The organism is Gluconobacter sp. P5B12 (genome assembly GCF_018812035.1).
In the GTDB taxonomy this organism is placed as follows: domain Bacteria; phylum Pseudomonadota; class Alphaproteobacteria; order Acetobacterales; family Acetobacteraceae; genus Gluconobacter.
Window position 1 is genome coordinate 55970 of the sequence record NZ_JACRVV010000004.1, and the last position, 56487, is coordinate 112456.

The following is a 56487-nucleotide window of genomic DNA, read 5'->3' on the forward strand; positions in this document are numbered from 1 at the left end:
GGACGGATCATATCCTGCTCCTTAAGCGATTAAGAGAGACAAAATATTTCAGAAAAAGTGGTTTTCCATATTTTTGAAAAACGAGGTGTCATGTCTTCTTCTCTCCAGAGGGTGCTGTCTCCAGTAACCTCTATCCTGCTCGCGCTTGTGGGGCTGTTCCTGTTGGGTGGGGGCGGTTATCTGCTCGTGCTCGGTGGGTCCTGGTTCTATGCGCTGGCTGGTCTCGTCATGCTTGCGGCGGCTGCCGTCAGCCTGAAGAACCCGTCTCAGGCAGGCCGTATTTATGCAGGTCTGCTGCTGGTTGCCACGATCTGGTCTGTTGTTGAAGTCGGCTTCAACATCTGGGGGCTGGAAGTTCGTCTGTTCACTCTGGTTGGCATTGCCTGCTGGATGCTTCTGCCGTGGGTCTGGCGCTCCAATGCGTCCTGGGCTGCGGACAAGCGCGAACTGGCCGGTTCTGCGGCCATCGCCGTTGTGGCGATCGTTGCAAGCTGCTTCACGTCCTATTCCATCAATGGCACGCTTCCGGCAGAGCGTATGGCTGCATCTGGCCAGGTTGACGAAACCGGCAAGGACACGCCTGCTGCGGATTGGCCTGCTTATGGCCGGACGGTGGGCGGTGATCGTTACAGCCCGTTGGGTCAGATCACGCCTGCCAACATCAGCAACCTGAAGCGCGCCTGGGTTACCCAGACGGGTGACGTCCAGAAGGCTGACGAAGGTGTTGTGGCCGGTCCGGATCAAGGCCACGAGTTTAACCTCGAGGTTACCCCGATCAAGGTTGATGACACGCTCTACCTTTGCACGCCGCATAACTGGGTCATGGCCCTTGATGCCGCAACGGGCAAGGTGAAGTGGAAGTTCGATCCGAAGCCTGCTGCTGAAGATCTGGCTGCCAATGTTTATCTCGCCTGCCGCGGCGTCTCCTATTACAAGGCTCCGGACGACTATACCGCTCCTGATGGCTCCAAGGCCTGCCAGAAGCGTATCTTCTCCCCGGTTGGTGACGTTCGTCTTCTTGCTGTCGATGCTGAAACAGGCAAGCCCTGTGAAGACTTCGGCGAGCACGGCTTCATCTCCCTGCGCCAGTATCTTGGTCATGTGCCGCATGGCTTCCACTTCGTGACGTCTCCGCCGCTGGTGGTGAAGGATCGTGTGGTTCTTGGTGGCTGGATCTTTGATAACCAGGCGAACTTCGAACCGTCCGGTGCAATCCGTGCGTTCAACCCGATTTCCGGTGAGATCGAGTGGGCATGGGATGCCGGTCACAACCCGGAAAACTGGAAGCCCGGCCCGAACGACGAGCTGACGCGTGACACCCCGAATGCATGGGGCGTTTACACGGCAGATGAGAACCTCGGCCTGCTTTACCTGCCGATGGGTAACTCCCCACCAGATAACTGGGGTGGTTCACGCCGTCCGTTCGACGACGCAACCTCCAGTGCAACGATTGCTCTCGACATCGAAACCGGTGAGCGTCGCTGGACTTTCCAGACCGTGCATCACGATCTGTGGGACATGGATCTGGCCATTGGCCCGTCGATGGTTGATCTGCCAGGCCCGAACGGTGAAACCGTCCCGGCTCTGATCCAGACCACGAAGCGCGGTGAGTTCTTCGTTTTGGACCGTCGCACAGGCAAGCCTGTTCCGGGTTATCCGGTTGAGGAACGTCCGGTTCCGACTGCTGGTGTTGCTGCAGACGATCACGTGTCTCCGACACAGCCGTTTGCTGTTGGTCTGCCGTCTCTGACGCCGCCTGACCTGAAGGAAAGCGACATGTGGGGCGCGACGCTGCTGGATCAGATGATCTGCCGCATCCAGTTCCGTCAGTCTGCTTATGAAGGTCAGTTCACGCCGCCGCATGTTGGCAAGACGACAATCGTCTATCCGGCATTCTATGGTGTGGTTGACTGGCAGGGTGCGTCCATCGACCCGCAGCGCAAGCTGCTGATCGCCAACGCCAGCTACCTGCCGTTCCGTATCCGTTTGGAAAAGCGTAACCACGCTGAATCCGCGGGTATCCTGCCGAAGTGGGATGGCAAGGGTGACAAGCCTGAAGCCAAGGGCGATGCGCTTAGTGTCTCTCCTGACTACGGTACGCCTTATATCGCTTACACCAGCCCGTGGCTGAACCCGCTTCAGATCCCCTGCAAGGGACCAGTCTGGGGTACGATCACCGCTATCGATCTGGTGACAAAGAAGATTGTCTGGCAGCACCCGGTTGGTACGACGCGCGACACCGGTCCTTTCCGGACGCATAACAACCTTCCGCTTCCGACCGGCATGTACAACATCGGTGGCAGTGTCATCACCAAGGGTGGCGTATCCTTCATGGGTGCGACAGCTGACGATTACCTGCGTGCCTTTGATGTCTCGACCGGTAAGGTCATCTGGCGTGACCGTCTGCCGGCTGGTGGACAGGCAACCCCGATGTCCTATCAAATCGGCGGGAAGCAGTATGTTTTGATTGCCGCTGGTGGTCATGGGGGCCTTGGCACCCGCAGCGGTGACTATATCATCGCTTATACGATTGACGGACAGCAGGGCGCAGCCGCGCACTGATCTGACCGGATTACTGCTGGAGCGTGTCCTTTAGGGTATGCGCTCCACGCTCTACTTCTTCGACGGAAATAAATGTCATGTCTCGCAAAACCTGGACCGGAGGGTGTCTCCGGGCCCTGAGTATCCTATTGCCCGCGTCATCCCTTCTGCCAGCAGTTGCGGTCCATGCAGCCGATATTCCACTGGCCATCATCGGCCCGCACGAATACGACCTGCCGGTAGATTTCAAACCTTTCAACGTGCTCGTGCAATACGGAGACGGGAACGTTGCCGGCAATACCTATGACAGTGGTGGCCGGCGTCAGCCCACAGGCGGAAGCCACACTTGGGCAGGCATGACGAAGTACGTGCATTTCCGCAGCTTCGATGCTCTGCCGCATGTCGGTTTTGCGTTTGAAGTCATTCAGTCGGAAAGCTTCGTTCTGGCACAGGGCAAGGATTACGGTGGCCTCGGTCCGACAATCGTGGGCCCTGCTGTCTGGTTCAAGCCGAATGCTCACAGCACCTTCGGTATCCAGACCTTCATGCAGACGCCAGTTGGCACACGGGATGCGTTGTCCCCGAGCTACTGGTCAAACCTGTCCAGCTTCATGTTCGATTATGAATGGAAGCATTTCAGCTTCGATGGCGATCTGGGTGCAATTGTAGCATCCACGAAGCACAAGACAGGCGAGCACAGCTACTCGCCAGGGACGGTCTTTCATTCCAACCTGCGTTTCAGCTGGAAAGCGAGCAAGATTGTTGAGCCGTTCTTTGCATTCGACTGGCAGAACACAGCCGGAATGCGGGACAACACTGCCAACAGTTGGGTCAGTGAATCCAGTGGGCGTGAAGTCGCACTGGGTGTGGGCGCCATGGTCAATATTTCCAAGCGCGTCTCATTAACTGGTCGGTATTCTCATTCTGTCGATGGCAGAAACGTGCCTGAGACGAATGCGTATTACATGAAGCTTGTCTATCTCTGGTAAAGATGGCTTATCCCGTCTGAGCAGTATTCTCGGACGGGGTGCCGCCTCCTAGAGGCCCAGTGTTTGCCGGGCAAGGCAACACGCTGCCAGATCCCACGCAGCACAGCCGACACTCTTGAAAAATACCGGACCTTCCGGTTTTTCTTTGCCGGATAGGTAAGCGGCCAGAGGTTGGACCTCTTCCCAGTTTTTCCCTGCCTGAATGATGTCTCCCGCCTCTGACGGTGCACCAACGGGATCATCCACAATACAGGTACTTCCGTTGACGATGGCCGGACCAATTTCAATCATTTCCGGTCGATAAGCCCCCACACCAATAATCAGTCGCGTAGACTTTGGCGGCGCGTCGTACAGAACACTTTGGCTGCTGGTCACGGTGACGACCACATCCGGGTCGCAGGCTTCGTCATCGTTGCGAAGCCTCAGGGCAGGGTATGCGTCGCTTCCTGTCAGCGCGGCTACGCTCTCACGGGAGCGGCCACGAATGTAAACCGTGAGGCCCGGATAAAGCACATTCAGCGCTTCCAGATGAGCTTTGGCCTGTACGCCTGTACCAATGAGAAGAACCGTTTCCAGAGTGTCTGGGCGAAAGCAATCCAACCCCAGCATGGAGATGGCGGCGGTTCGTCGCTCCGTTGTAGCAACGCCGTCCAATGCGAACAGAAACTGTCCATCGACAGCATCCATGCACATGACTTGCCCCTGAATAGCAGGAAGGCTGCGTGCGGAGTTGCCAGAATAAAGGGTCAGAAGTTTTGTCGTGAGAATATCAGGCGCGCACGCAACCATGGACATGACCGTCCCGGAGCGATCAAGCGTTGGCACAACCATGCGTTCAGGACAGGAGATCTGCCCGGCATGATAGTCCTGACCTGCTTTCCGAAGTGTTTCTACGAGAGCGGGAAAGGGGAGCAGTTTTCGCGTTTCGGCGGCGGTCAAAGTCTTCATGGAGCACCTTCCTGCTGTTGTCTGGAAGATGCCCCGTTTTGGCTTGAAGATGAAGGGATGGCGAGAGAGCGTCCCTGTCTGGGTTAAGCAGCAGCTTTTGGACGGAACCGGGCTGTCGAGATATCGCATTCGTAAGCGGCCGCGACCGAATAAGGATCAAGCGCCAGCTCATCGACAGCATCGAGAATGCGTTCGACTTTGGCATCATCCATCAGCACGCTGAAGTTCAGGCGCGTCCAGCCGGGCTTCTCGATTTCCTGCCCAGATAGAATGGCCTGACGAATTGCATCTGAGGCCGCTTCGTCAATGTCGAGCAGGCGATGTGCATACGGTCCTGCACAAGCGCATCCGCCACGCACCTGAATGCCGTAGCGGTCCGACAGCATGCGCGTGAAAAGCTGCTGGTGGATGAAGCCACCTGTGCTTTCGTCCCGGACCTGGAAGGAGAAGATGGGCAGGGCTTCAGCTGTGGCGTGACCAAGAATGCGGATATTCGGGTTTTTGCTCCAACGGGCAACGGCGCGGGCGCGAAGTTCCGCATTGCGGTCGCTCATGAAAGTCTGGCCGATGACGTCCTTGACGATGAAGGCCAGTGCCGCGCGGATGTCTCCGACCACATCTGGTGTTCCACTCTCTTCGAGAGCCGCAAGGCTGGTGGTGTAGTCATGGTTCCAGGGGGACACGAACCGCACAGTTCCTCCGCCTGGAAGAACCGGGCCGCACCGCGTCACTACGTCATTGCGGACGATCAGGACGCCTGAGGCTGCCGGGCCACCGATAAACTTGTGACAGGACACTGCCACGGCATCTTTTTCGAAAGGCGTGCCCGGCTTCATGTCGATGGGAAGATACGGAGCGGCACCCGCATAATCCCAGATCGCCAGAGCCCCGTGCTTTTTCAGAAGTTCCGTTACGGCATCTACATCCGTCATGATGCCGGTGACGTTCGACGCTGCGGAGAAAGAGCCGACTTTCAGGCGCCCTTCGTCGCAGGTGATTAATGCCTGTTTAAGAATGGCCAGATCTGGACCACCATTCTCGGCTTCCGGGATCTCGATGATCTCGGCGCCACTTTCCCGCCAGGGGAGGATGTTGGAGTGATGCTCATACGGGCCAATGAAAATGATCGGACGATTTCCAGCAGCACAGCGGGCAGGGATTTCCAGCAGATGTACGAGACGGTTCAGGCCTGCTGTTGCGCCGTTGCCCATGAAAATGGTCGTGAAACGATCCTTTGGGGCATGGCAAAGCCGAGCAATTGCGTCACGGGCGGCATTCCGCATTCGCGTCATGTACGCCCCACACAAAGACGCTTCAGTGTGGCTGTTGGCATAGTAGGGAAGAACTTCGTTCATGACGAATGTTTCGACCTGAACAAGCGCGCGGCCTGAAGCGACATAATCTGCATAAAGAAGCGACTGAACACCAAAGGGGCTCATGAACTTCGTGCCGTCTCCAAGGACGCCCTTGCGGAGGGCGTCGCGGCCACCTGCACGGAGCATTTTCTCAAATTGCTCCAGCGCTGTTGCACTGTTGTCGAGACTGCCGATCGTTTCCATGATGCCCTGTCCTCTTACCTGATCTCGTCAGAGGAAAATATCTCAATGGCGGATAGGAAACTGTCTCTTTCTTGTAGACGAAAACCGGTTTTTTGTTGTCATTTACATCATTATGAGCAGAATCATCGATCAAACGGACCGTGCCATCCTTCGCATTCTCCAGAAGCAGGGGACGCCGTCCCAGCGTGAACTGGCTGAACAGGTTGGCCTTTCCCAGAATGCCTGCTGGAGGCGCCTGAACGCCCTGCGGGAAAGTGGAATCATCAGCCACGATACCGTCCGTCTCAATGCTCAGGCGCTTGGCCTGACATTGACGGTCTTTGTGCTGATGAGGACACGTCATCATTCACACGAATGGTTTGAAACGTTCCGCAAAGTGGTCGTTTCGATCCCAAACATCGTTGATTTTTACCGGATTGCCGGTGAGTATGATTATCTTCTCAAGGTCGTGGCATGCGACATGAACGATTTCGACCGTGTCTATCAGCAGATCATCAGCAAGGTCGAGCTGGATGCCATCACCTCATACATGACCATGGAAACCCTGGCAGATAACCGGGATCTTCCAGTCTGACACAGACCACGGACAAGGACACTTCATGACCCAGACAGATCAGCTCGCCCAAAGTCTCCGGACGAGACATGTTGTCATGATTGCCTTGGGCGGGGTGATTGGTGCTGGGTTTTTCATCGGCTGCTCGGCTGCCCTGTCGATGGGTGGACCAGCCGTCATCGTGTCATACGTTCTGGCGGGACTTCTGGTCTGGCTTGTAAACGGCATGATGCGAGACCTTGCTTCACAGACACCAGGGCGTGCGTCCTTTCTCGGACAGATCCGCCATGCTCTTGGGGATCGCTTCGGTTTTGTCGCAGGCTGGACCTACTGGCTGACCTGGGTGACGGTCATTGGCGTTGAAGCCATCGCCGTAACATCCATGCTCGCGCCCTATATCCCGGTTCCCTATGCCGTTCTGGAACTCCTTATTCTGGGCGTGATGACCGCCATCAATCTGTTGTCTGTCAAAGGGTACGGTGAGTTCGAGTACTGGTTTTCAGCCATCAAAGTGGCTGCCATCGTGCTTTTCATCGGAATTGGTATCTGGGCGTTCGGGGCGCATTCCATCCCCGTGCAGGAAAACCTGTTTGCGCATGGCGGTATTATGCCTCACGGCTTAATGGCGCTTCTCGCCGTTATTCCAACAGTGCTTTTCTCGATGGGTGGGAGTGAAATTGCGACGGTGGCCGCAGTTGAGTCCGACAACACGGAAGTGAACATTGCCCGCGCAACACGGACCATTCCTCTTCGCATTGGTGGCTTTTACCTTGTTACCATCTCGATGATTCTGTGCCTTGTGCCCTGGAGTGACATCGTACCTGGACAGTCACCATTTTTGTTGGTTCTGAACCGGTTTCATGTGCCTTTCGCCGGGTTGGCAATGGGCATTGTCATTCTCGTAGCGGCGCTTTCCAGCCTGAACTCCGGGATTTACGTCACCTCGCGCATTCTGTTCGAACTGGCTGAACAGGGAGATGCTCCTGCAGTCTTTCTGGCGGTTGAGCCTAAAACGCAGCTTCCCCGTCGCGCGCTTCTCGCCAGTGTCGGAAGTGCCATTCTTGTGGCGGTGACAGCTGTTCTGTCGCCGGGCGTTATTTTTGCTGTTCTTGTCAGCCTCACAGGCGGGTTCATGCTTTTCAACAACGCCCTGCTGGTTCTGGGACGGTTGAAGCTGATGCCTCAGAAAGCATTTGGGGCCTATGTGGCGCTTGCGCTGATTGGTCTGGCGATCATTGCCATGATGATTCAGGCTGAGACCCGTTCACAAATCGAAATGGGCGCTTTTGCGATTGTTGTCATCCTGTTGGCAGAGCGTTTTCTGCCACGAGGGAAAAAGATTCAAAACAGCACGCCCTGAGCAGGTTTGTGGGGAACATCCGTCCCCATATCTTTCAGGATCCATGCGCGCAGGACAGCTAGAATGGCGTCTTGATCGTTACGAGACAGAGGCTTCCCTGCGGGAATTCCATGCCACTTCGCCAGACATCCCCGGCAGCATGAGCCCGTTGCATGCTGTGCGATGAAGACCGGATGCCCTCGCATCGGCGTCTGCTTTCCGTCCTGCGCCGGCCATGCAGGTGCCAGACGATCCCGGATGAAGGCTGTGCCATGTTCCATGACAGCATCCAGCCCACGATTTTCCAGATAAAGGCGTGCCTGTTCATCCAGATGAAACCGTGCCCGAAAACTGGACTTTTGAAGTCGGAGGAGAAGATCCTGAGGAGCAGAACCGGTCAAGACGGACCAACCTTCTGAAAATACATAAAAAAATGCTGTGAGGGCTGCTGCACCCTCTGTGAGAACATCTGTTCTTACTCCATATGGTGCGGCATGGACGCTTTTCCGAGACGCACCCGAACTGATTCTTCAGCCAATGATATGGCTGCCATGCCAGTCCTGTCGCCGCTTCAGGTTCAGGATCTGTTCATGGCCCGGCTGGATGAGATCTGCGGACGGTTTGAAGAATGGAGTTTTCCTCTCGCGGTAGAGGGGCAACTGGGCGATGTCGCGCCTAATGCGTACAAGAAATATTATCAGCTTCCTCTGATCGACCCGCAGCTTGGAACGTCCATCTCTCTGGAAGCAACCAAACTGGTTCTCGCAGCGGCAGATGTGCGCGCTGGAGATCATGTGCGAGTGACAGGTTTTCTGCGCGCTCGTCATCTGCGCGGGCAGGTTGCCCTGCGGTTTGAAGTGCTTACCGTTGAGCCGCATGACCCTGGTCGCCAGAAAGTGGATCGGGCAGAGCGATCCCTGCTGGATGTTCTGAGAGGGTTGAACTGGCAGTTTCAGCCCTATCCCGAGCGCCGGGACGCCAGACTGCTTCTGATTCATTCTGCATCTTCCAATGCGCTGGTTTCGGAAGATTTTCTTCAGGCACTGGGGGGCGGGTGGCGTCCGGAGCGTATTCGAGCACTCCCCGTGGCCATGACGGATCCACACCGCATTGCCGATGCCATCGGTACGTGTCGGGAAGACATTATTGTCCTGATCCGTGGCGGTGGAGATGCTTCTGATTTCGCGGTGTTCGAGCATCCGCTCGTGTTGGAAGCGCTCTCCAACTGTGTGGCGCACCGTGTTCTGGGCGTCGGACATACTGCTAATCGGACACTGGCGGAACGGCTGGTGGATCATTCTGCAACGACGCCTGCGGATGCGGGGCACTATATTCGCAAGATGAGCGGTCGTGTGTGGCAGCGGCAGGAGGAGGAGCGTGCGCAGCAGGAAGAAATTGTGGCACTCCGGGAGAGTGCAACGTCCATGGCCGCTATTCCGGTTGGGGCACCATTGGGAGTTCGCTTGCGGAACGGCCTGATTCTGCTGGCTCTGGGCCTATTGGCCGGTCTGGTTCTGGCCCGTATCCTCTAAAAATCAGAGGAACGTTTGTAATTCTGGTGCAACGTTTTCCAGATCGCTCCGCCCCTTTTCAGAGAGCAGAGCGATGACGCGTGCTACATCTCGCAGTGCGCACTTGGGATGGCGAATAAACCAGGCACAGAACCCATTGAAAGAAAGGCCTTCCGGTGTATCGGTGGCTGGAAGGGGCGGGAGATCCAGAGAAATCTTCTCGTCGGCGACCACGAAGTGAAACAACGTGTCGGCAAGGCTGCTCTCGTCCTCGAAAACAAATGTGTTGGCGTCAATCCAACGTATTTTCAGGACGGGGCGGAGAAGAGACTGGTTCGCCAGTTGAACAGGATGTCCGTTTAAAGACGCGAGCATGAGGATTTCAGGATGGCTGTCTTGATAGATGGCGGCCAGTTTTTCCGTCGTTTGTATGTTCTGATCGTTTGATAAGCCGGGAAATCCATCTTCACCGACGAGCAGAAAATTGCCTGCTCCGTCCCGAATAAAACCAGTCCGTGTGCGTGTTGGCAGAGGAGCCGTCTGAGGTGTCAGAAGAAGACGTTCTCTTGCGGATGGCAGGACACGATGAAAAGAAAATCGCTCGTGCTGGCCATGGTCCGGCATGGAACTTCCTGCATCCGGAAGCGCGGGTAAGGCCATGGAAGGATCTTGGTGCAGCCGATCCAGAAGGTCTGCCAGCCCTCGATAGGCTTGTGCATCCATAAAGTCATGCCGGATTACGGACACATCAGGCAGTCTCCGTCTCGGAGAGAGATCTTCCTCATCCCGGCAGAAATAATGTTCGGCAAGGTGAGGGGGCATGTCCGGGTCTCCCGCCCAGACATAATGAAGAATGCGCGCTCCTTCCCACGAGACGGGGAGACCTGGGCCAGCCTGATCGACTGGTGTGCCATCTGGGCGGACAATGCGTTGGGGAGAGAAATCCGGAGACAGAACGTCCATCAGGACCGGGAGATTTTCTGTCTGTGCAAATAGCCGGGCCATTCCATTGTCAGGGAAGGTGGAAGCACTGCGGTAGGAAGATGCCTGAATCACAGATCCGGCCGGGACTGGCTCGAGAGGTTTGCCGTAAACGCACCAGTTAATGGCAATGGCATCAGCATCTCCTGCCGTCACAAGGAGATTGTCCAGCGTTGTGTCCGGATCGAGGAATTCATCAACGTCCAGAACCAGCAGCCAATCCTGTTCCCGCCCTACCAGACGAACGGCTTCGGCTGTCAGAACCTGACGAAGCTCATGAGGGGAGAGGTCATCCGTTCTGGCGAATTCATGAAATTCAACCGGGCCGATATGTTCTGCGGTGAGGGCGATGGCCTGCGTATTGTCTGTGGAGCCCGCATCGAGCACGAGAATGCGCTCGAACCCAAGTGCCAGATGCCATAGCAGCCACTCCTTCAGGAGAGGAGCGGCATTATGGGTCAGAACGGCGCAGGCTGCACTTGGCATAATGGTATGTTTCCGTGGTGGCTGGTCAGCGTACGTCCACACGGATCAGCGGATGCTGGACCGATGGATCGGTGAGAGCATGCATCTCGATCTGGATAGGCTGGGCGCCCGCCGTGCTGATTCTGTGGGCGACTGGTTCCAGATCCGTTTGTGTAGCCTCCGTCATGGCCTTGGCCTGCGCTGCCGGATCAGACTGGAGCGGAACCAGAAGCCTGACGATGAACAGGACGTTTTCCTTGCGGGCCAACGCTGACTTAACAGCCTGATCCACAACAGGTCCGTACTCGGATTCCGGAGTCCCGCCCTCGATCTGCAGGAATGGCGGTTTCGCTTTCGGGGCGGGGGGCGGTGGCGGGATATATGGCTGGGGCGGTTTGCCAGCCTGCGGGTTGAACGTGCGCTGATCAACCAGTTTGCACCCGGCAAGCAGGGGCGTAGCCAGCAGGATGCAGCCTGCCAGAGAAAGGGCGCGTGGAGCCATGATGCCTCGGGGCGAACGAAAATGTCGGACAAATGCAGCCATATTGCGCGGGACCGTCGCAGGAACGGAGGGTTTCGGCAAGATTAAGAGCATCAAGTTCATGAAAAACTATGCCAACCCCCTGTTGCTTCGCTGTGGCGGTGCTATGGAAGAAGCCCTTTCGTCAGAATAGCGGAGTAGGCAGGCATGGCGGTAAAAATCGCAATCAACGGTTTCGGACGTATCGGACGTCTCGTTCTGCGCGGCATCATTGAGAGCGGTCGTACGGACGTTGAGGTCGTAGCTATCAACGATCTTGGCTCGGTCGAAGCAAACGCACACCTTCTGGTTTATGACAGCGTCCATGGCCGTCTGCCAGGCAAAGTCCGTGCTGAAGGCAATACGCTCATCATTGAAGCAAACGGCCGCACCTATGGTCCGATTACCGTTTCTGCCGAGCGTGATCCGTCCAAGGTTCCATTCGAAGGCATTGATGTTGCCATGGAATGTACGGGCCTCTTCACCACGCGTGAAAAGGCTGCTGCCCTGCTGGAAGCTGGTGCAAAGCGCGTCATCGTCTCCGCTCCTGCAACGGATGTGGATGCCACCATTGTTTTCGGTGTGAACGACGACGTTCTGACGCCGGACATGAAGGTCATTTCCAACGCATCCTGCACCACGAACTGCCTTGCCCCTGTCGCTTACGTTCTGGACGAAGCGTTTGGTATCGAGCGCGGCTACATGGTCACGATTCACTCCTACACCGGTGACCAGCGCACGGTGGACACCCTGCACAAGGATCCCCGTCGTGCCCGCGCTGCGGCCCTGAACATGATCCCGACGTCCACGGGCGCTGCGAAGGCTGTTGGTCTGGTTCTGCCGCATCTGAAGGGCAAGCTGGACGGCACGGCGATCCGCGTTCCGACGCCGAACGTCTCTCTTGTCTCTCTCGACTTCGTGCCGAAGACCGCTCCTGCTTCCGCTGAAGCCGTGAACGAAGCGATCCGTGCAGCGTCCGAAGGCAAGCTCAAGGGCGTTCTGGACTACAACACGGCACCGCTGGTCAGCACGGATTTCAACCACTCTCCTGCGTCTTCCACGTTCGATGCAACACAGACGGCTCTGGTCGATGGCGGCCAGCTCGTTCGCATCTGCGCCTGGTATGACAATGAGTGGGGTTTCTCCAACCGCATGGCCGACACGGCTGCTGCTTTCGGGAGCCTCTGACCCATGGTTTTCCGCACGCTCGACACCCTGGAGGCACGCGGCAAGCGCGTGCTCGTCCGGGCTGATCTGAACGTGCCGATGCATGACGGCGTCATCACTGACGCCACGCGCATCGAGCGCGTTGCCCCGACCATCAATGAGCTTGCCGGTAAGGGCGCGCGCGTTGTGGTCCTCAGCCATTTCGACCGCCCGAAGGGCAAGGTCGTTCCTGGCATGTCCCTGCGTCCGATTGCTGAAAAGCTTGGGGAAGTTCTGGGCAAGCCGGTTGGTTTCGTTCCGGAATGCGTAGGTCCGACTGTTGAAGCTGCTGTTGCGGCTCTCAATGATGGGGAAGTGCTGGTTCTGGAAAACACGCGCTTTCATGCGGGTGAAGAAGCCAACGATCCAGAATTCGCCAAGGCGATTGCGCAGAATGGCGATATTTTCGTCAATGATGCCTTCTCGGCAGCGCATCGCGCCCATGCCTCTACCGAAGGTGTGGCGCATGATCTTCCGTCTTTCGCCGGGCGGTTGATGCAGGCCGAGCTATCGGCTTTGTCGGCTGCGCTGGAAAACCCGGAACGTCCGGTTGGTGCCATCATCGGTGGCTCCAAGATCTCCACGAAGCTGGATCTGATTGGCAATGTTATCGCTAAGGTGGACACACTGTTCATCACGGGGGCCATGGCCAACACGTTCCTGGCGGCAGAAGGCATGAATGTCGGCAAGTCCCTTCAGGAAGCGGACATGCACGAAACAGCTCGCAAGATTGCGCATCTGGCGCAGGAAAAGGGCTGTGAAATCATTCTGCCAGTGGATGCCGTTGTGGCGCGCGAATTCAAGGCCGGTGCAGAAACCGAAACCTGCCTGATTGGCGAAGTGCCTGCCGACGCCATGATCCTTGATGCTGGTCCGCGCACTGTTGCGCTGATCAACGAGCGTCTGGCTACGTTGAAAACGCTTGTCTGGAACGGCCCACTCGGGGCGTTTGAGATCGAGCCGTTTGATCGTGCAACGGTTGAGGTTGCACAGGAAGCTGCTCGCCTGACGCAGGAAGGCAAGCTTCGTACTGTGGCAGGCGGTGGAGACACTGTTTCTGCGCTGCGTCACGCCGGTGTTGCTGGACAGATGAGCTACGTTTCCACGGCGGGTGGTGCGTTCCTGGAGTGGCTGGAAGGGAAAATCCTTCCAGGCATCGAGGTGCTTCGCACAACCGGACACCAGCTTGGTCTGGACTGAGTTCTAAAAAAGCGGGGAGAGCAATCTCCCCGCTTTTTTTGTAGCCGCATTTACGGAAAAAAGATTTCCTCAATGCTACGGCCGAAAAGCTGTGAAATCGTGAATGCCAATGGCAGGCTCGGGTCGTAACGCCCTTTTTCAATGGCATTGACTGTTTGTCTTGATACCGCCAGCGCTGCGGCCAGATCGGCCTGGCTCCAGCTTCGTTCTGCCCGAAGTTCCTTGAGGCAGTTGTTCATCGATAGCGCCTTTGGGCGACAAGGCCCCCGATCCACCAGAGGGTTCCCATGATCGGCCAGACTGCAAAAGCTCTGAGCTTTGGTAACCCGGCACTTTCGGCAAAGCCCCAGCCGAAGGTCAGTAGAGCGGTTCCCAAAAATGACATTGCAATGGCATCCAACTGAATCCGACGTTGTAATTCATCCATTCGCCAGATTGCACGCATGATGACCCATGCGGCTGTCACCGCTCCCACCATGGGCGTGAGTGCCAGTATTATTCTTGTTAAAGGTGCAGGGTGGAGTGCCTGTTGCAGATAATTGGCTCCGAACAGCAGCACAAGATACAGCGCGAGCGCGCTACCGAGTTCGATGAGATATTGACGACCATACAACATGTCTGAGCCCTCCTGATGTAAAGCAAGCTTTACTTTTTAGGCTCGAATGTCAAGTAAGCTTTACAAAATATTCATTTCAGATACCTGCTCGGATCACGTTTTGTGACGTCACGAAACTTTCTAATTTTTTCAATTGTAATTGGAGGCTTTGACCCAGCACACTGTTTTCAGCTCCCCGTCGTGCTGGAATCCGCCTGATGCGCCTTCTGCCTATGCTGATGAAGTCTTTTCCACTGTTCGCTCTGGCAGTAGGAACATGCAGTGCGTTCGCTGCAGAAACTGTGCAGCCAGCTTCGGCGACGAAAAAGCCGTTCTCAGCGTTTACGCATCCTTTTAATGCTTCTCTGTCTCAGGACGCATCGGCTGACCCGCGGCAAGGAGCGGCGCTGATGCGCGGTTTGGAACACCACCGGGCGGACGTTATCGCGCAACAAATGACTTCAGGTTTCGGCGCGGCACCAGTCCCTGATGAGAATATTGAAGGTCCTCAGGATTCAGCGCAGTCCGATGCCTATGTGAAGCCCGATTTCTTTTCCAACAAAGTCGGCGAAGTCAACGATGCCGCTGCGGAAAATCACCCTGATCAGCATCGTAAAGGCGGCGGCGCAATGGCGGGCGGGCTAGCTTTGGCCGTGCCTCTCTCCCAATAAGCCCCTGTTCGGTCAATTAGGGCGATGCATATAAATTGAGTGGCTCAGGCAAGGGCTTCTCGTAGGATATGAATGGCAGCCTCAGGAGCTTCAATATACACATGGAAATGGGTGTGAGCTTTTGACCAATGAAGATGCAGCCTGACGCTTTTTAGGCAGCGTTCAACATAGTTCGAAAAATTGGCAGTCTTTGTTTTGGTAGACGATGCTTGCGAAGGCCTGTTGTGCCTTCCGAGGCGGGACATAGAAAGGCGTAAGCCATCCAGGTCTGCCCTCCTCGGGAGAGGATTGGGCTTCGTCATATAAAAAGGGCTGCCAACACTTCTGCTGGCAGCCCTCTCTCTAAAAAGCTTTTCTTATCAGGCCTGGAGGCCATTCTCGCGACGACGAAGTTCAACTTCGGCCGACATAGCCTTCTGAAGCTTCTCCATGGCGCGTGCTTCAATCTGACGGATCCGTTCACGTGACACGTTGTAGTGGTGAGAAAGATCTTCCAGCGTAGATGGCTCTTCCTTGAGGCGACGCTCTGCCAGAATGTGGCGTTCGCGCTCATTCAGGGTCATCATGGCCTGATCGAGAAGAGCTTTACGACCGCTGAATTCTTCTGAAGCCGCGTAAGTCTGCTCCTGGTTTTCGTTGTCGTCCACTAGCCAGTCCTGCCACTCGCCTTCGCCATCGATGCGCAGGGGCGCATTCAGGCTATGGTCCGGGGCGGCAAGACGCTGGTTCATGGATACCACGTCCTGTTCCGGAACGCCGAGCGTGGTGGCAATGGAATTCACCTGCTCGGGCTTCAAATCACCATCATCAATCGCCTGCATTTGCCCTTTCAGGCGACGGAGATTGAAGAACAGCTTTTTCTGCGAAGCTGTCGTACCGATTTTAACCAGTGACCAGCTGTGCAGGATATACTCCTGCATGGCGGCACGGATCCACCACATGGCATAGGTTGCAAGGCGGAAGCCACGCTCCGGGTCGAAGCGGCGGACAGCCTGCATCATACCGATGTTGCCCTCACTGATGAGTTCATTCACCGGGAGGCCATAGCCGCGATAGCCCATGGCAATCTTGGCCACGAGACGAAGGTGAGACGTCACCAGACGGTGTGCCGCACTGGTGTCTTCATTCTTGCGCCAGGCACGGGAGAGATCGAGCTCTTCCTGCGGCGTCAGAAGGGGGAATTTGCGGATTTCCTGGAGATAACGGGTCAGGTTGTTTTCAGGACCCACGGAGATGACAGCTGGAGATGCCATGGTCTTCGATTCCTTTCGCCCGGGGGTGTGCCTGGCTCGATGAGGAGTAGACTCATACGAACTGGCAGAGGCAAAGTTCCTCACACCCAGGTGACGCATTGGGAAGGACTATCACGTCCCCAGCCGCTTACCCCCAGATTGGGCAGTGCACGGTGGTACGATCCGTTCCGGCGGCGCGTCAGCTCGTCGGATAAATAAGTTTATGACAGGTGGAACCGAAAAGGTCAAGAACTTTCAGAGGTTGAGCCTGTCAGGCGCATTTTCAAGGTCTGGAAGTCTTCAGGAGGCGCAGTTTCGAAAGAAAGTGGCTTTTTTGTTCGAGGATGAATGAAGCCGAGTCGGGCAGCATGGAGAGCCTGACGTGGGAAATCGAGGGCCGCTTCTTTCGCATCCTGAGGTAAACCGCGGGCTGCGGCCGGAATACGACGCAGATACACGGGGTCTCCGAGCAGAGGGTGTCCTGCCTGTGAGAGATGAACACGAATCTGGTGGGTTCGCCCAGTGGCCAGTTTGCATTCGATCAAAGAGACGCTTGCATGGATCGGCTCCAGAAGTTTGAAGCGCGTGAGAGCGGTTTTTCCGCCTGACTGAACGACCGCCATGCGCTTGCGGTCCTTCTTGTCCCGCCCGATGGCACCGTCAAATTCGCCGGATGAGGGCAGTAGACCCCAGGCAAGGGCCATGTAGGCACGATCTATGTCGCGCGCAGCGAACGCTTCAGACAGGGCGTTATGAGCCATGGCATTCTTGGCCACCACCATCAGGCCTGATGTGTCCTTATCGAGGCGATGTACGATTCCGGGGCGTTTCTCGCCGCCAATGCCTTCAAACCCTTCGCCGCAATGTCCGAGAAGGGCATTGACTAGAGTGCCGGTTTCGTTGCCGGGCGCAGGATGCGTCACGAGCCCGGCCTGCTTATCCAGAACGATCAAGTCCCGGTCTTCATATAAGATCGTCAGGGGCAGATTTTCCGCCAAGGGACGAGCCGGAAGTGGGGTAGGGAACGAAAGCACAAGCTCCATCCCGTCGCGGAGTGTATCGGCGGGCTCATTGACGATCTGGCCGTTGCGGGTCAGATGACCCTCTTCGATCAGGGTCTTGACCCGGGAGCGGGAAATCGTGCCGATGGCGTCAGCAAGGGCGCGATCAACGCGTTGGCCGGCCAGGCTGGCATCAACAACAAGACGGAACGGGGTTTCAGGATCTGACATGAATCAGGGTTTAGCTGAGGATCAAGCGGGCAGCGAGTCAGGGACACCGAAAGCGTTGCTCGGCGCCGTCATTATCATGGGGGTTATGATTGTCGCCGGCGTGGCGGTCATGATTGGTGTGATCGCCCATCGCGTTATGCATCCGCATCATGATGTCAGTGTTTCCGCGCCGCCATCCGGGTCTCCGACGCGCCTTGCGTTGCCCTTGGGAGACGGAGAACACATTACGGCTGTAACTGCACGACCGGACGGCATGATGGCTGTAACATTAGGGCGCCCGGGCGCTGAACGCGTTCTCTTGTGGAGCCCTGAGGCAGGTCGCGTCATGGCAGAACTCGATTTTGGAGTGCCTCCAAGCGCCCCGTAAGGTCTCTCGCCTGAACATTCCAGTTCCTGATGCGTTGTTACTGATAAGATCATATCAGGACAGACATCATGGGACGCATTATTGACGCCGCTCTGGCTGCGGGAACAGTTTTCGGGGCTCAATATCTCGGCCGGGAGATCAGCCCGGCCGAAGATGGCTCAACCCGGCGCTGGTATCACCATCTGAACAAGCCAGAATTTTCGCCGCCAGCGCCTGTGTATGCCGTGGTCTGGACCCTTCTGGACGGCCTTCTGGCATGGTCCGGCTATCGTCTTCTGCGGGCTGAACGCTCCTGCGCGCGGACCGCAGCGCTGTGGCTCTGGGCTGTCTGTGTTGCTGGTGTAGCTGGCTTTCCGTTTGCAGTTTTCCGGAAGCGGCGTCTGGATGCAGGATTGGCGATCTGCATTGGTCTGGTCGTAACGTCAGGCGCGTCGATCTGGACGGCAAAAAAAGCTGATCCGGCCGCAGCTAAGCTACAGATCCCGTTTTTCGTGTGGCTGACGTTTGCGGTGTTTGTTCAGGAAGAAGTCTGGCGCCGCAACTGAGTGGCGTCTGCCCCACCGAGGATTGATTGCATCAGCCCGGGAAAGCGTTCTTCAAGTTCCTGAAGGCGAAGGGAGTTATGGTGCTGCACGCCTTCAATTCGGGTGTGCAGAACCCCGCTTTCTCTCAAAACCTGAAAATGATGGGACATGCTGGACTTCGGGCGCGCCCCGATCAGGGCGGCACAATTCGCCTCGCCCAGAACATATAGACGCTGAACAATGTCCAGACGCACGGGATCAGCCAGAGCCCTGAGGACCGTAATCAGATCGAGCTTTTTCAGATCGGGCGAGTCATGGCACGGCATACGGCGTCTTATCCCTTCCTTGAAGAATTGACGCAACACTTCTATAGTTCGATCGTTATCGAACTATAGAAGTTTCGATCAGGGAGTACCCTTTCATGCCCGATCTTTTTGATCCCATTGAACTTGGTGGATTTTCGGCAAAAAACCGCATTTTCATGTCTCCCCTCACAAGAGCACGTGCGGGCCGGGACGCTGTTCCAACACCGATCATGGCAAAGTATTACGCGCAACGGGCGGAAGCCGGTCTCATCATCTCTGAGGCAACAGGGATCTCTCGCGAAGGTCTGGGCTGGCCCTATGCGCCGGGCATCTGGTCTGACGAACAGGTTGAGGCATGGAAGCCCATCACAAAGGCTGTGCATGACAAAGGCGGCCGCATTGTCTGTCAGCTCTGGCATATGGGCCGGATGGTTCACTCCTCCGTCACAGGTTTGCAGCCGGTTGCACCGTCAGCCACTACGGCACCCGGTCAGTCTCATACCTATGATGGCAAGCTGCCTTATGAAGAGGCGCGCGCGCTGAGACTGGATGAAATTCCCCGTATTCTGGCGGATTATGAACGCGCCTCTCAAAATGCCATCAAGGCAGGCTTTGATGGCATTCAGCTTCACGCAGCCAATGGCTATCTGATTGACGAATTCCTGAAGGACGGCACCAATCATCGGACAGATGAGTATGGCGGATCGCCCGAGAACAGAATCCGGCTTCTCTCGCAGGTCACTGAGCGGATCATCTCGACCATTGGTGGAGAGAGAACTGGCGTCAGGCTTTCTCCGAATGGTGACACACAGGGATGCCTTGATTCCGCACCGGGAACCGTTTTCGTACCTGCGGCCGCTGAACTGGAGCGTCTGGGCGTAGCGTGGCTTGAATTGCGTGAACCTGGACCGGATGGCACGTTTGGCAAAACGGATCAGCCACCGGTTTCACCGCAGATCCGGAAGGTATTTCGCCGTCCGCTGGTGTTGAATCAGGATTATACATTCGAAGCCGCTCAGGAGGCTGTCCGCCAAGGCCGGGCTGATGCAATAGCCTTTGGGCGTAAATTTATTTCAAATCCGGATCTACCGACGCGTTTCGCTAAAGGCTTGCCGCTTCAGGCAGATGATATGGCCACATGGTATAGCCGTGGGGAGCACGGATATACGGACTACGCTTTCGCTAGCTGAGGCTAAATACCGGGGCGAGATGTCGTCCCGGTTATCTCGGCCACAGATGAATGGCACTTTAGGCCGAAAGTGATTCAGAGTGTTGGGAATCTAAGTCTTCCAGCAGGTAGGGGCCTCCAGCGAGGATTTCGATGGCAAGCATTCCGAGGCTGTTGGTTGAGCGTTCAGCAAGTGGAAGAAGAGCATTGCCGTTCGTCCAGCGGACATTATTCTTTTCCAAAGGATACCAGCCTTCCAGATCCTTCTCACCCTTTTTGGACGAAAGACAGATGGATTTTCCGGAATCGTAAAAGGTGACGTCACCGACGCAAACGCCAAGCTGTCGGCGGTCATCAACAAACGGGCCGATTGTGTCGCAGGGACGGCTGGAGCGAGAAACCAACCTCACTGAGGTGACGGCGGATGGAATCATAAAGAGTGAGCGACCGCCCACCTCGCGTGTTTTATGGATAATCAGCCCGGTGTCAGAGATCAGATGAAAATCTGACTCCGTTGTCATCGCAACGGGCTTCGTCTGCCCTGGAGTATGAAGCTGTTTTGCGCGCTGTAGAATTTTCGCAAAAAGAGGCTCTACAAAACGGCGGGCGGGCACGGCAGGAGCGGTAGAGCGCTTATCCTGGCTTTTCGTATGGTTTGCGATGACAGCAATACTATCGTTTTTATGGAAGGAAAGACGGTTACCATTCGCGAGGTAACTCTCAATCAGCAGGCCATTTGCCATAATGGTTGAGTGGGTTTCAGTCTGTATATGAACGTGAGTGAAGCTAGTGATGCTACGGTCGTAGAAAATGGACCGCCCATTGACCAGCATGCGAGCAGGAACGAGGTTACCGTTTAAAAACAGGCAGTGTTCCGGCGTAATGAGCAAATCTTTATAAGGGACTTCGTCTGCAATTGCGTTTTTCAGGATACGCACAGGATATCCTGCTTGATCGTTTGGAAGACTAACTTTGGCATTAATATGCGTATGGCCAATCTTTATAATTTTAACTGTTTTTGGTGATTTATCACAATAGGCGAGCACGTCATCGCCAACTTTAAGACTTTGAATTGGCGTCTCACCTGACGGTGTTGCGACAGTGAAATCTACAGTAAAGCAGGCACACTCATTGGTCTTCTCATTAATTTCCAAAGACTTTTCTTTTGTAGTATTGGGTTTAATGAATTTTTCTTTGTTATCTTTTTTTACTGTCTCATTTTTAGTAATGACATTCAAATTTGCTTTTTGAGGATAGATATACTTCTGGGGGCTGGAGTGTTCGGTAAGCGGAAAAGAGTATGGTGATCCTGACGTGACAGCACTTGAGGTAAGAGAAACTGTAATATTTTTCTCGAAATTCAAGTTTTCATCGTTTGGATAAGTTATTTTTCTTAACGAATGAATTTCTAGATTAGAAAAATAGTAATTACCTAAAATGGTTCTATAATTATTTCTGGGCTTTGTTTGAGTTTTTACTGGCAATTTTTTATAAAAGGGCGTCGTCGCCATTCCACCTCTCCTGTCTATCTCATAGATTCTATGAACAAACATAGGAAACCGGCATGTCGACCGGTGATCTGAATACAGATACACGGTAGCAGTTAGAAAATTATTAATGCAAACCTTAATGTGATGAAATTTGACGATAATGGGGCATTTTCACAAAATAGTGATTTAAAAATGGCAGAGTTCGTTAAAATAAATTATTCGTTATTAATTAGGTAACAAATAATTTCATGTTCCTGATCAATCAGCGAGGATGTGTTTGATCCTCGCTGATTGATTTTCCAGATTATGGTTCTGATCAGAACCGCACTTAATTCTGGGGGCGGGCCAGTTCATAGAGCGCAACGGCCGCTGCGTTGGATACGTTCAGGCTTTCCATATTTCCGGGCATATAAACGCTGGCAATCTCATCGCAGGTTTCTCGCGTCAGTCTGCGTAGTCCTGCACCTTCTGCGCCAAGAACCAAAGCAACGCGGCGCGTGCCAAAGCTGCTTCCGTCGAGCCTTGATCCGCCTGCATCCAGTCCGACAACCCAGACGTCCTGAGACTGGAGGGTTGCAAGGGCGCGTGACAGGTTCACTTCCCGAATGATGGGAACAAGGTCCAGCGCGCCTGATGCCGCCTTGGCCATGGCACCGCTTTCCTGCGGAGTATTGCGATCCTGAACAAGCAACGCACAGGCGCCGAATGCGGCAGCGGAGCGCAGGATGGCGCCGATGTTCCGAGGATCCGTAACCTGATCCAGCACAAGAATGGGGCCGGGCCGTTCAAGTGCTTCATGAATGGTTGGCGGTTCGAGGGCTTCGACCCGAAGGCAGACGCCCTGATGAACGGCATCACGCTCACACAGGCGATCCAGTCGTTCGCGGTCAACGATCTGGGGTTGGGCACGGAGAGACTGACTGAATGATGATGCGGCCTCTCGAGTTGCGAGAAACTCGAGAATGGTTCGGTCAGGATTGTTAAGTGCGGCTTCTACGGCATGGTGGCCATAGATCCAGTATCCGGAGGCAGGTTTGCCTGAACGGGAGGAGCGCTCGGCATTGCCGGAACGTTGAGGGCCTCTGTCCCCAGAGTGGGACGGGGCGGCGGATCGGGAGTTTGGTCGTCTGGACATGAAAAAATCATATAATCGACGATAGGCGATTGACATAGCCGTTCATCCGCCATATTCCAACCGCCGACCCGGAGAGGTGCCCGAGTGGCTAAAGGGGGCGGACTGTAAATCCGCTGGCGTACGCCTACGTTGGTTCGAATCCAACTCTCTCCACCAGGTCTTTTCTTCCAAGAAAATCAATTATTTTGCAGCGTGGACCCCACTCAGTTCTCGCTGTGCGTAGGTCTGACGGCGGTATAGCATCGTCGAAGGTTGATGAGTGCGAAAGACGCACATTGAATCGCTCAATTGCACACTCCATCCTGACGATAAAATCTAGGTGCCTGGTTGATCGCTGAGTGTAGCATTCAGTGTCGCGTTATTAAGTTTTTAAGCGGCACGGGTTTAAACCTGCATATTGGACTTTAAAGTCAGCATAGACCGGTTTCTTTTGCGAGTATTTTCTATCGTCTTGCGAAAGTTGTGTGAAACAAGCCATTCGCCTTGACAGGTACTGCTGCGAACGCCCAATTTTCACTGGATATCCTTTTAGGGGCGCCGGTCATGGAAAGACCTTGGTTTGCGGCGAAGCGAAATGGTTATGGAGCAGGGCGCGCGATAACATGGGAAGGGCGCGTGACCATTCTTGTGTCTATTGGCGCAATCCTTCTGAGCAACATGGTTATGATGTGGGCCAAGAGCATTCCCGTTTTTATCATTTCTCTTATCGTGGACTTTGTGTCGGTCATCGGACTGCTTTGGATTTGCTCTGTTAAAACGGAAGGCGGATGGAAGTGGCGACGGAAAGGCGAGTAACTGTTCCATCCATTGCTCCGATATAAGCTCTATCCCGGCGCATTATGTTTTCGGAAAATGAGTAGGCCGGTGCCGCAATCCGAAGAATGCATTAGAATACGGCGCCGGAACTAGGAGTTACTTAGGTAAAGTAATTTTCACGACAATATATGGTAATTCCTGCATGTCTTTTCCATCGTGGAAGTCTGGCAGCCGTGCCCATTGGCCTATTGTGCAGTACAGGCCGTCTTTCCCGTAGGTCAGGCCATCTGGTTCAATCATACGCGGGTCATGCGCTACGACTGACAATGTGCCATCAGGGGCATGTTTCAGGATCGCGTGGCGTTCGTCATCGGTAATGTAAAGAGAGCCGTCAGGTCCGGTTGCCATGCCGTCTCCCATCCCGCTTTCTCCTTCATCGCGGACGGAGACTTCAATGCGCTTTTCTGTGGCTTTCCAGTCCGACAGAACTGACGTGGGAGCCGCATAGAGGCGACGGCTTGTCTGCGGTTGCCAATAGAGCGTTTGCTGGTCTGGACTGAGGCCAATGCCATTAGCGCCGCCTTGGGGCATTTCGGCTTTGGTTGGATTGTACCGGGCTGCTCTGCCATCCATGACGGCCACAAAGCCCTTTTCGGGCATGACCGGTTTCGTGTCAGACAGAATGCGGCGTTGATGACCAGAGGCAAGGTCGACGACGATCAGCGCGGGATGAATGCCTGTCGAGGTATCAGTAATGAACGCGGTTCCGGCCTTCCCATGGGTCAGATCGATCCGAACGTCATTAACGTGACTATCTGGCAGAAGGGTTGGTGCAGACAAGGTGAGAACGTTCAGAACCTTGTTGGTCGCGGGATCAATCTCAAATAGCTTTTGCGCGCCTGTGATCGTTCCTTTGCCTGCCAGCATTCCTTCATCGAGCACCCAGAAGTGCCCTTTCGCATCAACGGTCATGCCGAGAGGGGAGACAAAATCCTGCTGTGTTTCCGCGTTCGGGAACGGCGTCAGGTGGCCGTCAGCATACGTGGCGAGACGCGGCCCGGAATGGTCTTTGACACTCCTGGGAAAGCCAAGCACCAGGCGACCATCTGGAAGAGCAGCAATGCCGGAGGGCTGTGCATTGGTAAAGCGCCCGATGATTTCTACATTTCCAGAGGAAACTAAGCCCTTGTCTGTTGTTTCCGCAGCATAGGCAGTGGAAGCAATTAAAGGGGCGCTAACGAGTGCGGCAAGAAGGGCTGGATGGTAGAATTTCATGGACCAATCTCCTTGCTGCACTGGATCAGAACGCTGTGCGGGTAACAATTCAAGTTAAGTTGAGCGTTAAAGTTTCAAGCTGGAAAGTCATCATGCAGCAGGCTTGCCCTAGCTGTTTCGTAGTCGCTCTCGAAGCGCGGGGTCATGCGCGTAAAGGTAAAGACCTTTCATTCCGCGGGTGAGCAGGACATTCAGCGCATTTAGAATGATGCGTTCCTTCGCCATCTGTGGAGCAACAATGCCGCTTTGCCCCTGAAAGGCAGCACTGTCTTCGTAGCGGGCTGGATCGACGCGGATGCTGTCAGTCTGAGCATCATAGGAAAGGGAAGGGCCTAGAATGACGCCGGCGTAGTTCAGGTCAAAGCCCTGGATTGTATAGACCGAGCCGACTTCGTCGATTGTGTCAGGGCGTTCGGCCCAGGGAAGCTTTTCATCGGGTTTTGAGCGATCCCATCGCAGGTGGAACCGTCCTTCGTCGATGAAGTGGTCTTCTCCATCCAGCCGATAAGGGTAGTCGTAAGTTGAGAGCAGTCGGCATAGGCCGACTTCGTTATTCCGCTCTTTAAGGTCATCGTAAAGCTGGGCGCAGTCGTCATAAACGCGCAGATCAAAGTCTGGGTCTTGAGGACGCTTTCCGATGTGTCCTTCTGCAAGTTGGTCCAGCCAATGCCGAACTTCTGGACCCGCCTCGACGCGAAACTGCCTGGTTAAGTGCAAGGTCTTGGTTGCTCGGCCGTTCTTGAAACGATCCAGCAGATCCGCAGACCAATGACTCTTGAATTTCAGCACCTGTAACGGGTCAAACACCACGACGACTACGCGGGCCAATGCCAGAATTTCTTCGAGATGGTTCTGTTGCTGAAAATGATTGTACCGGTCAGCCCGGGTGAGAAGCAGATGGGCTTCATCGACCAGAACAATGTCTGCCTTCTGATTGGCTTTGTGCAGGCGGTTGATGAACGTCGTAGGTCTGTCGAAATCGGCCTTGCGAAGAGTTGGCATCTCCGCAGCGACATTACGGTAAAGCTTCAGCATTTCCGGATGATTGACCAGCAGCATATTGCGTGTGCCCGTCATGGGATCATCTGGGTTCTTTGAGCGTGCGCGTGTCTGAATTGCGTTGAAAATTGCATTGAGGACAACGCTCTTCCCTGTGCCGGCAGCGCCTTCAATGATGAGGAGCGCGCTCTGATCTGACAGATGCGCGGAGCAGAAAGAGAGGACGTCGTTTAAAAGCTCCTTCTGCTCAGCGGACAAGTGACGCGACAGGGAAAATTTTGTGATGGCGGCGTTTGTTTGCGCTGAAGAGAGCTTCTCAGTCTGCGGCAACATCGGCCACCTTGGCATCGGTGATACGCTGAGCGTCCGCGGGAGAAATGCGCACCACGAACCCTTGATGACCAGCGTTGATGTAGACGGCTTCCTGTCCCATGGCGTCCTGAGACAGGACAACGGGAATAGATGTGGTCTGGCCGAAAGGGCTTGTCCCGCCGGATTGATAGCCTGTCAGTTCATGGGCCTTTTCCGGATTCATCATTCTTGCATTCCGGCCACCGAATAAGGCTGCGACTTTCTTCAAATTCAGCTTCTGATGAGCGGGGGCCACGACACAGGCTGGCTGTTTCTTGTCGATTTCGACGACGAGCGTTTTGAGCACACTGCCTGGATCAGCGCCGATGGCATCGGCCGCCTGCATACCGATCAGGCCGCCATTCGGATTGTATTCGTAGTCATGCAGACTGAAAGGCACGCCCTGTTTTTCAAGAAAAAGAGTGGCGCTGGTTTCTCGGCTCATGTGTGGTCCCCTGTCTGACCGCGAAGCACCTTGCAGGAGCCGTCGAAGGGGGCACGATCAGTCGATAAACATGTCCGGTCGGCGGCTGAAGCGGGTAGGCGCTTCCATGTCGGGCGCTCTCACGAAAAAGAGAGCCCGACATGCTGTATGAACCCTTCAGCAAGACTTCGCAATATTGTGCCAGTCACAGGGGAGAAGGTCAGTTCAGGGCGTCTGCGCGCCGAATTTGTCCCAGTGTTGCAGCAGTTCATGAATGATGCGGGACCCTACGCGATACCCATTGTCCAGCGCCACTTTTTCTCCATCGTAGCCGCTGTTCATGGACTGAACGGCTGTCATGCCATGGGGCTGCTCGGTGTAATTGGACGCACTACGCAGGACCAGAACACGGTTGCTGTCCACGCGGCCCGCCTGCCCAAGGCGTGTCAGGGCTTCGAGAATGCCAGAATCTTCCATGTCACTGGAGACAAAATGGCTCTTGCCCTGTGTGAGAAGGTGTACCCAGTCCCGTGCAAAACCGGTCATGATCTTGCCGTGCCAGAAGGTATCTGAGCCGAAGTCTCCACCGGTCACAACGGCTGGATGGCCAGCAGCGACGTCGGTAGGTTTGTAGAGCTTGCGCTGGGCTTCGAGCTGGGGCGGATCAGACAGTGTGACGGTCTGAGTCAAGTCATAGGCCCAATGCACCAGAGAGGGATTCAACTGGAAGGCATTGTTGTGCTGAATGCTACCATCAGGCGCGTCCCCGCCCGATAGAGCATACTGGTTCGGCTTCTGAGCCGTGATCATGAAGTAGCCGTATGGCCACTCCTTCGGAGCTTCCCGCTTGTCAATATAACGCGTGATATCCCCGACCACGTAATCCGCGATTGACACCGAACCGACGGATGCAACTGCGGGATCAAAGCCGGAAATGCCGTCCACCATCCAGTAGGCATGACGCAGATCGAATCTTGGATCCGTTGCGAGGGCCATGACGGATGTCGTGGCTGGAGCAATCGGAGTTCCTGTTACCACGACCAGCAGATGGTGTTGCGCATCCGTGTAGATCGGATGAATCCCCAGCGGGAATGGGACCTGCTCTGTCAGGTGCTCTCCTTCGATCCAGGGTTGAAATTCGCCTGCACGATCCCCGGTATCTTGGCCAATTTCGTACGTTGTGAGCACGACGGCCCGGATATCCCAGGGTTTTTGTTTGGCTTCCGCTGGCGTTGTTGCGAGTGCCATGGAGGCCAGGCAACCCAAGGAAAGAGTACGTGGCATGATTTGTTGCACAAAAGAGATAAGTTTCATGTATTCCTACCCTCGTTCCGCTCTCATAATGAGGACACCATACAGGAAAGATATCGAAAAGAAATATTCATCCTTGGTGAGTGTTCTATTATAGGCAACGGAATGATGCCCTTTATAGGTATGGTAATATTTTAAAATATAGATTGGAATATTTAATAATTTACTTCTGTATAAATTAATAACTTGAAATACAATATGTGCATATGTGTGCTTTAAAAGACACACGAAACAAAAAACCAGAATAAACTTTAAAATATAGGTTCGGGAAGTTCTTCGTCTAACTTGTTTTGCTTGGCGTTATGAATATTTTCTGCGCTGCAAACGACATATCTAGGATCGCGTGAAGATGAATTTTGGTGCCAGACGTCTCACACTGCTGACAGCAACTGTGCTGGCCGGAGTATTTTGTGATGCAGCAGCCTATGCTGCGGTCTCACAGGCTCGGGGTAAGCATGCTGCACCAGTTCATCCTCATGCGGCCCCCATCCATCATCGCACGGCTGTTGATGCCAAGGATGCGGAAGCGATTTCCGTTCATGTTTCCCGTCAGGCGCTGAATGGCGGCGGGGGCATGATGCGTCACGAAATGGCATCGCACTCCGTTCAGACCGTCACGCGTCAGTATATTGAGATGCAGAGTCCGGCCAGCACTGCGCTAGACATGATCAAGAACCTGCCCAGCGTCACGGTTTCGACTGTTGATAGCTCTGGCATTCTTGGCGGCAAGATCAACAGCCGCAGCCTGACCGATTCAGACATGGGTATCCTGTTGAATGGCGTGCCGGTCGCAACAGCGTATTACCTGAACCAGAACGTCGACACTGAAAACGTCAACATGATCTCCGTCACGCCGGGATCGTCTGCCATTGATCTGCCGGTAACGTCCGCCGCCGCTGGTATTATGGACTCCCAGACCATGACGCCGTCGCATAAGTTCGGCGGCCTGATGGATTTCTCGTACGGCACAAACAACATGTCCCGTGAGTTCCTCCGTGTTGAGAGCGGCGACATCGGCAATTCCGGCATCCGCACGTTTGCGTCCTTCTCCCACACGCATGCTCGTAACTGGAATGGCCCAGGGACGAACGAGCGTCGTCACCTTGATTTTGGTGCTGCAAAGGACTTTGAGGACGGTTCTTCCGTCAATCTCTTTGTCTCGTGGAACCACCAGTTCACGATGGAGCCGCTCAAGCCAACGGCAAAGCAGTTCCATGACAAGAAAGACGGGATCGGGACGTATAACTACTCCTCCACCTATGACCCGTCGAACCCGTCAAAATACGGCATGCTGAACGGCAATATGTGGGATCAGGTGTTTGTGACGCTGCCTGTCCACATTCATCTTCCGGCTAAGTTCTCTTTCGATTTCAAGCCGTATTACGTTTACAACGGTGGCTACACCTATAACGGAAGCCTCTTTAACGGCGCTGGTCGCAATGCGACCATTGGTCAAGGCGGAACGCCCGTTTCCGGCAGTGTGCCTGCGGCCTCCTACTACAGCGTTTATCGCCCGCACGCCGGAACAGTGGCGAAGCTGAACTATGACCCGGTGAGCTGGGACCATATGGAGCTGGGGTACTGGTTCGATTATCAGGATAACCAGGTTAACAACATGTATTCCGTGTTGCAGACCAATGGCTCACAGCACTTCCCGTATAACACCTCCAAGGGGCTGTACGTGAATGGAACGCGCTATATGCCGTACCAGGGGGATGCTGGCTGGAAGATCCATTCGCTGTTCTTCCAGAATACGGCCAAGTTCCTGCATGATCGCCTGACGCTGAATGGCGGCATCAAGGTTGCCATGATCAATCGCTGGACGGTCAATGGTGCATCGTCAACGCCGCGCAGCGAGCAGAACCAGGTTGTGCCTTTGCCGCAGGTTGGCATCAGCTATCGGATTGATCAGCACAATCTGATCTATGTGAATGCCGAAGGCGACTTCCGCATGCCGGACCCGGGATCGCTTGGTCAGGTTTATGATGCGCAGACGGGTGGTTATGTCGGCAATCCGTACAATCCAAAGCCGCAGTATTCCATCAAGGAAGAACTCGGCTGGCGCTTCGACAATGACTACTTCATGACGGATCTGGAGCTGTTCAACTACTCCATCACCAACCGCCTGCTGTCCACGAGCGTTTACATCAACAATCAGGCCATCAGCTCTACCATCAATGCCGGTAATCAGACCGCACGTGGTGTGGATTTCATGATCTCGGCACATCCGTGGCACCATCTCAGTCCGTATGTCTCCGTCGAGTATCTAAACGCGACGATGGATTCCAATATCCTCACGACTGGCACACTGAATGGCCGGACGGTCAGCGATCTGCTGCCGACCAAGGGTAAGACGGCAGTTCAGTCTCCGCATGTGCATGCGAGTGCGGGCCTGACGTATGATGACGGTCATTTCTTTGCCAATGGCAGCGTCAGCTATGTGTCGTCCCAGTATTCGACGTTCATGAATGACGAGAAAATCCCAGGGTATCTGACGGATAATCTGTCACTGGGTTATCGCTTCAACTCCTATGGCCGGTTCAAGGCACCGAAATTCCAGCTGAATTTCAGCAATCTGGGCGGTGATTTCGTCCGGACTGGCGCCTACAGCCTCGTGTCCAATGCCAAGGCAGCCAAGGGTGTTTATGGCAGCACGATCAGTGCCAGCGGAACGCCGACCTATTACCTCTATCCGCGCTTCAGCGTGACAGGGAACATCTCTGTCGGGTTCTGATCTGGCGGTGGAATATTTCTGAGAAAATGGCGGCCCTTCCTGGAAACAGGGAGGGCCGTTTTTGTGCTGTGAGGATGACAACACGGATGTTGAACGCTAGCATTTCAACAACGGCAATGGATTCTGCCTGACCGTACTGGTCGAACCGCTCTCCTCCGCGAGATGCTGATGATTCCTGTCAAACTCGCTTCTCTAGAAGCATGACAGGAGAATTGCGTCCGATGCCTGCTTTCCATAATTCCCCCCGCGTGGCTGTGACGACATTGCGATGGGGTTTTCTGCTTCTGTTGCTGGGCGGAAGTGTCGGATCTGTTTGTGCCCTGTTTCTCTGGTTGTTGGACCAGGCCACGGACACACGGTTTGAGACCCCTTGGCTGATCTTTGGCCTTCCGCTGGCCGGAGTGGGCGTTGCGCTGCTGTATCAGTGGTTCGGCGGGAAATCAGCCGCAGGCAATAACCTGATTATCGACGAAATTCATAAGCCGGGTGGGGGCGTCCCTTTCCGCATGGCGCCTTTGGTTTTGTTTGGAACGGTTGTCAGTCATCTTTTCGGCGCATCTGTTGGTCGGGAAGGAACGGCCGTTCAGATCGGAGGAAGCTTTGCTGCTGCAATTGGGCGCCTGTTCCGGCTGCATGTGCAGGACATGCGCCTGTTACTCATGGCGGGGATTGCCGCAGGTTTCGGTGCCGTTTTCGGAACGCCTGTTGCGGGGGCTGTTTTCGGACTGGAAGTTCTGACGCTCGGCCGGCTTGATTATGCGGCTCTGCTGCCGGTCGCGGTGGCCTCGATTGTCGCAGACTGGACGTGTCATGCGTGGGGTATCCATCATGCCGTTTATCATGTCGGCTTTCGGGGGATCGCGGCGGCAGACGGTTCGATGTTTCACGTCAACGCCATTTTGCTGGTGAAGGTCGGTTTTGCTGCCGTGTGTTTCGGTCTCGCAAGCCGGGCGTTTGCGGACGGTGTTCATCGCCTGGCAGGCGTCTTCCAGCGCCTTTGCCCATCAGCCTGGATACGGCCTGCGATTGGTGGCGTGCTGACGTTGCTTCTGGTCTGGATACTCGGAACGCGGGACTACCTTGGCCTCGGTACTGTCTCACATGTGGAGGGCGGGGCGAGCATTCTGAACTTCTTTGGAGCTGGATATTATCCCTGGAGCTGGCTCTGGAAATTGGTCTTCACTCTTGTCGCATTGGCAACCGGCTTTAAAGGCGGAGAAGTGACGCCCCTCTTTTTCATCGGGGCGGGCTTGGGAAACGCATTGTCCCCTTTTTTGGGTGTGCCGGTTGATCTTCTTGCAGGGGTGGGGTTCGTCGCCGTGTTTGCAGGGGCGGCCAATACACCTCTCGCCTGTACATTCATGGCGGTGGAGCTCTTCGGCGCGACCGATGTGATTTATTACGCGACTGGGTGTTTCATCGCCTATCTCGTGTCCGGCCACACCGGCATCTATCTTTCCCAAAGGATCGGGACGCCCAAACTGGCTCTTTTCTCGAAAGAGCAGGGGCAGTCGCTGCGGGATGTCCGCAGTCGTTGAAGCTATCTCCGGCGCGGCGGATTTTTCTTGGCGTTCAATGTCGTGCAGAGCAGGGCTGCCAGCAACATTTCTACGCTGAGCAGGCCAAGCCATGTGATGACATCAATGATGGGCGTTTGCGATCCATGGAGTTGAAGCATCAGGCTTAAACCCAGCAGTGCAAAGCCTATCAGTCTAAGGCCGAGCAGATAGGACGCCGACGTGGCTTTTTTGAAGAAAATTCCGCTGCCACGAGCGGAGCCCGCCGCCATCAACAGAATGGAAATCTGCCCACACAGCAGCGTCGCCCCCATCATGGGGAAAGTCTTTTCTTGCGATAGGTATTGATGGCGGCATAGGCGAACGACCCGGCAAAAAATGCGGCCGTTACACTTGTCGCGGCGCTGACACTATCACGCCATGGTGCCCCCAGTGCAGCTATAGCCAGACATGCTAGGGCGCAGGCAGCCAGAAGTTCGGTCCAGGCGGCTTCTGATTTACGGAACAGGGCGAAAATCAGGGCGAGAGCCCAGATGATGAAGACGCACTGAATTTCGTGGTTCTCCCGTCCCGGAAGGCGCGCTGGGAGAATATGGTTTGCAAGAAAATAGGATGCAAAAGCGAGGGGCAGCCCAGCCAGAACCCCGACATTCAGGCGCTCTGTCAGAATGTGCCCTAGATGAGGATTGCTTCTGAGACGTTTGATCGTCCAGAGGCGCATTCCGCTTCCAATAACGGCGGTCAGCATCAGTCCGCACACAAAATAAAGCCATCTCGTCACACTGGGCGCAAAGCGTGCGACGTGAAGACCATACAGGAATGTGTAAGCACCAATGAGTGGTCGCTTTTCGACATGTTCGCTGAGAAGGTGGCCGTTCGTGCCGTCAAAATTCAGGGTGTGTGATGTCGTGCTGACGGTGTTCGTGTTGCCCGATGTGATGGTAATCACTGACGCCTGATCGGTCGGATTGAAGATATAGATCTGTGCGATGCCGGCTTCACCGATGCGTCTTTCTGCATCCTGAAGAATGGGAAGGATGGGCGCGAGATGGCCCGGATGGCCGCTGGGCGGACGGGTATTCAAGGCCGGATTCAGATCTGTGTAAGACGCCATTAGATCATGTTTGTAAATGGCCTGCGTGCTCCATGGGAGAAGCAGGGTCCCCAGCGTAACTGCGCCTGTGAAGGAGATCATGAGGTGGAAGGGCAGGGCCAGAACGCCTAGAAGGTTATGCGCATCCAGCCAGCTTCTCTGTCCTTTTCCCGGACGGAATGTAAAGAAATCCGTGAAGATCCGACGGTGAATAATGACGCCGGAAATCAGGCCGACGACAAGGGTCAGCGCGGCGATAGCGGCGATCAGGCGACCAAACGGGTAGGGGAGTTGAAGCTCGAAATGGAAGCGGTAGAAAAACTCGCCGCCAAAGGTTTGTCGAATGCCGTCAGGGCTGCCGGTTTGTGGGCTGAGTGCTTTCTGCAAATACACGCCTTTGGGGTCAGCCCAGACCCCAAAGGTGAAAGGCTCCTGCTGTGTCGGCGCATTCAGATACCATGCCGGAGATGTCGGGGCATTCTGTGTAAGCCACTCTACGGCGTGGGCGCTTGCTTGAATGGGGGAGATATTAGTTGCGCTCAGTTCTGGCCGCATCCAGACGCTGATTTCCTGCCGGAACACACTGAGCGTTCCAGACAGGGCAATCGCGAAGAGAACCCATCCTGTTATCAGTCCAAGGCCTGTGTGTAGCCAGGCCATGGAGGCACGAAAATTGCCTTTCATGGCCTCCAGCCCTTCAAAAGAGCCAGTCCTCCCGTGAAGAGTACCGCAAGTAGAGTGCCACCAAACGCTTTGCGACCATCGGTAACACCAAAGCAGGTCATGAACGTAACCGGCCAGACCAGCAGGCCGACAAGGATGCCGGCCATAGCGCAATCTGCGCGTGAGAGGGGAAGCCAGAGGCTCAGGCAGACTCCCCCCAGAACTGACAATGCGTATCCGCCGGGCAATGCCGCCAGTAAACGCAATGTCAGATGCTGGTGCGCCGGACCGGACTTACCAGGTGTAGCCAACGCTCGCCTGTGCGTTGCGGCGTTCGCCATAATAGCAGAATTCCTGATTGTAAGAGGCGTAAGCAAGGCAGTTCGCCACATAGTTCTTATCAAACAGGTTGCGGACACTGGCAGCAACTGTCCAGCCATGCAGTCTGTGGGACAGGTTGTTGAGATCGTAGCGGACGGAACCGTCAAAGAGCGCATACTGCGGAATCCAGACGCTGCCGTAGGATGCTTCGCCACCATAGGTCTTGGCAGAATATCGCATACCACCGCCAAAGCCGAAGCCCTTCAGAGGGCCGGATGGCATCGTGTAGAAAACAAACAGGGAGGAATTCCCTTTGCCTGATTGCATCAGGGGCTTGCCGGTTGAATCGTCATGGACTTTCTGGAAGCTGACGGATGCTGTGACCATAAGGTTCTTGTATGGCTCAGCATGTGCTTCGAACTCGAAACCATCTGAATGAACCAGACCACTGGCGGTGCTGTAACCCGTATTCCCGACACCAACCAGAACGTTGGTTTGCTCAATGTGAAAACCGGTTGCTGTCAGCAGGATGCTGGTTCCCGGAACCTGATATTTCACACCGCCTTCAAGTTGCTTGCCGAGAGACGGGGCAGCCTGATGCATGGTCTTTCCGCCATCGCTGGACACGGCGCCAGACTGTGGTTGGAAAGATGTCGAATAGCTGATGTACGGTGCGAGACCGAAATCAAAATGATAGAGGCCGGAGGTGCGCCAAGTAATCTGGCTGGGGCTCTGACGGCTGTCTGAATTGTAATTGGATTCGACCTGATGGGAGCGATACCAGTCGTTGCGGATGCTACCTGTCAGGATCAGGCGGTCCCAGCGGATTTCATCCTGCCCATAGGCGCCCACCTGATGCGAGTCCGTTCGATAGTTGACCCATGGAGACATGGGGGCAATAGCCATCTGGTAGTCTGGATGAAACACGTTCAGGTCAGGCGCTGCGCCGTAATATCCAACTTCAGTCGCGCTCTGCTGCATATAGTCAAAGCCGAACATCAGCGTGTGATGCAGCGGGCCTGTACGGACTTTGCCTTTGAACTGGCTGTCAAACGCCAGGTTGTGGGTGTGCTCGTATGTCTCGATTGCTGAGCGGGCCAGCGTATCGTCGTTGACGTAATACCCCATGTCATAAACGCTGCGGTATTGAGTCTTCACATCGTCATAACGGCCGCGAGACGTGAAGCTCCAGTCATTATTGAATGTATGATTGAAGATGTAGGTAATGGCACCCTGACGACGGTTGTACTTTTCGAAGGACGAATCACCGTCATAGAAATTTCTGGGCAAATAGCCGTATGGCGCCCGCTTGAGCGATCCCACCAAGGGAACGCCACCATAAGTTCCATTGGTGGGGTCGTACTGATAATTACCAAGCAACGTGAGTGTTGTCGGTCCATTTCCGCCGAAAGTCACCGATGGGCTAATGGAGAAGCGTCGGCTTCCGGTGTGCGTTAACTGTGTATGCTGCCCATTGACGGTGCCATAGACCCGGTACCGGACAAGCCCATTGTCTGTTGCATACCCGCCGACATCCGCATCAACGCGATAAAGATCGAACATGCCTCCCGTTGCATTGACCCCGCCGTAGAAGCGCTGGTCTGTTGGCAACTTGCTGGAGAGGGCCGTCAGGCCGCCGGGACTGGATTGGCCATACAGTGCAGAGGCGGGGCCTTTGAGAATTTCAACCCGATCAAGGCGCGATGTGTCGGTCTGTGCAACGGCGTAGCCTGTGGGGCTGTCCTGTAGTTTCAATCCATCCAGAAAGGTTGGGACGGAGAAGCCGCGGAGGGCAAACAGATCGTAACGCGTGCCAACTGCACCGCCGCGCTGGTCCGCGGTGACGCCAGCTGTGTAGCGAACGGCCTGATTAAGGTTCAGAACGCCCCGAACGTCCATCTCATTGCGTGTAATGACCGTAACAGACTGGGCCGTCTCGATCAGGGGAGTATCCGACTTCGTTGCAGACGTCGCCACCGTCGCCATTCTGCGTGCCCGGACAGAAATATGTTCCATTTTAGCAGGCGTAGACGTGGTTTTTCTGTTCGTATGGTGTTCTGGAGTGGCTGTCTGGTCAGCAGCGTGAGCATGGCTGAAAACAAGGCATAAACCGGCAATGGCGGGGGTCATTCTGGAATTGCTGGGCACGGGTCTCACGCGGTGGCTGGGTGAAAGAAGCGGGACTATCATTCAAATGATAATTATTCGCAATAAGAATTTTTGAAAAAGATTATGACGGTTGAAAATTTTAGGGCTGGTGCGGTGATGCTGATAATTTCTGTGTAGAAATTATTTTTTATTTTCTCGTAGTGTATAGGGCAATAAAAATTAATATATCAACAAGTAAAAATAGTTGAATATTTCTTATTAAACTTCATATTTATTTCTTATTTGTGGACAATTTTTTTAAAATAACATCATGCAGTTCTGCGGGCGTTATCGTGGAGGCGGTTGCGGGGGCTGCTGCCTTTTCGATGTTATAGGTGAGAGAAATGAAGGGTGTTGATCGTACCGGGGCAGGGTGAACGTATCCGGGGATTGAAGGGCGATGGTCACCAAAAAAGATCAGATGTGCGGGACGGCCACATTCTTGTAGGGTACGGTTCAGGCTCTCCAATAAAGCGTCACCATTATGAGCGTGGTGATTCCAGGCTGCGAGCGGGTCTGTCGCATCCAGGCGTCCTGCATCCCAAGGGCCATGATTTTCCATGGTGACGACATAAATCAGTTCCGCCTCATCAGTTGTTAGTATGCGGTTGTGGAGATAGTCGCCCAACGCCTTGTCGCTAATGTAAGGCCCGGATTTTTCAGCGTTCTTGAAATCATCAGGCCCGACTAGCGTCGTGAAACCCAATGCAGGCATCAGACGGTCGCGACCGTAAAACCGTAGATCATGAGGATGGACAAAAAGTCGTTTTTCATAAAGCGCGGCAAGTCGATTTGGCAGCCCAAATGTTCTTTCATCCTCGGCTGTCAGAAAAGGATCAAATGCACGAAACCCAAGGTCCTTATCACTGCGGCCGCAGAGCACGGCATACTCCGTCCGCATCGTATAAGCACCGAACCCGCTGACGGAGAGTCTTCCATATTCATCAGACGTTTTCTGTAGTCGCTCAAGTGCTTGGAGAGGGGGAAGAAAATGCCCAGGGACAAGATCTGTGGGATCAGCAAATGACTCACACTGTATGATGATTAAAAAGGGAGCAGGGTCTTGGTCTGGCTTAAGTGCCGGGAGCGGAGGCACTGCAGCAGGAGATGGAGTTGCGCGCCATCTTAGTGTGTAGACTATCAATACGGAGAGTAAGCCGTATTGCGTGATATCTGCCTGAAGATTGGGGCAGGGCATGAAGCCGGAGCGCCAATAAAGCTTCCAGTTGGTGCCAACCACCGAAAGGGCGCCCAAAGAGACTGCCAAGCCTGCAAGGTGAGGCGCTGGCGTAATGGACGAGAAGGCTATGACGCACCCAATCACAATCATTACCGCAGGAAGAAGGATGATCTTCAGGGAGCTGGGAATTGCTGCCAGGTAAAAACGCGGATAGCGCAAGAATGAGGCGGCTACTGCAAGATCAGAAAAAACTAATGGCTCACCTAACACTCGAAATTTGATGTTCGAAGCGATCACGACAGCAAGAAATATTGCTCCAGTGAGAACGCAGGCAACCCAGAAGCCGCCCGTCAGGGCAAGTGCCGCACCATAAAAAATTAAGATAATCAGGGTATGGATTGCGTATCCACGCCAGCCAATGCGAGATGGTCGAGTAAATCTGTCAAATAAGATCGAAAATACGATCGTACAAAGAAGGGAGAGCAGAAAGTTCTTCACAGAAACGACGCAGAAAAAAGATAAATCATGAATTCGAAATCGGCTTCCGGATGTCGCGGGCTTTCAGTTAGAAAGCATATCTATGAGATTTCATCCATCACGCACAGGCTCTACGACTGACTCAGTCTTGCTCAGGCGTCCGCCAAGGAAAGAAAGCCGAGCTTCCGAGCTGGGATGCATCTCTTCATTTGCCGGTGTGACGCCTACATTTTCAGCAGACTCTCTTTTGCAGGACATTCGGTCTGGCCGAATTGGTGGAACGTTCTGGCTGCCCCCGGCAGTAATGTCTTCAAGCCGCAAAATCCTTGTCTCCTTGCCGCCAGATCCGGATCTGGCATGGGATTTGTGGAGCCATGTCACAGCGCGGGTAAAGGCGAGTACGGTTGTAGCTCTGTCCCCACATCTGCATCACGCTGACAGGATCAGAGCCGCAGGTGGGCAGGTCCTGTCGAAGGCTGATCCCCACAGCGTTGTAGAGAAGGTTGAAGAGGTTTGGGCTGCCGGACGGGATGATGCTGCGCTGCTGGGAGCAATCTATGGCCGGGCAGTAACGCTATGGTCTCCCACAGAAGGCGAGGTGGTATTTTCTGAAGCCATGGCGCTTACGTGGCTGACAGAGTCCGTTTCCTGGCACAGTCCCTTCGATGGCCGCTCAATTGATTTCAGCGAAGCCGTTAGGGTCGTGGCTGACGACCGCCGGGCATGGGAGCGCACGAGAGATGTGGCGGTCTGTCTTGGCATGGCGTGGTGGAAACGCAAACGTATCCGAGAATTTTTCAATATCGGCCGTAATCGGGTCTTTTTCCGGAAGTCGATGTACGGGGCGTTAAAAGAAGCCCAGCGCAGGAAAGGAATAATCGCCGCCTGGTCCAGTCGTATTCCGTCGGGACTGGAGCGGAAGGCAAAAGCTCAAGGCATCGGCATATGCCAGGTTGAAGATGGCTTTCTGCGGTCTGTTGGGCTTGGCAGTGATCTTTTGCCGCCCTGTTCCATCGTTCTCGACCGGTCGGGTATCTATTTTGATCCTTCCCGACCCAGCGATCTGGAAAAGATCCTGATGAGAACGGCTTTTGATGACAGGCTGCGTGAGCGTGCCCGCCATTTGATTGACACACTCGTCGTGCGGAATGTCTCCAAATACGGGAGTACGGCTGACGTTGGTTCCTTGCTCGCTCGACCGGCAGGCAAGACGGTTATTCTGGTGCCAGGTCAGGTCAGTAATGATTTGTCCATTCAGTTGGGCTGTGGGGACGTCAGCGACAACCTCTCCCTCCTCCGTAACGTTCGTGACCGGATGCCTGATGCGTACATTGTTTTCCGCCCCCATCCAGATGTTGACGCAGGTCATCGCCCAGGCGGCGTCAGAGACGATATTGCCCTGCAATATGCAGACGAGATTGTACGGGGTGGCGCAATGGTGTCTCTGATTGCGCAGGTGGATCAGGTTCACACCATGACATCGCTTGCAGGTTTCGAAGCCTTGCTGCGTGGACGGGCAGTTACGACCTATGGAAATCCGTTCTACGCGGGATGGGGGCTGACATGTGATCTTGCCCCCAGCACGGGCAGGAGAGGGCGAAACCTGCTTTTGGAAGATCTTGTGGCAGGAGCGCTTATTCTTTACCCGCTTTATTTGGATCCGGTCACCCAAACGCCATGTGGACCTGAAGTTCTTGTCGAGAGACTTTCTGATCCAACAATCTGGACTACATCTTTCACTGTGCGTTTACGGCGCTGGCAGGGTCGGCTACGTAGGCGCGGACAGTATATGCGTATGAGGATCTGGCCGAAATGAAGGCAACGGGCGATAGCCGCTTCGGCAAGGAAAATCTTAAACCTCTGACCACACGGCATTTTCTGTTTCTGCAGGGATTGATGGGGCCGTTCTTTGAGCGCGTTGGAGAGGCTCTCCTGGCGGATGGTTACAAGGTTTCCAAAATTAACTTCAATGGCGGAGACAAGCTCTTCTGGCGCCTTCCCGGGGGTGTGGACTATCGTGGAAGTCTTGAAGACTGGCCCGAATTTCTACGTCACTTCATAGTGCGCCGTGAAATCACGGATGTCGTAATTTTTGGGGACTGTCGGCTGCATCACATGGTTGCAGCGAAGGTTTGTGAAGACCTTCAGGTTCCGATGCATGTCTTTGAAGAAGGTTATCTCAGGCCCGATTGGGTGACCCTTGAACTCGGGGGCGTGAATGGTCACTCACGTCTGCCGCGGGATCCTGAGTACTATCGTGTGGAAGAAAAATTACTTCCTCCCCAGGTTCCCCATAGTCCTGTTCCGTCCTCTTTTCAGCGGCGTGCAGCAGAAGGTATTGCTTACAATACTGCCGATCTTCTGCTCCGTTGGTATTTCCCTCACTGGACAAACCATCGCCCCTGGCACCCTCTGGTCGAGGGGGTAGGCTGGCTGAGACGGTTTTCCCGTCGCAAGGCTGTTGCGGAACGTACAAAGAAAGTCCTGGCCCGGCTTGAGGCCTGCAGGGCTCCTTATATGCTCTTTCCTCTTCAACTGGATGCTGACGCGCAGGTCCGTCTTCATTCAGATTTTAACGGCATGCAGGATGCGATCGAATACGTCATTTCCTCCTTTGCTACCCACGCTCCAGAAAATATGCGGCTTATCATCAAGCAGCATCCACTGGATAACGGCCTGCGCGATTGGCGTCACATCATTGCGTGTTCTGGTCGTCGGCATGGTGTGCTCGGACGCATTGGCTTCATCGAAGGCGGTGATATTGCATTGCTGGTAAAGAGGGCCGAAGGGGTCATCACCATCAATAGTACGACCGGTACACTGGCTTTGGCAGAAGGCATTCCAGTTATTACGCTGGGGCAGGCCATCTACAATATTGCCGGCATTACATATGAAGGAACGCTCGACGCATTCTGGAAGAAACCAGAAAAGCCGGATATGGAGCTTTTTGCAGCTTTCAGGCGTGTGCTGGTCGAATACTGTCTCGTTGCTGGTGGTTTTTTCTCAGACGAAGCCATGTCCAAGCTTGTCCGGGGTGTCGTAGCGAAATTCGAAAGACACTCGCCTCAACTTTTTCAGACCAGGGCGACCGAAGAGGGACATGAATTCTGGCATGGGATGAGCCGTCCGTTGTTGCGCCTTTCAGAAAAGGTAGCGGACGCAGTAGGGGCGCCTGAGTGAAAGATAAGGCAATAACTCCGTTTCTGCTGGATATTTCACGCCTTCTTTCCCGTTCGAGCGCAAATGTACCAACAGGTATTGATCGGGTCGAACTGGCCTATGCGCGATATTTGCTGTCCCATGCGCCCGAACAAACACGGTTTTGTGCCATGCATCCCATCGGTGTGATGGGCATGATTGACGGCACAGTGGCGAGGCGGTTCATAAAGGCGCTGGAAGTCCAGTGGGGGCAGTCCGTGTCTGGTCGACCGGCCGCACCGTTGCGCGGTGTGATTAATCGTAGCCTGTTCTGGCGCAGACCTCGGGCATTGCAGCCTGGAACGGTGTACCTCAACGTTTCCCATCATCATCTGACGCGTCCCAGGGTGGTGGATGCCTTTCTGAGGCAAACGGGCGCGCGTTTTGTCGTGATGATTCACGATCTCATTCCAATAGACTATCCGGAATATTCCCGTCCAAGAGAGCCCGCTCGTCACGAAGTCCGCCTTGAAACGGTCGCGCGCTATGTAGACGCCATTATTGTACCGTCGCATTATGTGAGGGAATCCGTTTGCCGGCATCTGGCTGCAAAGTCAGCTAATATTCCTGTTTATGCTGTTCCTCATGGCGTAGATGCTCCTCACCAGCTTTCACATCATGCGGAACTGAATGCCTCACTGCGTACTCAGTTGGCGGGACGTCCCTACTTTGTTTGCTTGGGCACCATTGAGCCCCGTAAGAACCATCTTCTTTTGCTAAATGTCTGGCGTCGTCTTGTAGAGCGGGACCCGTCTTCAGCGCCTGTGATGGTAATTGTAGGAAAGCGTGGTTGGGAGAATGAGAATATTCTCGATCTTCTGGATCGTGCGCCTGCTCTCAAAGGGCACGTCATTGAGTGTCAGTCTCTGGCTGATACAGAGGTGCAAACTCTGTTGAAGGGCAGTTCAGGGTTATTGTTCCCCTCTTTTGTCGAGGGCTTCGGTTTGCCGCTTGCAGAAGCCTTGTCGCTGGGAGTGCCTGCTCTCTGTGCCGATATCCCAGTTTTGCGAGAAGTTGGCGGAGAGGCAGCTCGTTATCTCGATCCTCTGGACGGTCCAGCATGGATGGATGCAATCATGCGCTATGCTGCTCTGGGATCGGACCGACAGAAACATACTTTGCAGACCGAAAATTTTTCCGCTCTTTCCTGGGACGAGAGCGTGGCTCAGGCACTGGAGCAGATAAAATAATCAGGTGTGAGGATGCCAAACCTGATCTCGATTTTGATTGCGATGAAATTAAGGAACCGACAGTTATCTGCGCATGATCTTACCGAACATTTTCGTTCGACAAAAAGCATCATCCGGTCAGTAATCGTTGATAAAAATTTTTCATGCGCAGCACGTATGGGTCGATAGCAAACGCCTGTGCGCGTTCCTGGCCTGACGATGAGAGTTCCAGGGAGAGGGCATCGTCATAATCGAGTTTTGTAAGGCCTTCGGTCAACGCTTCTGTACTTGTACTGTCCACCAGAAATGCCGCAGTCCCGGCAATTTCCTCTGTCGCATGCCCAAAGCTGGTTAAAACTGGCGTGCCTAACGCCATAGCTTCCAAAATGGGCAGGCCGAACCCTTCCGCCAATGAAGGGAAGGTGACACATCGTGCTTCTCTGATCGCGCGGACCAAGGCCGGTCTACTGCACCAGGGAAGGATGTGAACACGCTCGGGAGTCGGGTGGTGCGCAAGAGCTTGAAGTTCTTCGGCTCCTCCAAACCCTAAACCTCCGATCAGGATTAACGGGCGCATCGTTCCTGAACGGCCATGTGCCTTGATCAGGCGTCCAATGTTTTTGCGACGTTCAATCGTTCCGAAGTAGAGAAATCCATTTTTCGGACAAGGAGCTTCGACAGTCAGAGACGCCTCCATGAGGTCTGTCGCAAAAGAAACAGATTGGGAAAGCATGCTGACTTTTTGGGGAGGTAATTCGAAGAAGCTGATCAGATCTTGCCTGACTGCTTCTGAAACGGTGACGATAGCATCTGCATTGTCGCACCAAAATTTCAGGCGTCTATGGAGTCGCTTGGTCGGCGTGTCGCTAAATTCTGGATGAAGCAGTGGAATAATGTCGTGGATCGTCACGACATTAGGAATACCGTGCCATCGCATGGGAACTGGATAGGTCCAGTGCATCAGGTCCGGCGGTGTATCTGCTTTTATGGAAATGGGGGTGTGAAACGTGCGGTCTCTTATTTCAGCGGCACGATAAAGGTCATGGCCCACATAACCGTCAGAAGTCGGTTGAACGTGATGAGTGGAGTGGGCACTCTGGAAAAAACGTTTAATTTTTCTGGGAAAACTATGAGGACGAGTATGGTTAGCCATATCGTCGTGCAGCCATGCCGGGCTGATGCCTACATCGCTGTAGGCTTCTCCCAAAGTTGCGGCGTATGTTGCAACACCCGTGCCTCCGGAGCGGCCCGTATTACGGGTATCAAGTCCGATCCGCATAGGCTTCAGGAAGAACGTCCGGTCTTTGTGTGGAAAACACGGTCCCAAATATCATTGCTGACAGCGAAATTCTTTTCCGGTGCAGCGTAATGATGGATGAGGTGATGGCGACGAAGCTTTCGCAGGATACCGCGTTTTGGGCGATATTGATGGCAGGCATAATGAACAAGATCGTAGGCTATGTAGCCAGCGAGAAAGCCCAGAAAAAATGTTGTGCCCTTATGGCCGCCTAAAACATGCGCCAAGCCCCAAAGCAAACCACCGAGTGGCAAAGTAACGGAGAGGGGCATCATGTTGCGGAGCTTCTCTCCAGGCTCTTCATGATGATTGCCATGGATCAGGAAGATGAACCGTTGGCCGATTTCATGAGAAAGGTTGAGATGGAAGAGGAAGCGGTGTCCGATATATTCAAAAAAAGACCAGAAGATAAGGCCCGCAAGGAAAAGTGCCACAAATGGGACCGGCGCCATCGGCATGCAGTCCATGCAGACAAGGGAAAAGATGACGACCCATACGGGGACGAAAACTGACAACGGCATATATGTGAGCCGTTCCAGCCAATCATTTCTGAAAAGCCTCAATGACACTCGGCAGAATTCCCCTGAAACCCTTGTTTTCTGTGCTGAATTCCCTCGTGTTTTCGGAAAACAGAACTAGTTGATCTATGCGATCATATCGATGTTCTCAAGACACGCATAGTAATGTTTGAGCTTTGAAGTGAGGGGCGTGCTCTTCTCGCACGGCCTCTCAGGTTTACGGGGAGTTCTCTGCCTGGTTTGAGCCTTCAAATGTATAGCGAACATTTCTGGTGAGCTTTCTGCCTCGCAGGAACACAATTGTGTGCTCTAGGAAAACATTGAAAATCTACGAGTTTTTATCCGTATGATAGAGAATGTAGCTTTCCGGCAACATAACATTTGGCCACGATACAGAAGACTAGGTCACGTTGAGAAAGGACCTGATCAGAAGCCTTGCGGCGGTGAGGTTGAGAAAACTCATGAAGGACAAGTCGGTGTTGTCGTAGCGGGTTGCGATACGGCGCATCTGCTTGAGCTTGTTGAACATCCGTTCGATATGGTTGCGGTAACACTGCCAGTCTGTTTGCTGGAGAGCGCTACGACTGTTACGTGAGGGAATAGCCGGCAGGTCCCGTGGATCAGCAGATCCTGGTGGAGGCTGTCACTGTCATAGTCCCGGTCGGCCAGCATGGCGTTGGGGTGCGGGACAAGCAACTTTTCAGGGTGCCTTGTGGCTTTGTAGTCCTAGACCGGGCCTGCCGGTAAGGACAAAGGCGAGAGGGCGTCCCTGATAGTCACACGGGCATGGATTTTGCTCGTAAAACCGCGCCTGATCGACCAAAAGCTTCCGAATGAGCCCACCCTCGTTGTCCCCGTGGCCTGTGAATGGGCACGGACTACGGTGCTATGGAGAAGGATGTGACTGCCCCCTCGTGGTTGATAACCTGCCGTTCCTTTAGCTCTGTTGGCAGGGTTTCGAGCGCATGGCAGTGTCTGTATGCTCAGGGGCGGCTGACTGCGGGATCGTTCTGAATAAAAGTGTTTGAGAGGCAGGGGGGTCAGTTATTTCATCCCTGATGCCGACAGTCTTTTGAGGTAGTCGCTCTCGAATATCCTCAGACAACTTTGACTAACGACGAAGCCATTTCTACAAGCGCGAGCTTGTGCGGTCATTCTAATCAGAAATTTTTAATAAATGGGGATGTGTATCAGATACATGAAAGTAGCCTCCGATACGTAATGCCAATTAGCATACGAGAGTGGGAAAACGATTTTTTATGTAAAATACAGTTACTTAAGGTAACTGGTGTCCCATAGGGGATTCGAACCCCTGTTGCCGCCGTGAGAGGGCAGTGTCCTAGGCCTCTAGACGAATGGGACCAGAGCGAGGGCGTTAATAGAAGAGGCCCTCTGGGTTTGCAAGTACTATTTTACAGTTTTTGTGAAAGCAGCGGCCCAAGTGCTGCCCCGCCAAAAAGGTGGACGTGGAAGTGAGGAACTTCTTGGCCTGAATTGGCGCCGGAGTTGCTGATAAGGCGAAAACCGTCTTTCGTCAGCCCCTCTGCTTCAGCCACTTTTGCGACCGCTCTCCAGAAGCCAGTAATGGCATCGGCTGATGCTGTCGCACTGAAGTCCGCAATGGAGACATATGGCCCTTTGGGGATGACCAGCACATGGATAGGTGCCTGCGGGGCGATGTCGTGAAAGGCCAGCGCGTAGTCGTCTTCGTAAACCGTGCGGGAGGGGATCTCCTTACGGAGGATACGCGCAAAGATATTACTGTGATCGTACGTCATGGCTTTGTCCCTTAACCAAGCTTTTCCTTGGGGCGCGATGCTTTTTCGGCAATCCCGCTCGTGCCTTCGCGACGCTTCAGTTCAGCCCACACATCGTCAGGGGAGACGCCTGCGTCCACCCACATGACGATGAGATGATAAAGAACGTCAGCGCTCTCTCCGACGAGTTCCTTGCGGTTGCCGTTGACGGCTTCAATCAAGCATTCAACAGCTTCTTCGCCAAATTTCTGGGCGATCTTGTTGCGACCACGGGCCATCAGACGCGCTGAATGGCTCAGCGTCGGGTCTGTGCCGCGACGGGACTGAACGGTCTCGAACAGGCGCTCCAGCACGTGCTCCCTGGCCGGTGTCGTTTTGCGCTCTTCCGGCTTTGCTGCTTTTGCCATTGCCTTATTCTCCAAGTCTGACCGGAAGGCCGGCCTCATTCAGTGCCTGTTTGACGTCCCCAACGCGGAACTGTCCGAAATGGAAGACGCTGGCGGCTAACAGGCCGCTTGCGCCAACCTGGGCGCCTTCAACAAAGTGATGCAATTCGCCAACGCCGCCGGATGCAACAACAGGGATGGTCACTGTACCACAGACCGCTCTGAGCAGATCCAGATCGAAACCGGACTTCGTGCCATCACGGTCCATGCTGGTGAGCAGGATTTCTCCTGCGCCCAGATCCTGCATCTTTTTGGCCCATACCACCGCGTCCAGCCCAGTGGGTTCGCGGCCGCCCTTGGCATAGACTTCCCAGCCACCGCGACTATTCGATCGCGCATCAATCGCCACGACCACGCATTGGCTGCCAAAGCGTTGCGAGGCTTCGCGGATCAGTTCCGGGCGTGTGATCGCGGCCGAGTTTACGGCACATTTATCAGCGCCAGCCAGAAGCAGGCGTCGCATATCCTCGCAGGTGCGAACACCACCGCCGACCGTCAGGGGAAGGCAGATGGCTTCAGCCGTGCGGCGGACGACATCCAGAATGGTATCGCGGTTTTCGACGCTGGCCGTGATGTCCAAAAATGTCAGCTCATCAGCACCGGCAGCGTCGTAAAGCTTGGCCTGCTCCACCGGATCACCCGCATCACGAAGGGAGACGAAGTTCACCCCTTTGACGACGCGGCCATCCTTGACGTCAAGGCAGGGAATGACGCGGAGTTTCAGCATGAACCGAGTACGTCCAAGGCGTCCTTGAGGGAAATACGCCCATCATACAGCGCCCGGCCGACGATGGCGCCGGAAATGCCAGGTACATCGCGGGCAATAGTGCGCAGGTCCCGAAGATGATCGAGGGTGCCGACGCCACCGCTCGCAATGACGGGAATGGAGAGGCGGCGCGCCATGTCTGCAGTCTGTTCGAGATCAAGCCCGGCCAGCATCCCGTCGCGGGTGATTTCCGTGAAGATGATGGCGGCAACGCCTGCATCTTCCATACGGAGTGCCAGATCGTTGGCTTCAAGTTCCGAAACTTCTGCCCAGCCTTCTGTTGCAACGCGGCCTTGGCGGGCATCAATCCCAGCAACAATCTGGCCCGGGAAGGCGCGTGCGGCCTGTCGGACCAGTTCCGGGTCTTTTACCGCCACGGAACCGAGAATGATGCGAGAAACGCCGGCTTCCAGCCAGCGCTCAATGGCAGCCATATCGCGGATACCGCCACCAAGCTGCACCGGCAGGCCAGTAGCTTTCACAATGGATTCAATGGCTGGCACATTTGTTGATTTGCCAGCGAAAGCACCATTGAGGTCAACGACGTGCAGATGGCGGCAGCCTGCTTCTTCAAACAGCTTGGCCTGTGCCGCAGGGTCGTCGGAATAGTGAGTGGCATCTTCCATCTCGCCACGGCGAAGCCGAACGCAGGCGCCGTCTTTCAGGTCGATGGCGGGGTAGAGCATCAGGCCCTGATGGCTTTTGGTGGTCTCGGGGGAAACAGGCGCGCCGCCGGCATCCGGTGCAGCAATGCTGGACTGCCAGCGGGCTGCTTCATGTTCACCGGCGAGTAGTTTGGAGAAGAAAAGTCCGCGCACTGTCTGGCCTCCGATCCGTGCATAATAGGGATGGGTGCCCCAGTGCTCAAAACCGAGCGACCGGAACAGCCCGATGGCAGCAGCATGCGTTTCACGCACGTCGCAATTGATAACCTTGCTACCCATGGCTTTTGCGCCGTGGATCATGGCCTGTATCAGGACACGCCCTAGTCCTCGTCCACGAGCATAGGGCGCGACAAAGAAGCCTGTCAGATTGACTGTGGCGGCATGGGCTTCATAGCTGGATGGCGGACGCACAAGCTGTCCCGCACCGCAAATAATGCCGTCTTCGCGCAGAACATACAGGCTGCGCTCCTGCACCAGCAGCAGGCCTTCGAAATAACGCTCCAGAGCTTGATTGCCGGGCGGCTGGAGCCAGCCAAAGCCGCCACCATCCAGGATACCCGCGGTTGCAGCTTCGCAGAGCGCTTCCATATCATCAGGGGAGAGGGAAGAGACGACCCGTTCGCAAACGACGGTCATGACGTCCACCTCAGGAAGTTGCCCATGATGGTCAGGCCAACAGTCTGGCTTTTCTCAACGTGGAACTGTGTTCCGCACCGGTTGCCGCGCGCAACAATGGCGGGGACCGAATTTCCGTACTGTGCGGTCGCCACCAGTTCGTCCTCATGCCCATCATGCAGGGCATAGGAATGAACAAAATAGCCGTGCATTCCGGGCTCCAGGCCCTGCGTGAGCAAATGTACGCCCGGTTTGAAATCAAGCGTGTTCCAGCCCATGTGGGGTAGGCGCAGACCTGCGTTGGCGGCTTCATCCATGCGGCGGATATTGCCTGAAATCCAGCCCAGTCCCTCGGTACGGCCATGCTCCAGACCATACTCGCTCATGAGTTGCATGCCCACGCAGATGCCAAGGAAAGGCGTGCCTTTAGCCGTTGCAGTCTCAAGAGTATTGCGAAGATCCGGCCCAAGGCCTGCGGCACAATCGGCAAATGCGCCCTGACCCGGCAGGATCAGGCGATCGGCATTCAAGATGGCTTCCGCATCGCGCGTAATGGTGACGTCTGCGTCAAGTCCCCGTAATGCCGCAGCCTTCCTGGCGGCCTGAGCGGCCGATGCAAGATTGCCACCATTATAGTCAATTACGACGACGCGCATGGGAACTCCGGGGGGCTAACAGGTGATGTGTGCCGGTCCGCCCAGCGGATCAGCGCAATGTCCTTGCTGGGGGCTGGGATTGGCAGGCCCATCTGGCGGCCATTGAGGCGCATTTCCCACAGACGGATTTCTGCTGTGAACGTGGCAAGGACAGCATGAATGCCTACGATGATCGCAACGTCCCACCGTGAGGCAACAAAGACATGCAGCAGGATGGACACTGCTGCGGCAAGAAGTCCGGAGATCCAGGCGCCGTAAGTGAGAAGGCCCAGCCATCCGAAAAACATGACACGCCAGGAAAAACCGTTCTGCACCATGACAGGCAAACCCAGCGGCCGCGATGAGGCGGGGTCCGTACAGGGCGTGAAAAGCTTCACAGGACGCCTTTGGTGGAGGGAATGGCGCCCGCCGCACGGGGGTCCATCGAGACGGCAACGCGTAGGGCCCGGGCCACGGCCTTGAAGCCGCTTTCTGCAATATGGTGAGCGTTCGTTCCTGTCTTGCAGGTCAGGTGCAGCGCGATGTGCGCAGACATTGCAAAAGCACGGAAGAATTCTTCAAAAAGTTCGGTATCCATCGTGCCGATCTTCTCGCGTGGGAAAACCACGTTCCACGCCAGATAAGGGCGGCCGGAAATATCCACCACAGCTTCACACAAAGCTTCGTCCAGCGGCACCAGTGCATGACCGAAACGCTCGATGCCGCGCTTGTCCCCGATCGCCTGACGGAAAGCCTGCCCAAACACGATGCCGACATCTTCGACCGTATGGTGCCCGTCAATGTGCAGATCACCCTTGGCGAGCAATTCCAGATCGAAGCCGCCATGTTTGGCGAGTGCCGTCAGCATATGGTCGAAAAAGCCGATGCCACTGTCGACGGTTGAGCGTCCCTGCCCATCAAGAGACAGGGCAAGGGTGATATCGGTTTCGCTTGTCGCGCGGTGCAGACGGGCGTGACGGGGTTCGGTCATGGTGGTTCTGCTACACCAGCGGGAGGGTTATTTCCACGCTGTCCCTGAGATAAAGGATGAAAAAGAAGGCCCCTAGAGTGCCGCAGAACGAGAAGACTGTCACCTGTCTTCAAGAGTTGGGGCGAGACTCTGTCGCCCCCTTGGCGGATGCGGCTGATCGCGCCATATCTGGGCCATGGCACATCATCACTCCTCCCTCGACTTTCTTCTCTCCCGCGCCTCGACCGATAACCTCGTTGAGCCGACCCCCAAGGGCGAGCAGCTTCGCAATATTCTGTCTGCAGGTTTGCGAGCGCCGGATCATGGCCGGATGCGACCGTGGCGCTACACGGTCATTAAAGGAAAGCATCGGGAGGCCTTTGCTCAGGTAGTGCTGGAAGCCATGGAACGGCAGGAGCCTGATGCCCCCTCTGCCAAGAAGGAAAAGCGCCGGGATCGTTTCTCCAATATGCCCATGATTATTGCACTGGGGATGCATATTGTCCCTGACGGCAAGATCCCGGTCATCGAGCAGGAAATGTCCGTGGCTGCGGGTGCGATGAATGTTCTTAACGCTTTGCACGCCGAAGGCTTTGGCGGGGTTTGGGTCACAGGACCTTTCTGCGAAGACCGCGCGCTTCTCGAATCGCTTGGGTTGAAAGATCCGCATCGTCTTGCAGGCTTCCTGTTCGTCGGAACGCCGGAAAAGCCGGTCGAGGGGCGCAAGCGCCCGGACATCGAAGAGTATATGGCGGTCTGGAAAGGCGAGCCCATTACATTTGATGCAGACGCAGGCTGAACAGAATGCGGTATGATGTGATTGTTGCGGGTGGCGGCCCGGTTGGTCTGGCTTGTGGCATTTCTCTTGCCCGGGATGGACGCAGGGTTTGTGTCATTGAGCGCTCGCCAGTATCTGTGCTGGCTGATCCACCTTTTGACGGGCGAGAAATTGCTCTGACGCATCACGCCGCGAACTGGCTGAAAGATGCGGGAGCATGGGCTGAAATCCCAGCAACATCCATTTGCCCTATGCACACAGCGCGCATTGAAACAGGTGCGGCAGGTAGTCCACCGCTTCTGTTCGATGCGCCAGCCGATGGCCCTGACGCACTTGGATATCTTGTCGCCAATCATCTGATTCGCCGGGCTCTGTACCGTGTGGCAGAGCGGACACCGGGCCTCGAAATCCGCGCCGGGGAAGGGATTGAGACGGCACGACACAATGCGCAGTCCGCCTCTGTAACACTGACAGATGGTACGGAACTGACTGCTGATCTTCTGGTCGGAGCAGATGGACGCTTCTCGCGATTGCGCGACAATGCGGGCATCGGTGCAATCATTCATGATTTTGGCCGGAGCATTTTGGTCTGTCGGATGCATCATCCGGAAAGCCATGCTCATACCGCGCTTCAGTGGTTTGACGAGGGACAGACAATTGCCCTTTTGCCAATCGCTCCTGACGGACGTGAAGGGGCTTCGTCCTCGCTCGTTCTAACCTTGGAAAACGATGAAATTGCGCGACTGAAGACGCTCGACGCCGACGCATTCAACGCCGAGATCACGGAGCGGACGCAGGGACGTATGGGTCCAATGGAGCTGGAGAGCCTCCGGTGTTCCTATCCCCTGAAAGCGGTCTATGCTCATCGCTTTCATGCGCCGCGTTTTGCCTTGATCGGGGATGCTGCCGTGGGGATGCATCCTATTACGGCCCATGGCTTCAATCTGGGTCTTAAAGGACAGGAAACGCTCGCGCGTGCCATCGCCGATGGGCCTGGAGACGCGGGGTCCCCTAGCGTACTGTCAAAGTTCGCCCGGACGCATCGTATGGCGACGGCGCCACTGTTTGCTGCAACCAACGCAATCGCGACAGTTTATACGCGTGACGAGACGCCATTTCTGGCTGCCAGAAAGTTGGGCCTGGCCGTTGCTAACCGCCTTCTTCCCTTCAAATCAGCTGTGACAAGCATGCTGATGGATCGTAATTCCTGAGTACCTTGCGGAGCCCGTTATGAAAGCCTTCGGACACACCCGTGCGACCCGCATCGAAGAAACAGATGCGCTCGTGGAATTGAATATCCCGACCCCTGAGCCGGGCCCGCGGGATGTTGTTGTCGAAGTTTCGGCTGTTTCCGTGAACCCGGTTGATACAAAGCTCCGGTCTGTCGCTCCTCCAGAAGGAGAGGCGCGCGTTCTGGGTTACGATGCCGTGGGCCGGGTTGTGGCAACGGGTGGGCAGGTTCGCGGGTTTCGTGCGGGTGATCGTGTGTTTTACGCAGGCAGCAATCTGAGGCAGGGCAGTAATGCCCGCTTTCAGGCGGTTGATGAGCGCCTTGTTGCATGTGCCCCGGAAAGCCTGACGGATGTCGAAGCGGCCGCTTTGCCTCTAACCGCTTTAACGGCGTGGGAGTTGCTGTTCGACCGTCTGGGCCTCACGGCCGGGCAAATGGAAAGCCCGGATGCCCTTCTGATTGTTGGTGGCGCTGGGGGTGTCGGGTCAATTCTGACGCAGATTGCTCGTCGTCTGACCGGCTTGAAGGTCATTGCGACAGCATCCCGGCCGGAGACCGTGGAATGGTGCAAATCCATGGGGGCGCATCATGTCATTGATCACCGTCGTCCGCTCGATCAGGAACTCGCCCGGATTGGTCTTCCACATGTACGGTATGTGGCCGGTCTAACGGCGACTGGGCAGCACAAGGATGCGATTGTTCGCGCGCTGGCCCCGCAGGGTGCGCTGGCCATGATCGACGATCCGGGTGAATTTGATATCATGCCCTTCAAGCGAAAATCGCTTTCCGTCCACTGGGAATATATGTTCGCGCGTCCAGCCTTCAATACGCCAGACATGGCTGTGCAGGGGCGAATTCTTGGGCAGATTGCGTCGCTGGTCGATGCAGGATTACTCCGAACCACGCTGCATCAGACGCTGGGTCCTATCACGCTGGAAAACCTACGTCTGGCGCATGAACTTCTGGAAAGCGGGAAGGGAATTGGGAAGGTCGTGCTGTCAGGCTTTCCAGACTGAGAACTTCTGTCAGGCTGGGAGTTTGGCTTCCAGCATCTGACGTTCCGTATCATCCAGAAAGTCCATTAGTAGAGGCAGCACAGAAACTGTCAGTCGCAAATTCTCTTTGGACAGAAAACTGATGGCAGCAAGAGAAACCGGCTGAGACAGGGCAAGTCTTGCGAAGCTGAGTGTAGGGCCGGTTAGAATGGCATTTGCAGCGGTTTCGTCCTCAAGGGGGCAGAGTTGGAACAACTCCCATTCCTTGACCTCGCGCCGATCCGACGTGACCTGCCCACCCAGAACATGCGGGGTCGCACTCAGGAAAAGATTACAGTCTGCCTGGCGCAGGGCCACAGATCCTGCCTCTGTTGTAGGCACGACGTCATAAGGCAAAAAATCGAGCAGATGCAGATTGCCGTCCAGGTTGACTGGAGCTGGATTGCCATCAGCACCAATGGCGGCCAGAAAAACGCGGGAGGTCGCTTCCCCAATTCTTATCGCGAGAAGCAAAGGGTCTGTTGACGCTTGGTCGGTAACTGACGCCTTGGTGTCACGGACGCAGATATGACCACCGCCCAAGGGCATCAGTGTAAATGCATGCAGTGTGGGTGTCGCGGGAGGGAGCGGGGCTAAGCGTTCAGTGTCCGGAAGAGCATCAAGAATTCCTGCACGGCCTTGGCGAACGACATTGCGAGCCCATTCGCGGATAATGTCTGTTTTACGTTGAGGCGTTGGATCATAGAGGTCGTTATAATCTGCCTCTGTGAAGGCCTGCATACCATACTGAACGTCTTTGCGGCGTTTTGTGCGCTCTACGTAATGCTCCATGCTTCTGAGCTGGTAATGCATGACTTTCGCATTTTTCCATTCTGGAATGCGGTCCGTGATGCCTAGTGTGTCAGACCACTCAATGTCCTGTCTGGCGTCGTTGACGTAGCGATAAGGGGCAACGTCGAAATAATGAACATTGCACCATTCGCCACTCCATCGATCGGGGCGGACAAAGGATTTGACGTGACGGTTTATGTAGATCTCAGGTTTGTAGTGATGCGTGAAGGCATGAAAGGCCGGAGCACGTGGTTTGATGACATGGCCTGAACTGCCGTAATTGCACCAGTTGATTCCAACCGCACCAACATCATCGTCCATCTCGCTCAGGAACTGATGAATGGTCTTGTGGCTCGGGAAAAATACATACTCATCCGCATCCAGAAAGCCGACCCAGTCAAACTCACCTTTGAGGTGTTCCAAGGCTTCAAGATAGACCTGTTTCTGTCTTTCTATATGAGAGCCGCCATCACTATCGATGCGGTAGAGGCGGATATCATGCACACAGGCTGCGTCTGTAATAACGCGATCTGTTCCATCTTTCGAACCATCATCGAAGATGATGATGGTATCCACACCAAGACTGACATACCAGCCGAGCCACCAGAGGATATCAGAGACCTCATCGCGGACGATGGCAACAACGGCAACTTTCATACAGGGCTGATTTCGACTCAGTTAAAGTGGGTACGCAGGAGCGGTGTGGGTGAAATGCAGAGAAGGATAAAGCCAAAAATGGCCATGACCTTCAGGATGAAGAACACCATATGCTGGCACACTTCCCCATTCGTGGCCATCATCATGAAGGGGTCCGGTGGGGGAAGAGGAGCCTTGGGGTCTGTCTGCAGTCGCTCGAGTGTGGAATTACGCTGATTGGCGTATTCGGCCCGACGACGAGCCATTTCAGTGCCGGAAATATCGGCTTTGCCATAAAGCTGGACGAGATAGTTTTCGAGGTCTTCCCGGCGGTATGCGGGCTTCCCATTCGGCATATGACCGCGCTCTGGGCCTGCTCCAAGCATGGAAAGCAGTCTTAGTCGACGGAGTGACAGTCCCAGATAAGCGGCAGCTTCGGTGACGGCGAGCATTCGCGCACGGATGGGCAGATGAAAAAGCTGCCCTGAGCTGTTGTGTCCGGAAATATGTGATGGCGGCACGGTCTGTGTCCCTGCGGTTCAGACACTCAACACCTTAAAGGACGGCCAGTGGAAAAGCGAGGTTTTCCACTGGCTACTTGGAAATATCAGGCAGTCGTGAGTGTGACATTTTCCGCATTGAACCGACGGAAAACATCGAACAGGATCGCATCCTGTATGGCGGATGCGTCCCGGGCAGACAGGATCCGGACAGTCAGGCTCATGGTGAGGCTGAAGCTTGCGAGCGCACTGATCCGCACCACAGGTGCAGGATTAGACAGAATTTCAGAGCGCTGGGCAGCCACCTCAATGAGCAGGGATTTGGCTTTTTCCAGATCGGTGGTGGTGGGCACCTTGAAGTTCAGTGTCAGAGCGCTTGTTGAACCGGACAGGGTACAGTTCTTGACGCTGGACGTGATGAACTGCGAGTTCGGAACAATCAGCGTCGAACCGTCGCCAAGGCCAATATCCGTAGCCCGGATGCTGATGCGCTTAACGTCACCCTTGGCGCCCGCGATTTCCACCATATCCCCGACCCGGACTGGTCGTTCTGCCATCAGGATCATGCCGGAGACGAAGTTCTGTACAATGGACTGAAGGCCGAAACCGATACCCACCGACAGCGCACTCACCACCCAGGTGAGGTTCTGAACAGACAGTCCAGCAATCGACAGAATGCCAAGGCCAACCAGGATCCACGAGCAGTATGTGAAAATGCTCAGGATGGATGTCCGGGCACCGATATCAAGCTGCGTGGTGGGCAGGAAACGATCTCGGATCCAGTGTTTTGTCTGGCGAATGATGTAGTAAGCGACGCTTACCAGCACGACGCAGAGAACGACCGTATCGAGCGAGATCTTTACGCCATGGATGGTATTGCCGACGAACAGCAGGCGCAGGCGGCTGCCTATATCGCCCACGCTGAAGCTTCCGTCAGTCTGTGCGATCGAGAAAAGCAGCAGCAGCAGCAGGATGTTCCCAATGCCGGACAGCAGAACACCGATCTGCGTGAGGCGACGCGAAGACAGGCCGAGAGGGTGCAGACGTGCACTAAAGCGGCCTTCTGGATCAAAAAGATGATCCAGAATGCTACGCCAGCACAGACCCAGAAGCACAACGACGGCCAGACCCGTTCCTAATGACAGGAGCCAGCCGTTCAGGGAGAATGCGAAGGAGACATATCCCAGCAGCACGGCGATGAGCGAGATGCCGAAAATCAGGGAAGACAGGCCCAGCGCGGTGGGTGCGAACTGGCGTGTATCGTCCTGCTTGCCCAACCGGCGGAAGGTGTCGATTGCACAGATGCCAATCGCCAGAGAGAACGCCATTTCCAGGACGGTCTGAAGCGTGGGGCCGAAGACATCCTGAGCGCGGAAAGAGCGAAGAAGGTTCAGGACAAGAATGCTGAGTGCCAGCATCCAGTCCACACCACGGAGGGCGCGGCGTTCATTTGGATTGCCCTCCAGAACACCTTTCCGTCCGAAAACCGGGAGGCCGGCGCCGATGATAAAACCGCAGATCGGCAGGCTTTCTCCCAGAATGGCGGCGATCGGACCGCCATCTGCATCCAGTACGGCAGCACTCCAGATCAGCCAGGCAAGCCCTCCGAGCAATGCGCAAAGGATGCCATTGAGTGTGATGGCGATGATGCTGCTGGCGAGCGCGTCTTTTACGCCAGTCTCCGCAGAGGAACGGAATTT

The 56487-nt window shown here is 55.0% G+C and carries 54 protein-coding genes, 2 tRNA genes and 1 riboswitch (1 of these 57 running past the window's edge); of the genes, 22 read left to right on the top strand and 34 right to left on the bottom strand.

The window, feature by feature from the left end; translation table 11 throughout:
- Positions 1 to 90: 90 nt before the first annotated feature.
- Entirely contained in the window at positions 91 to 2562 is a 2472-nt protein-coding gene (locus tag KP702_RS08690; RefSeq protein WP_202208342.1) for a membrane-bound PQQ-dependent dehydrogenase, glucose/quinate/shikimate family, read from the top strand.
- Positions 2563 to 2639: 77 nt separating this feature from the next.
- Entirely contained in the window at positions 2640 to 3530 is an 891-nt protein-coding gene (locus KP702_RS08695) for a transporter (RefSeq protein WP_202208341.1), read from the top strand.
- Between the two features lie 48 nt (positions 3531 to 3578).
- Here the strand turns inward: KP702_RS08695 and KP702_RS08700 are convergent, their stop codons facing one another.
- Positions 3579 to 4478 (bottom strand): delta(1)-pyrroline-2-carboxylate reductase family protein, encoded by a 900-nt coding sequence (locus tag KP702_RS08700; protein ID WP_202208340.1) that lies wholly within the window; start codon positions 4476 to 4478, stop codon positions 3579 to 3581.
- Positions 4479 to 4561: 83 nt separating this feature from the next.
- Complete coding sequence (locus KP702_RS08705; protein WP_202208339.1) at positions 4562 to 6037, bottom strand: aminotransferase class V-fold PLP-dependent enzyme; 1476 nt, start codon at positions 6035 to 6037, stop codon at positions 4562 to 4564.
- 112 nt (positions 6038 to 6149) lie between these two features.
- Here KP702_RS08705 and KP702_RS08710 point away from each other — a divergent pair, with 112 nt between their 5' ends.
- Positions 6150 to 6611, top strand: a complete 462-nt coding sequence (locus KP702_RS08710) for an Lrp/AsnC family transcriptional regulator (protein WP_046900845.1) — start codon at positions 6150 to 6152, stop codon at positions 6609 to 6611.
- 25 nt (positions 6612 to 6636) lie between these two features.
- Positions 6637 to 7950, top strand: coding sequence for an amino acid permease (locus KP702_RS08715; RefSeq protein ID WP_202208338.1), 1314 nt, complete (start codon positions 6637 to 6639; stop codon positions 7948 to 7950).
- Here the strand turns inward: KP702_RS08715 and KP702_RS08720 are convergent.
- Entirely contained in the window at positions 7932 to 8330 is a 399-nt protein-coding gene (locus KP702_RS08720; protein ID WP_202208337.1) for a DUF4186 domain-containing protein, read from the bottom strand. The two genes, KP702_RS08715 and KP702_RS08720, sit on opposite strands and share 19 nt — an antisense overlap.
- A 93-nt stretch (positions 8331 to 8423) precedes the next feature.
- Between KP702_RS08720 and KP702_RS08725 the strand changes: the two genes are divergently transcribed.
- A complete protein-coding gene (locus tag KP702_RS08725) occupies positions 8424 to 9461 on the top strand; it encodes an exodeoxyribonuclease VII large subunit (protein WP_202208336.1) in 1038 nt (345 codons plus the stop codon).
- 3 nt (positions 9462 to 9464) lie between these two features.
- On the opposite strand, the gene KP702_RS08730 is transcribed toward KP702_RS08725, so the two are convergent.
- Both KP702_RS08730 and KP702_RS08735 read right to left on the bottom strand, forming a co-directional pair.
- Positions 9465 to 10907 carry a glycosyltransferase family 2 protein gene (locus tag KP702_RS08730; RefSeq protein WP_202208335.1) on the bottom strand — a complete coding sequence of 481 codons (1443 nt, stop codon included), beginning with the start codon at positions 10905 to 10907 and terminating at the stop codon, positions 9465 to 9467.
- 25 nt (positions 10908 to 10932) lie between these two features.
- Positions 10933 to 11388, bottom strand: coding sequence for a hypothetical protein (locus tag KP702_RS08735; protein WP_252348631.1), 456 nt, complete (start codon positions 11386 to 11388; stop codon positions 10933 to 10935).
- Positions 11389 to 11574: 186 nt separating this feature from the next.
- On the opposite strand from KP702_RS08735, the gene gap reads away from it, so the two are divergent.
- The gene (gene gap, locus KP702_RS08740) at positions 11575 to 12594 is read left to right on the top strand and encodes a type I glyceraldehyde-3-phosphate dehydrogenase (protein ID WP_215768793.1); all 1020 of its coding nucleotides are present in this window, start codon (positions 11575 to 11577) and stop codon (positions 12592 to 12594) included.
- A 3-nt stretch (positions 12595 to 12597) separates the two neighbouring features.
- Positions 12598 to 13812: a phosphoglycerate kinase gene (locus tag KP702_RS08745; RefSeq protein ID WP_046900852.1), complete on the top strand. Its 1215-nt coding sequence runs from the start codon at positions 12598 to 12600 to the stop codon at positions 13810 to 13812.
- 50 nt (positions 13813 to 13862) lie between these two features.
- On the opposite strand, the gene KP702_RS08750 is transcribed toward KP702_RS08745, so the two are convergent.
- Positions 13863 to 14051 (bottom strand): helix-turn-helix transcriptional regulator, encoded by a 189-nt coding sequence (locus KP702_RS08750; protein WP_202208331.1) that lies wholly within the window; start codon positions 14049 to 14051, stop codon positions 13863 to 13865.
- A complete protein-coding gene (locus KP702_RS08755) occupies positions 14048 to 14428 on the bottom strand; it encodes a hypothetical protein (RefSeq protein ID WP_202208329.1) in 381 nt (126 codons plus the stop codon). The genes KP702_RS08750 and KP702_RS08755 overlap by 4 nt, the downstream gene beginning before the upstream one ends.
- A gap of 197 nt (positions 14429 to 14625) precedes the next feature.
- Here KP702_RS08755 and KP702_RS08760 point away from each other — a divergent pair, with 197 nt between their 5' ends.
- Complete coding sequence (locus tag KP702_RS08760) at positions 14626 to 15078, top strand: hypothetical protein (protein WP_202208327.1); 453 nt, start codon at positions 14626 to 14628, stop codon at positions 15076 to 15078.
- A 359-nt stretch (positions 15079 to 15437) separates the two neighbouring features.
- On the opposite strand, the gene rpoH is transcribed toward KP702_RS08760, so the two are convergent.
- Both rpoH and KP702_RS08770 read right to left on the bottom strand, forming a co-directional pair.
- Entirely contained in the window at positions 15438 to 16331 is an 894-nt protein-coding gene (gene rpoH / locus KP702_RS08765) for an RNA polymerase sigma factor RpoH (protein ID WP_046900857.1), read from the bottom strand.
- A 224-nt stretch (positions 16332 to 16555) separates the two neighbouring features.
- Positions 16556 to 17542 carry an RluA family pseudouridine synthase gene (locus KP702_RS08770; RefSeq protein WP_046900858.1) on the bottom strand — a complete coding sequence of 329 codons (987 nt, stop codon included), beginning with the start codon at positions 17540 to 17542 and terminating at the stop codon, positions 16556 to 16558.
- On the opposite strand from KP702_RS08770, the gene KP702_RS08775 reads away from it, so the two are divergent.
- Complete coding sequence (locus tag KP702_RS08775; RefSeq protein ID WP_215750571.1) at positions 17541 to 17909, top strand: DUF6476 family protein; 369 nt, start codon at positions 17541 to 17543, stop codon at positions 17907 to 17909. The genes KP702_RS08770 and KP702_RS08775 overlap by 2 nt on opposite strands.
- 68 nt (positions 17910 to 17977) lie before the next feature.
- Positions 17978 to 18454: a TspO/MBR family protein gene (locus tag KP702_RS08780; RefSeq protein WP_215750572.1), complete on the top strand. Its 477-nt coding sequence runs from the start codon at positions 17978 to 17980 to the stop codon at positions 18452 to 18454.
- On the opposite strand, the gene KP702_RS08785 is transcribed toward KP702_RS08780, so the two are convergent.
- The gene (locus KP702_RS08785) at positions 18427 to 18759 is read right to left on the bottom strand and encodes a helix-turn-helix transcriptional regulator (RefSeq protein WP_046900860.1); all 333 of its coding nucleotides are present in this window, start codon (positions 18757 to 18759) and stop codon (positions 18427 to 18429) included. The genes KP702_RS08780 and KP702_RS08785 overlap by 28 nt on opposite strands.
- A gap of 95 nt (positions 18760 to 18854) precedes the next feature.
- Between KP702_RS08785 and KP702_RS08790 the strand changes: the two genes are divergently transcribed.
- Positions 18855 to 19928 (top strand): alkene reductase, encoded by a 1074-nt coding sequence (locus tag KP702_RS08790; protein ID WP_215768794.1) that lies wholly within the window; start codon positions 18855 to 18857, stop codon positions 19926 to 19928.
- Between the two features lie 58 nt (positions 19929 to 19986).
- On the opposite strand, the gene KP702_RS08795 is transcribed toward KP702_RS08790, so the two are convergent.
- Positions 19987 to 21417, bottom strand: coding sequence for a Hint domain-containing protein (locus tag KP702_RS08795; protein WP_215768795.1), 1431 nt, complete (start codon positions 21415 to 21417; stop codon positions 19987 to 19989).
- Positions 21418 to 21724: 307 nt separating this feature from the next.
- Positions 21725 to 22531 carry a 23S rRNA (guanosine(2251)-2'-O)-methyltransferase RlmB gene (gene rlmB / locus KP702_RS08800; RefSeq protein WP_237390064.1) on the bottom strand — a complete coding sequence of 269 codons (807 nt, stop codon included), beginning with the start codon at positions 22529 to 22531 and terminating at the stop codon, positions 21725 to 21727.
- A 70-nt stretch (positions 22532 to 22601) separates the two neighbouring features.
- On the opposite strand from rlmB, the gene KP702_RS08805 reads away from it, so the two are divergent.
- Both KP702_RS08805 and KP702_RS08810 read left to right on the top strand, forming a co-directional pair.
- A tRNA-Tyr gene (locus tag KP702_RS08805) sits at positions 22602 to 22687 on the top strand.
- 387 nt (positions 22688 to 23074) lie between these two features.
- Positions 23075 to 23326 carry a hypothetical protein gene (locus KP702_RS08810; protein WP_215768831.1) on the top strand — a complete coding sequence of 84 codons (252 nt, stop codon included), beginning with the start codon at positions 23075 to 23077 and terminating at the stop codon, positions 23324 to 23326.
- 117 nt (positions 23327 to 23443) lie between these two features.
- Here the strand turns inward: KP702_RS08810 and KP702_RS08815 are convergent, their stop codons facing one another.
- The 4 genes from KP702_RS08815 to KP702_RS08830 all read right to left on the bottom strand — a co-directional run bounded on the left by KP702_RS08815 (position 23444) and on the right by KP702_RS08830 (position 27620).
- Positions 23444 to 24562 (bottom strand): SMP-30/gluconolactonase/LRE family protein, encoded by a 1119-nt coding sequence (locus KP702_RS08815; RefSeq protein ID WP_202207796.1) that lies wholly within the window; start codon positions 24560 to 24562, stop codon positions 23444 to 23446.
- 108 nt (positions 24563 to 24670) lie between these two features.
- Positions 24671 to 25894, bottom strand: coding sequence for a DUF2075 domain-containing protein (locus KP702_RS08820; protein WP_202207795.1), 1224 nt, complete (start codon positions 25892 to 25894; stop codon positions 24671 to 24673).
- Positions 25878 to 26357 carry a Cys-tRNA(Pro) deacylase gene (gene ybaK, locus KP702_RS08825; protein ID WP_202207794.1) on the bottom strand — a complete coding sequence of 160 codons (480 nt, stop codon included), beginning with the start codon at positions 26355 to 26357 and terminating at the stop codon, positions 25878 to 25880. The genes KP702_RS08820 and ybaK overlap by 17 nt, the downstream gene beginning before the upstream one ends.
- A 204-nt stretch (positions 26358 to 26561) precedes the next feature.
- The gene (locus tag KP702_RS08830; protein ID WP_202207793.1) at positions 26562 to 27620 is read right to left on the bottom strand and encodes a purine nucleoside permease; all 1059 of its coding nucleotides are present in this window, start codon (positions 27618 to 27620) and stop codon (positions 26562 to 26564) included.
- A 376-nt stretch (positions 27621 to 27996) separates the two neighbouring features.
- Between KP702_RS08830 and KP702_RS08835 the strand changes: the two genes are divergently transcribed.
- Positions 27997 to 30381, top strand: a complete 2385-nt coding sequence (locus KP702_RS08835) for a TonB-dependent receptor (protein WP_215768828.1) — start codon at positions 27997 to 27999, stop codon at positions 30379 to 30381.
- Positions 30382 to 30484: 103 nt separating this feature from the next.
- A riboswitch (Fluoride riboswitch) is annotated at positions 30485 to 30566 on the top strand.
- Positions 30567 to 30602: 36 nt separating this feature from the next.
- On the top strand, positions 30603 to 31919 hold the full coding sequence (locus tag KP702_RS08840; protein ID WP_237389980.1) for a voltage-gated chloride channel family protein: 1317 nt from the start codon (positions 30603 to 30605) through the stop codon (positions 31917 to 31919).
- Positions 31920 to 31921: 2 nt separating this feature from the next.
- On the opposite strand, the gene KP702_RS08845 is transcribed toward KP702_RS08840, so the two are convergent.
- The 5 genes from KP702_RS08845 to KP702_RS08865 form a co-directional block, all read right to left on the bottom strand.
- A complete protein-coding gene (locus tag KP702_RS08845) occupies positions 31922 to 32215 on the bottom strand; it encodes a hypothetical protein (protein ID WP_237389979.1) in 294 nt (97 codons plus the stop codon).
- Positions 32212 to 33675, bottom strand: coding sequence for a PepSY domain-containing protein (locus KP702_RS08850; protein ID WP_202207791.1), 1464 nt, complete (start codon positions 33673 to 33675; stop codon positions 32212 to 32214). Before KP702_RS08850 ends, KP702_RS08845 begins: the two co-directional genes overlap by 4 nt.
- The gene (locus KP702_RS08855) at positions 33672 to 33995 is read right to left on the bottom strand and encodes a hypothetical protein (protein ID WP_237389978.1); all 324 of its coding nucleotides are present in this window, start codon (positions 33993 to 33995) and stop codon (positions 33672 to 33674) included. The genes KP702_RS08850 and KP702_RS08855 overlap by 4 nt, the downstream gene beginning before the upstream one ends.
- Positions 33949 to 36105, bottom strand: coding sequence for a TonB-dependent siderophore receptor (locus tag KP702_RS08860; protein ID WP_202207790.1), 2157 nt, complete (start codon positions 36103 to 36105; stop codon positions 33949 to 33951). Before KP702_RS08860 ends, KP702_RS08855 begins: the two co-directional genes overlap by 47 nt.
- Positions 36106 to 36355: 250 nt before the next feature.
- Positions 36356 to 37801 (bottom strand): LTA synthase family protein, encoded by a 1446-nt coding sequence (locus KP702_RS08865; protein WP_215768796.1) that lies wholly within the window; start codon positions 37799 to 37801, stop codon positions 36356 to 36358.
- A gap of 226 nt (positions 37802 to 38027) precedes the next feature.
- Between KP702_RS08865 and KP702_RS08870 the strand changes: the two genes are divergently transcribed.
- From KP702_RS08870 to KP702_RS08880, 3 genes are read left to right on the top strand one after another with little or no spacing between them, the layout of a single operon-like run.
- The gene (locus tag KP702_RS08870) at positions 38028 to 39596 is read left to right on the top strand and encodes a hypothetical protein (RefSeq protein WP_215768797.1); all 1569 of its coding nucleotides are present in this window, start codon (positions 38028 to 38030) and stop codon (positions 39594 to 39596) included.
- Complete coding sequence (locus tag KP702_RS08875; RefSeq protein WP_202207787.1) at positions 39593 to 40960, top strand: capsule biosynthesis protein; 1368 nt, start codon at positions 39593 to 39595, stop codon at positions 40958 to 40960. Before KP702_RS08870 ends, KP702_RS08875 begins: the two co-directional genes overlap by 4 nt.
- Positions 40957 to 42168 (top strand): glycosyltransferase family 1 protein, encoded by a 1212-nt coding sequence (locus KP702_RS08880; RefSeq protein WP_215768798.1) that lies wholly within the window; start codon positions 40957 to 40959, stop codon positions 42166 to 42168. The genes KP702_RS08875 and KP702_RS08880 overlap by 4 nt, the downstream gene beginning before the upstream one ends.
- Before the next feature lie 109 nt (positions 42169 to 42277).
- Here KP702_RS08880 and KP702_RS08885 read toward each other — a convergent pair whose 3' ends face one another.
- Positions 42278 to 43426 carry a glycosyltransferase family 1 protein gene (locus tag KP702_RS08885; RefSeq protein WP_215768799.1) on the bottom strand — a complete coding sequence of 383 codons (1149 nt, stop codon included), beginning with the start codon at positions 43424 to 43426 and terminating at the stop codon, positions 42278 to 42280.
- A 5-nt stretch (positions 43427 to 43431) separates the two neighbouring features.
- The gene (locus tag KP702_RS08890) at positions 43432 to 43830 is read right to left on the bottom strand and encodes a sterol desaturase family protein (protein ID WP_371822760.1); all 399 of its coding nucleotides are present in this window, start codon (positions 43828 to 43830) and stop codon (positions 43432 to 43434) included.
- Here KP702_RS08890 and KP702_RS16550 point away from each other — a divergent pair.
- Positions 43747 to 43956 carry a hypothetical protein gene (locus tag KP702_RS16550; protein ID WP_373687841.1) on the top strand — a complete coding sequence of 70 codons (210 nt, stop codon included), beginning with the start codon at positions 43747 to 43749 and terminating at the stop codon, positions 43954 to 43956. The two genes, KP702_RS08890 and KP702_RS16550, sit on opposite strands and share 84 nt — an antisense overlap.
- 1292 nt (positions 43957 to 45248) lie before the next feature.
- On the opposite strand, the gene KP702_RS08900 is transcribed toward KP702_RS16550, so the two are convergent.
- The 8 genes from KP702_RS08900 to hisB all read right to left on the bottom strand — a co-directional run bounded on the left by KP702_RS08900 (position 45249) and on the right by hisB (position 49837).
- A tRNA-Glu gene (locus KP702_RS08900) sits at positions 45249 to 45324 on the bottom strand.
- 50 nt (positions 45325 to 45374) lie between these two features.
- The gene (locus KP702_RS08905) at positions 45375 to 45740 is read right to left on the bottom strand and encodes a histidine triad nucleotide-binding protein (protein WP_202207783.1); all 366 of its coding nucleotides are present in this window, start codon (positions 45738 to 45740) and stop codon (positions 45375 to 45377) included.
- An 11-nt stretch (positions 45741 to 45751) separates the two neighbouring features.
- Entirely contained in the window at positions 45752 to 46126 is a 375-nt protein-coding gene (locus tag KP702_RS08910; protein ID WP_046901090.1) for a phosphoribosyl-ATP diphosphatase, read from the bottom strand.
- 4 nt (positions 46127 to 46130) lie between these two features.
- Positions 46131 to 46892: an imidazole glycerol phosphate synthase subunit HisF gene (gene hisF, locus KP702_RS08915; RefSeq protein ID WP_202207782.1), complete on the bottom strand. Its 762-nt coding sequence runs from the start codon at positions 46890 to 46892 to the stop codon at positions 46131 to 46133.
- A complete protein-coding gene (gene hisA / locus KP702_RS08920; protein ID WP_215768801.1) occupies positions 46886 to 48232 on the bottom strand; it encodes a 1-(5-phosphoribosyl)-5-[(5-phosphoribosylamino)methylideneamino]imidazole-4-carboxamide isomerase in 1347 nt (448 codons plus the stop codon). Before hisA ends, hisF begins: the two co-directional genes overlap by 7 nt.
- A complete protein-coding gene (gene hisH / locus KP702_RS08925) occupies positions 48229 to 48867 on the bottom strand; it encodes an imidazole glycerol phosphate synthase subunit HisH (protein WP_215768802.1) in 639 nt (212 codons plus the stop codon). Before hisH ends, hisA begins: the two co-directional genes overlap by 4 nt.
- Complete coding sequence (locus KP702_RS08930; protein WP_215768803.1) at positions 48852 to 49244, bottom strand: hypothetical protein; 393 nt, start codon at positions 49242 to 49244, stop codon at positions 48852 to 48854. Before KP702_RS08930 ends, hisH begins: the two co-directional genes overlap by 16 nt.
- Complete coding sequence (hisB, locus tag KP702_RS08935) at positions 49241 to 49837, bottom strand: imidazoleglycerol-phosphate dehydratase HisB (RefSeq protein WP_215768804.1); 597 nt, start codon at positions 49835 to 49837, stop codon at positions 49241 to 49243. Before hisB ends, KP702_RS08930 begins: the two co-directional genes overlap by 4 nt.
- A 175-nt stretch (positions 49838 to 50012) precedes the next feature.
- On the opposite strand from hisB, the gene KP702_RS08940 reads away from it, so the two are divergent.
- From KP702_RS08940 to KP702_RS08950, 3 genes are read left to right on the top strand one after another with little or no spacing between them, the layout of a single operon-like run.
- Positions 50013 to 50615 (top strand): nitroreductase, encoded by a 603-nt coding sequence (locus KP702_RS08940; protein ID WP_237389974.1) that lies wholly within the window; start codon positions 50013 to 50015, stop codon positions 50613 to 50615.
- 5 nt (positions 50616 to 50620) lie between these two features.
- A complete protein-coding gene (ubiM, locus tag KP702_RS08945) occupies positions 50621 to 51805 on the top strand; it encodes a 5-demethoxyubiquinol-8 5-hydroxylase UbiM (RefSeq protein WP_202207778.1) in 1185 nt (394 codons plus the stop codon).
- Positions 51806 to 51824: 19 nt separating this feature from the next.
- On the top strand, positions 51825 to 52841 hold the full coding sequence (locus KP702_RS08950) for a zinc-binding alcohol dehydrogenase family protein (protein ID WP_215768805.1): 1017 nt from the start codon (positions 51825 to 51827) through the stop codon (positions 52839 to 52841).
- A 9-nt stretch (positions 52842 to 52850) separates the two neighbouring features.
- On the opposite strand, the gene KP702_RS08955 is transcribed toward KP702_RS08950, so the two are convergent.
- From KP702_RS08955 to KP702_RS08965, 3 genes are all read right to left on the bottom strand, one after another.
- A complete protein-coding gene (locus KP702_RS08955; protein ID WP_202207776.1) occupies positions 52851 to 54308 on the bottom strand; it encodes a glycosyltransferase family 2 protein in 1458 nt (485 codons plus the stop codon).
- Between the two features lie 17 nt (positions 54309 to 54325).
- On the bottom strand, positions 54326 to 54808 hold the full coding sequence (locus KP702_RS08960) for a hypothetical protein (RefSeq protein ID WP_202207775.1): 483 nt from the start codon (positions 54806 to 54808) through the stop codon (positions 54326 to 54328).
- Between the two features lie 86 nt (positions 54809 to 54894).
- A protein-coding gene (locus KP702_RS08965) for a DUF3772 domain-containing protein (protein ID WP_215768806.1) crosses the window boundary here: on the bottom strand, positions 54895 to 56487 show its 3' portion. Its footprint extends 783 nt past the window's final position; 1593 of the gene's 2376 nt are visible here — the last part of the coding sequence; its start codon lies beyond the right edge, outside the window — the gene reads right to left on this strand; it ends in the stop codon at positions 54895 to 54897.

Excerpts from the sequence above, each read along its gene's own strand:
- ubiM (WP_202207778.1), top strand. The coding sequence starts at position 50,621 with ATGCGGTATGATGTGATTGTTGCGGGTGGCGGCCCGGTTGGTCTGGCT.
- hisF (WP_202207782.1), bottom strand. The coding sequence starts at position 46,892 with ATGCTGAAACTCCGCGTCATTCCCTGCCTTGACGTCAAGGATGGCCGC.
- KP702_RS08885 (WP_215768799.1), bottom strand. The coding sequence starts at position 43,426 with ATGCGGATCGGACTTGATACCCGTAATACGGGCCGCTCCGGAGGCACG.
- KP702_RS08690 (WP_202208342.1), top strand. The coding sequence starts at position 91 with ATGTCTTCTTCTCTCCAGAGGGTGCTGTCTCCAGTAACCTCTATCCTG.
- KP702_RS08835 (WP_215768828.1), top strand. The coding sequence starts at position 27,997 with ATGAATTTTGGTGCCAGACGTCTCACACTGCTGACAGCAACTGTGCTG.
- gap (WP_215768793.1), top strand. The coding sequence starts at position 11,575 with ATGGCGGTAAAAATCGCAATCAACGGTTTCGGACGTATCGGACGTCTC.
- rlmB (WP_237390064.1), bottom strand. The coding sequence starts at position 22,531 with ATGTCCAGACGACCAAACTCCCGATCCGCCGCCCCGTCCCACTCTGGG.
- rpoH (WP_046900857.1), bottom strand. The coding sequence starts at position 16,331 with ATGGCATCTCCAGCTGTCATCTCCGTGGGTCCTGAAAACAACCTGACC.
- KP702_RS08730 (WP_202208335.1), bottom strand. The coding sequence starts at position 10,907 with ATGCCAAGTGCAGCCTGCGCCGTTCTGACCCATAATGCCGCTCCTCTC.
- KP702_RS08910 (WP_046901090.1), bottom strand. The coding sequence starts at position 46,126 with ATGGCAAAAGCAGCAAAGCCGGAAGAGCGCAAAACGACACCGGCCAGG.
- KP702_RS08820 (WP_202207795.1), bottom strand. The coding sequence starts at position 25,894 with ATGTTGCCGCAGACTGAGAAGCTCTCTTCAGCGCAAACAAACGCCGCC.
- KP702_RS08905 (WP_202207783.1), bottom strand. The coding sequence starts at position 45,740 with ATGACGTACGATCACAGTAATATCTTTGCGCGTATCCTCCGTAAGGAG.
- KP702_RS08745 (WP_046900852.1), top strand. The coding sequence starts at position 12,598 with ATGGTTTTCCGCACGCTCGACACCCTGGAGGCACGCGGCAAGCGCGTG.
- KP702_RS08955 (WP_202207776.1), bottom strand. The coding sequence starts at position 54,308 with ATGAAAGTTGCCGTTGTTGCCATCGTCCGCGATGAGGTCTCTGATATC.
- KP702_RS08760 (WP_202208327.1), top strand. The coding sequence starts at position 14,626 with ATGCGCCTTCTGCCTATGCTGATGAAGTCTTTTCCACTGTTCGCTCTG.
- KP702_RS08715 (WP_202208338.1), top strand. The coding sequence starts at position 6,637 with ATGACCCAGACAGATCAGCTCGCCCAAAGTCTCCGGACGAGACATGTT.
- KP702_RS08795 (WP_215768795.1), bottom strand. The coding sequence starts at position 21,417 with ATGGCGACGACGCCCTTTTATAAAAAATTGCCAGTAAAAACTCAAACA.
- KP702_RS08950 (WP_215768805.1), top strand. The coding sequence starts at position 51,825 with ATGAAAGCCTTCGGACACACCCGTGCGACCCGCATCGAAGAAACAGAT.
- KP702_RS08695 (WP_202208341.1), top strand. The coding sequence starts at position 2,640 with ATGTCTCGCAAAACCTGGACCGGAGGGTGTCTCCGGGCCCTGAGTATC.
- KP702_RS08875 (WP_202207787.1), top strand. The coding sequence starts at position 39,593 with ATGAAGGCAACGGGCGATAGCCGCTTCGGCAAGGAAAATCTTAAACCT.
- KP702_RS08785 (WP_046900860.1), bottom strand. The coding sequence starts at position 18,759 with ATGCCGTGCCATGACTCGCCCGATCTGAAAAAGCTCGATCTGATTACG.
- KP702_RS08815 (WP_202207796.1), bottom strand. The coding sequence starts at position 24,562 with ATGAAATTCTACCATCCAGCCCTTCTTGCCGCACTCGTTAGCGCCCCT.
- KP702_RS08710 (WP_046900845.1), top strand. The coding sequence starts at position 6,150 with ATGAGCAGAATCATCGATCAAACGGACCGTGCCATCCTTCGCATTCTC.
- hisA (WP_215768801.1), bottom strand. The coding sequence starts at position 48,232 with ATGACCGTCGTTTGCGAACGGGTCGTCTCTTCCCTCTCCCCTGATGAT.
- hisB (WP_215768804.1), bottom strand. The coding sequence starts at position 49,837 with ATGACCGAACCCCGTCACGCCCGTCTGCACCGCGCGACAAGCGAAACC.
- KP702_RS08770 (WP_046900858.1), bottom strand. The coding sequence starts at position 17,542 with ATGTCAGATCCTGAAACCCCGTTCCGTCTTGTTGTTGATGCCAGCCTG.
- KP702_RS08780 (WP_215750572.1), top strand. The coding sequence starts at position 17,978 with ATGGGACGCATTATTGACGCCGCTCTGGCTGCGGGAACAGTTTTCGGG.
- KP702_RS08705 (WP_202208339.1), bottom strand. The coding sequence starts at position 6,037 with ATGGAAACGATCGGCAGTCTCGACAACAGTGCAACAGCGCTGGAGCAA.
- KP702_RS08940 (WP_237389974.1), top strand. The coding sequence starts at position 50,013 with ATGGCACATCATCACTCCTCCCTCGACTTTCTTCTCTCCCGCGCCTCG.
- KP702_RS08830 (WP_202207793.1), bottom strand. The coding sequence starts at position 27,620 with ATGCCACGTACTCTTTCCTTGGGTTGCCTGGCCTCCATGGCACTCGCA.
- KP702_RS08860 (WP_202207790.1), bottom strand. The coding sequence starts at position 36,105 with ATGACCCCCGCCATTGCCGGTTTATGCCTTGTTTTCAGCCATGCTCAC.
- KP702_RS08840 (WP_237389980.1), top strand. The coding sequence starts at position 30,603 with ATGCCTGCTTTCCATAATTCCCCCCGCGTGGCTGTGACGACATTGCGA.
- KP702_RS16550 (WP_373687841.1), top strand. The coding sequence starts at position 43,747 with ATGATGATTGCCATGGATCAGGAAGATGAACCGTTGGCCGATTTCATG.
- ybaK (WP_202207794.1), bottom strand. The coding sequence starts at position 26,357 with ATGAGCCGAGAAACCAGCGCCACTCTTTTTCTTGAAAAACAGGGCGTG.
- KP702_RS08790 (WP_215768794.1), top strand. The coding sequence starts at position 18,855 with ATGCCCGATCTTTTTGATCCCATTGAACTTGGTGGATTTTCGGCAAAA.
- KP702_RS08700 (WP_202208340.1), bottom strand. The coding sequence starts at position 4,478 with ATGAAGACTTTGACCGCCGCCGAAACGCGAAAACTGCTCCCCTTTCCC.
- KP702_RS08755 (WP_202208329.1), bottom strand. The coding sequence starts at position 14,428 with ATGTTGTATGGTCGTCAATATCTCATCGAACTCGGTAGCGCGCTCGCG.
- KP702_RS08775 (WP_215750571.1), top strand. The coding sequence starts at position 17,541 with ATGAATCAGGGTTTAGCTGAGGATCAAGCGGGCAGCGAGTCAGGGACA.
- KP702_RS08855 (WP_237389978.1), bottom strand. The coding sequence starts at position 33,995 with ATGGCGAACGCCGCAACGCACAGGCGAGCGTTGGCTACACCTGGTAAG.
- KP702_RS08810 (WP_215768831.1), top strand. The coding sequence starts at position 23,075 with ATGGAAAGACCTTGGTTTGCGGCGAAGCGAAATGGTTATGGAGCAGGG.
- KP702_RS08725 (WP_202208336.1), top strand. The coding sequence starts at position 8,424 with ATGGACGCTTTTCCGAGACGCACCCGAACTGATTCTTCAGCCAATGAT.
- KP702_RS08750 (WP_202208331.1), bottom strand. The coding sequence starts at position 14,051 with ATGAACAACTGCCTCAAGGAACTTCGGGCAGAACGAAGCTGGAGCCAG.
- KP702_RS08845 (WP_237389979.1), bottom strand. The coding sequence starts at position 32,215 with ATGATGGGGGCGACGCTGCTGTGTGGGCAGATTTCCATTCTGTTGATG.
- KP702_RS08850 (WP_202207791.1), bottom strand. The coding sequence starts at position 33,675 with ATGAAAGGCAATTTTCGTGCCTCCATGGCCTGGCTACACACAGGCCTT.
- hisH (WP_215768802.1), bottom strand. The coding sequence starts at position 48,867 with ATGCGCGTCGTCGTAATTGACTATAATGGTGGCAATCTTGCATCGGCC.
- KP702_RS08735 (WP_252348631.1), bottom strand. The coding sequence starts at position 11,388 with ATGGCTCCACGCGCCCTTTCTCTGGCAGGCTGCATCCTGCTGGCTACG.